Raw genomic sequence first — 54881 nt, 5'->3', positions numbered from 1 at the left:
ACTCCAATAATTTCACTATACAAACTACAAGTCAGAGAGATTGCAAAATATTTGGGAGTTCCAGAAAATATAATTTCAAAAAAGAGCAGCCCCCACTTGTGGAAAGATCATGAGGCAGAAAATGAACTAGGAGTATCATATGAAGAAGTAGATTCCATTCTTTATTGTCTATTTGAGAAAAAACTATCTGTAGATGAAACTCAAAAACTCACACAGATTGACAATTCAACAATATTGAAAATCCAGGAACTAAACAAAAACAGTGAACATAAAAGATTGCCTGCTCAAAAGCCAAATAGAGAATAATTATGAAACTGCAAGACACACTATCAAATAAAGAACAAGAATTAGATATTTCAAAAAAGGTCAAAATTTACCTTTGTGGCGTAACAGTATATGATGAATCACATATTGGTCATGCAAGAACAATCATAGTTTTTGATGTTTTAAGAAGATATTTGGAAGACAAAGGAATTGAGATAGAGTTTATACAAAATTTTACAGATGTTGATGATAAAATAATTAATCGGGCACAAGCTGAAAACACGACTGCAGAGGCAATTAGTACAACGTACATTGAAAATTATTTCAAAGATTTTGATGGGTTAAATGTAGAGCATGCAACAAACTATCCAAGGGCAACAGAACACATAGAAGATATCATACAATTCATTGAAAAATTAATCAAAAAACAAATTGCATATGTATCAAAGAACGGGGTTTACTTTGCAGTATCAAAATTTCCAGAGTATGGCAAATTATCAAAAAAGAAAATTGAAGAACTGCAATCAGGGGCAAGAATCGAGGTAGATGAGGCAAAAAATAATCCACTTGATTTTGCAGTGTGGAAATTTTCAGATACAAAACCAGTATGGGAGAGTCCATGGGGTCAGGGAAGACCGGGATGGCATATTGAATGCTCAGCGATGAGTGTAAAATACCTTGGAGAAAATTTTGACATTCATGGGGGAGGAAGAGATCTGATATTTCCTCATCATGAAAATGAGATTGCACAATCTGAATCATGTACAGGCGCTCAATTTGCAAAAATTTGGATGCATGTTGGAATGGTTACAATAGATGGTGAAAAAATGTCAAAGTCAGTTGGAAACATAAAGTCAATTAAGCATGTTTTAGGGAATTGGGGGCCAAATATCATCAGATTGTTCTGCCTTTCAGGACATTACTCAAAGCCTATCGATTACTCTGAAGAATTACTAAAAGAAAATCTCACTAAATGGAGACAAGCTGAAACATGTTACTATGAACTGATTCATGCAAATAGTCAAAATAATGAAAATATTCTACCTGTAATTAGCAAACTAACCTCAGAATTCAATGATGCGTTAGAAGATGACTTTAACACTCATTTAGCATTATCAGCATTTTTCCAACTAGTCAAAGAAACAAACAGATTGGCAGCTGAGGAGAAATTAGGAATGAAGGATGCAGAAATTATAAAGCCAGAATTTCAAAGAATGTTAAAAATTTTGGGATTAAACATCCCAGAAATGACCTTAGAAAAGAAACAGGAAATTGACAACATAATTGAAAGTAGAGAAAAATTTAGAAAAGAAAAACAATTCGAAGAAGCAGATAAAATTCGAGATAAGCTCAATGAGATGAATGTAGAATTAATAGATCATAAAGGAAAGACCATCTGGATGAAAAAAGAAAGCATCAAAGCTGAAAATTAAAAAAGAAAAATTAAGGATTAACCATTGCTAGTTTATCCTCGATTCTATCATAGTACCCGTTTTGTTCCATTGCAGGAACATAAAATGCTGCAGAAATTATATCTCCAACACCTGCATCACAATCTGCTACAACAACAGAATGCCCCAAAACAGATTCTCCAACACAGCCATAGTCAGTAACGGCGATAACGGCTACATCCTCAGTAACTAGAGTTGGAACTACATTCCAAGGAGTTAGTGTAAAAACTAGGATTACTGAAGTTGCTGCAGCCAAAATCAACATGAATTTTAGCCGTGGTGTTTTTTTGTATGTTGTTTCTTGCATTTCTCCTCACTATAATTTTGTGTTTTTAGAATATAAGCAAGGGACAATTTTATAATCTAGTGCCAACTAATCAAAATTTCTGGTATGGGTAAAAGATATGCCCACGTCTTCAGTTAGAATCAGAATACCAAAATTTTTTGCAGTTATAACAATGACGTTTCACAGCAGGATTATTTTTTGAATCTCTTCTTATTTCAAGAATTCCATAATTTCTGGAACCGCATGTAGGGCATCTATCATCTTGCATTTGTTATACATCCCTCATTCGTTTTGAGTAGTCATAATTGAAAATTTTACTAGGAATGATCTCAATTCCTACTTCATTTGAAGAATGCTCTTTGAGAAATTTTGACAAGGTAGATTCCTTTTCTCCCAAATACTTTTTCATTAAAATATTTAGAATTTCTTGTCCTTTATTTTCTAAAATTCTAGCAGTGCCACTTCCACGTACCCCCTTGTAAGGAGGATTATCGGCAGCAATTTCAAATCCACAGGAGGGGTTTTTTTGAATATATGAAACAATTTTGGCAGATTTTTGAGTTGCGCAGAAAATTTTTCCATTAATTTCTTCATACCATAAAGAAAGTATGTTTGGGAATCCATCAGGCTTGATGAAAGCAAGTCTAATTGGGATTTTTGTATCTGAAAGCATGTAATCAATTTTTGAGGGATTAGATTTTTGCAATTTTATCTCTCAATGGTTTTCAAAACTGTTTTCCCATAACAGTAATCACATGACCAATCACAGTACTCATTCTCACAATTTTTACAAAAATTAGTTAACTTTAATTTCAATAGCTAGTTTGTGCAAAAATGGTATTTAACTAGTAATAAAATTAGATGCTAGTGGTAATATTAGCACTAGTAAAATTGGTGGTCACTAGTTATATATCATTTTAACAAAATAAAGTCATGAAGTTGGAATACAAAAGCATGATTGATGAACTTTTTAGTAAATTTCCAAAACTTTTAGATGTAAAAATTACAGACATTACAGATCATAATGTATTGTGGTATCTTAGTGACTACATCAATTCAGGATATGTGAGATTTGAGGCAGGTAGAAAAGAACTTTATCGACTTAGTATTCTTATTGAAAATTATGCAGCAAAATACAAAGTTCCACTACTAGCTACATTTGAGACATCTAAGAGATACAAGTATGTTGAAGACAGATACATGGAATTGGTCAAAGATATACCCAAGGTATGGATTATTGGAAATTTTAATAATCCATCATTAGCCCCGCAGCCACCAAAAAATGCAGAAGTAATAAGCTGTGATGGAACTAACTTAACAGAAATCTGGATGGTACTAACAAAAGGAGATAAGGGTCCGTTTGGATTAGTGGCAGAAGATATTGGAGACGGCATGTTCAGAGGATTCTTCTCAATTAGTCCCACAATTATAAACAAGGCAATTGAGATAACAGAAAAATCCCTAAAAACTAAAATTGATTTTGGTCATAAAGTTGTAGAAAATGACTGACATTATTTGGGGAAACGGATCGGATATTTTGTCACCTACATCATTTATCCTTAATGTGACACATAGAAAAAATGGAAACAAAGAGAATTACTTAGATGTTGAAAAAATTAAAATTATTCAGGCAGACATTCCTGGACTTCCACATAGTGAATCAGAGTGGAATGAAGAAATTTTGAAACAGTGTACGAATGATGCATTTCTAAAATGTGAGATTGAGGGCAAGGATGAATCAGGGTTTCTTTTATCCAAAGTATCACATTCAGGCGTGGGTGGATATTAGTGTGGAATCCACTAGTAATAGAAAACCAAAGCATAAATCATTTAGATTTAGAATTGCTTTTGAACAAAAAAATCCCAGCTATAATAATTAGAAATTTTTATTCTAAAGAGCAATGTAATTTTATTATAAAAAAAATAGAAAAAGCTAAAAAAACACATTTTCAGAAAACTAAACTTGAGCATATTGGCCCATTTTTAATGTCCCACATAACACAAAAAAATGAATATTTTGAAAAAGCTAAAAAAACCCAAAAACAATTTGAACAAATTTTTACTAAAGTTGAAAATCCATCTTCCAAGGTTTTCGCCATGTTCAAAAAAACATTTCCAACATTTTCAATTTCTCTTGCAAAACAATCACAAGAAAGTTTTTCGCCATACATAATTAGAATTCACAAAAAAGGGAAAGCCATACCCATTCACAAAGACAATATCAAATACGAGGGAAAAGAATTTTGTATTTCAAATATTGATTCCCAATTATCATGTGTCATACATCTGCAGGAATCAGAAGTTGGAGGCAAAGTAATAATTTATGAGAACCAATGGAAAAGAAGCGATGAAAAATTTAGAGAGATAGATTTTGGATACTCACCAAAAGTTGTATCCTCTAATTACTGCAAACTAAAAAGTGTGAATAAAGGAGATTTAGTAATAATTAATCCAAATCATTTTCACGAGGTAACAAAAATCCAAGGTAATACGTCAAGAATCACTTTAGGTATGTTTTTAGGAGTGTACAATAAGGATCAAAAAATTGTTGCGTGGGCCTAAGAAATTAAAGAAAAATCACAAAATTATTGAATGTCAAATTTTTTGCCAAGTGCTTTGCCCATAATTTTGAGAGCATGCCTGCAAACATTGGAGTTTAGTGTAAAGAAGCCTCTAAATTTTCCATCTTCATATTCTTCTGCAATCAAACCAAATGGCCCATAAGGACCTCTGGTAATGACACTCCAGACATCAAATAGTGGCGTGTCTTTACAATTAATAACATCAATTTTTGGAGGTGTTTTGATAGTGGTTTTGCCATAATCTGCAACAACCCATATCTTTGGAATTTGTTCAATCATCTTCTGGTATCTCTTTTCAACAAATTTGTATCGGGTAATTTTTTCAAAAGTTGCAAGTAGTGGTTGCCCATTATCTTTTGCATAATTTTCAATTAATTTGCTAATATGATACAATTCTTTTCGACTAGCATGAAAGTTATGATAACCTGCCTCAATAAAGGTCTCTAAATCCCACAATTGAAGTAAATTTGGATCATCATCATGCCATTCTGCTAGTTGAGGGAATTCTTGCCAAACTTGACCTACAAAGCCCTCAAATGTTTGTACCATGAAAATACTTTTTCAAAATAAGATATAAGTTAATCCTTACTGGGGTTTTGTTGGCACTTGCCTACTAGTAACAAATTCTTTTTATTATCTAGAATAATACAAGTTTTATGGGACGATATGAAAAAGTTTTGAATATGTTAATGGATTTTGATGAAAACATAAGACTTGCAGTTATCAGTAATACATCAGGAGATATTTTATGGAGTTCTAAAAGAACTTCAGAAAAATTGCAAGTCCCCTTAGCTGAAACCAAAAGGGCTCTAAAACGCGAATCAGATGATTGGATTGACAGATGTAAGACAGCAGATCGTAATCCCCTAGGGCAACCATTGTATCATATAACATCATTTGAGAAAACAAAGAGAGTTACTTTACCTATTGATGCATTTCACATGTTGTTTATGAGTATAGACAACACCCCTATGAAAAATACTAAAAAACACAGTTATGGGAAATTGGTAGAGATGGGGAAGATCTTATCAATAGTTGATTTCGTAAACACGTTTGAGTAAAACATCAAAATTACCCCAAATAAATTCAATTTACCACTAGTTCATCTTTTTGGAATATTTATTAACAGAAAAGGTAATCTTGTTGTGTGGATAAATTAGAAAAACTCCTCAATATGCTAATGGATTTCAATGATGATATTAGATTCGCTGCAGTCTCAAATGACAAAGGAGAAATTTTATGGTGGAGTCAAAGAGAAGGTTTGAAAAATCTTGTTCCATTTGAAGAAACAAAGCAAACATTATTGAGAGCATTGCATGCATGGGATGAGAATGCTCGAGTAAAAGATTTCATCGGAAATGGGCTATATTCAATTTCATCATATCAAAAAATTAAAAGAATTACAGTTCCACTTGGTAGTGGCAAAATGCTTTTCTGTACGTTAAGTAACGAACCATTGAAAAAATCATTAATTAGCGGGAAAAAAAGTTATGGGCATTTAGCAGATATGGGAAAAATTCTATCCATAGTTGATTTTATAAAATCACAAAAATAATTTACCACTAGAAAAAAATTTGTTTTAATTTTATACTGGAAATACAATAATTTTAGTAATGACAACCTACAACACACATAACGAAATTGTCAGAATTTAGTGAAAAAACAAAATACAAAAGAACACTGTTCATATTCAGACGAGATCTACGAAAAATAGATAATTCTGGCTTAATTGCAGCCTCAAAGACATCATTAGAAGTAATTCCAGCGTTCATCATAGACCCATTATTAATCAAAAAATCAAATAGAAAGTTCAGTGAATTTAGAATGCAATTTCTTAAAGATTGTATATGTGAACTCAATGAGCAACTTTTAGATTCAAAATCACATTTACATATTTTTTCAGGACATCCAAAAAAAATAATTTTGGATTTAATAACAGATTGTAAAATAGATGCAATTTTTGTAAACAGAGACTATACACCATTTAGTAAAAAGCGAGATAAAGAAATTAAAAGAATTTGTGAAGAAAATAAAATAGATTTTGTAATTGCAGATGATATACTACTGCATGACGTAGATACAATCAAAACAGGTAAAGGGGAACCATACAAAATTTTTACTGCATTTTTTTCAAAGGCAAAAGAATTACCAATTAGGCAACCGCAGAAATATAATTTTTCAAATCTTTCAGATGCCAAAATTAAATCTGAAACAACCATTGAAAATATTTCTGAATTAAAAATTAAAAGAAATTCACTGCAACAGAAAGGAGGAAGAGAATCGTGCCTTGAGAGACTAGAAAATATTAAAAATTTAGTAGATTATGACGAAAAAAGAAATTTTCCAGCAATAAATGGAACATCACTACTTTCAGCACACAACAAATTTGGTACTTGCTCCATAAGAGAAATTTATGAGGTGTGTATTAACACACTTGGTCCAAATCATACAATTATTAGAGAACTGTATTGGAGAGATTTTTTCACATATTTAATGCACCATTTTCAATACACATTTTCAAAAGAATTTAACAAGAACTTTCAAAAAATCAAGTGGCACAAAGATAAAAAATATTTTTTAAAATGGTGTAAAGGACAAACAGGATTTCCCATAGTAGACGCAGGAATGAGAGAGCTTAATCAAACTGGATTTATGCATAACAGAGTTAGAATGATTGTAGCATCATTTCTCACAAAAGACATGCATATTGATTGGAGATTGGGAGAAAAATATTTTGCTACAAAACTCATCGACTATGATCCATGTGTCAATATAGGAAATTGGCAATGGGCAGCATCAACTGGATGTGATGCTCAGCCTTGGTTCAGAATATTTAATCCATGGATACAACAAAAAAAATTTGACCCCAATTGCACATATATCAAAAAATGGATTCCTGAATTAAAAGAACTGCCAGATAAAAATATTCATTTACTTTGGAAGAGTTTTCCAAAAAATTCTTCATATCCAAAACCAATTTTGGAGCACAAATTGGAATCACAAAAATCAAAAGAGATTTTCAAGATGTGTACAGTCTAAAATTAGCACTAGAAAAAATTTTTTTTGTTAGTTAAATAGCATGTTTAACACAATAATTTATGGCCGAAGAACAAGAATGGGCAAATTTGCTTGCAGAAGTTTTTGATAAACTTACTGAAAAACATGCCTCAATCACTTATGATTTTGATGATCTTGAGATGAAAGGCAAGGTTGAGAAAAATGGCAAAGTAGTTCCAACAGGTACGGTTTCCCTAAAAGGTAGACTGACAATTACTGCAAAATGAGGTGGAGTGAATGAAAAATAATCTCCCTTCGAATTTTTTATCATCACTAACAAATGGAAGTCTTAGTGTAAAATGTGACAATAAACCTGCAGTTAGTTTTTCATGCAACAATAGTTCCAAAATTATTGATATTGTAGATATTCCAATAAAAATTTCAAGAAAGCCAGGAATAATAAAACAATTATCAGAAGCAAAGGATCTTGCAAAAAAACTCAAACATGAAGGCATTACTTTGGAAATAAAATTAAAAGGAGATACAGTACTTAAACTTGGAAAAGAAGCTAACCCAAAATTAGCTAAAATAGTGACACTCAGTAATGATATTGAAATAAAAGATTTAAAAAAATTGAAAAAAATCACCAATGTTTTTTAAAAAAATATGTGTGATTCAAAAATCAATGGTTTTATGAAAAGTACAATTTTGCTAGTTGTGTTGGCAATCCTTTTAACAAATCAAGCTTATGCCCATAAATTGATTAGTCATGATGATTCTCACAGAGATTTTGAATCTGCACTTGACATTCCAGATCATAAGATTTCATGGGCAATTTATGAAAATTTAGGTGTAAATGAGACAAAATTTTACACATTTGATGCAAAAAAAGGTGATTCATTTTATGCAAGTATTGTTGTTCCAAAAATTGAAGGGCTGGAGAATTATGCACCAACTCTTGTATTAATGAGTGAAAATGATTCTATTACAAAAAAAGTAATTTACGAAAAAGATTTTCCTGGAACCGAATTCTATGAACCATTTGGTCAAGTCACTTATTGGGAAAGACAAGAATTAAAAACAGAGATACCAGCTAATGGAAAATATTTCATCATCGTAACAGATGAAAAAAATCAGAGTGGAAAATATAGTTTAGCAGTTGGGACAATTGAAGATTTTTCTGTAGAGGACATGTTTATTTTGTTGCCTAAATCTTGGATTGAAACAAAATTTTTTGTAAATGATTATATTTCAATTAGTATTTTGATTGGAATTATTTTTTCATCATTAGTTCTTATTGGATTGTTAATTTACAAAAGAAAAAGAAAAGCTTAAGCTAATTTTTAAAAAATTGGGCACAAAAAAATTAGTACAGTCTAATTAGTTACATCTAATTTTCGTGTTGTTTAATACATGCAAAAATAAATTATTATTATGAATGCATGGAACAAATTTTGGAATTGGTATGAAAATAAAATTCTTGGAAGTGTAATTGTAATTGCAATTATTCAATTTATTCAAATTCCACATATGGTATGGAATGCAGATATGATGTTGGAGGCAGGCATGATATCAAGAGTGCATCCAGTAATTGATTGGTTTTTGTACGGAGTAGACCTAATTGAAATAATTTCAATTGTCAATGTTGGAATGATAATGTTTAGTCTAATTAAGAAAAGACAAAACAAAAAACAGATGGCTGTAAAAAAAGTATAAAGAAATTTTATTCTTTTCCTTGCCAAACAACTCTTTGTGGGAATGGGATTTCAATTCCAGCAGTATCTAATGCATTTTTAGCAGCTTTCAGTAATTTTGGACCCACTTGGTCCCAATCATCTCTGGGATGCCAAACTAAAATCTCTATGTTTACGCTTGAATCTGCCAACTCTTTAATTCTAAATTCAGGTTCAGGAAAGGTCAAAACATATGGAAGCGCCTTACGAATATGTTTTTGCAAAACAGAGATTGCCCCATCAATATCTTCTTTGTATGCAATTCCAACAATAGCCTCAGATCTACGAACAGGGGTAGAACTGAGGGATCTAATATTAGATGTAAAAAAGGATTCATTTGGAACACGTATAATTGTTCCATCAAATCTTTTAACGCGAACAGAAAACGTACTAATATCTAATAAGGTTCCATTTACATCTGTACCAGGAATTTCAATTTTATCTCCTTGTTTTACAGGTTTTTCAATCATCAAAAATATTCCAGAGATTAAATTGGCTACAACTGATTGAGTTGCAAAACCAATTACAATTCCAAATATTCCACCTGCAACAAGTAATCCAGATAAATCAACTCCCGTTGAAGAAGTAAAAACTAAAAATGAAAGAATGATTATTCCAAAATAGATTAATTTTCCTAAATTTTTTGCAGAGTCCTGAGGTAGTTTTGGTGCATAGTATTTTGTAAAAAGTAATTTTATAGTTCTTGCAATAATAAGGCCAACAGCCATTATTATTCCACCCATTAACAAATTAAGTAACGTCAACCCACCTGTGATTTCAATTGCATCAAAACTTTGTAGAAATTCAAACACCATTAATCAACACCCATGTCCATCCGTTTTGCAGTTTCAATTTTTTCGTATGTAGGTGATTTTTTCCAATTTGTTTCAATTGATTTTGGTTGTATATCAATAATTTCAATGGTTAATTTTTTCTTCAATTCAGCAGTTATTGAATCAATTATTGCCCTAGAGCCTTTATAGTAAATTGAATTATCAGAAATTGGAAAAACAATTTTTCCAATACTAACTCCTTTTTGTAAATGGTTATTCAAGGAAATCTGTAAAACTCCATTAACATAAGGGACAGAATCCTCATAAGATTCAACAATTTCAGATTTGTAATATTTGCACAAAGTCCCAGATTCAGGAGACCCATATAGACAAAATCGAGCATTAAATGAATCACAAGTAAAGCAATCCAAAGAATTTTCATGAGTTTCATGGATATAATATACGCCTATTTCAATAGGGCATCTAACAAAAACTGCTGCAGAAGACCCCTCATGTAGAAAAATTGGAGTTTCAAGTTCTAAATATACATAATTTGTGCGACGCGCAGGAAAATTCAAGGGGCGTATAGGTGTAATTTCAATTTTGAGTTTTTCAGATTTAGTAGGAATTAATTTTTCCACAAAATTATCTTCAGAGTCATTTCTAGCATAGGAAAAGACATTATTCCCAACTTTTCTAATCTTGATTTCAGTACCAGGGAATGTAAGATTCAAAGAATCAGTGATTTCATAAGAGCCATATTTTGCAAAGTCAGAAGATTCTTCACTCAAGGTGGTTTTGTTCCAATAATCTAGAATTTATGCTCTTGGGTTTTTGTGATTAAATAAAAAAGAAAGGAAAATCCTATTCCAATTCTAATAGGACATTTGTACTTCCAAAGTTCTCACTTATTCTAAAGTGATATGTCAATGATGGATCATATAGAAACTGAGTTCCACCATATCCTATGTTAGGACCAAATAACATATTGAATTCTCTAGTGTCTCCAGGATTAATGTTGATTTGACCGCTGGTAAAGTCCATACCAGAATACTTGAATGCAGTTGAGCCATCCCAAACATCATAGTTACATATCTGGGGACTAGTACAATTCAACGCAACAATATCAGAACTAGTATTTTCAGCTAGCATACGTATAGTTAGAATTGCCTGTCCTGTAGGAGTAATTTCAAATTCACTTCCTTCAGTACCCATTCCTTGCCAATAGTAAATTATCGGACCTACTTCAAACTTTTGTGCAGTCTTTTTGTATTCGTAAAGCTGAATTGCTTTCTTGATAGGTTTTTCACAGTCTAATCTTTTGTATGCCTTTGTAATCTCAGAACATTTTTCAAGTTCCTTTTCAAACATTGACAACTCTGTGTCGGATGTTTTTTCTACAGACGAGATATCTTCCTGAATTTGGCTTGAATCCACAGAAATTAATCCTATGGAAATAAGGTGTTGGATTCCATTTACAAATTCACCATCAGTGATTATTCCCTCTGCCCACCAACCTGCGGTGTTTTTTACCCAGTCGGGAACTCCTTCTGAGCTTTGAGTGGAGACGGTTGTTGGCGCAACTGTGATGATTCCAGCATTAATCAAAAACTCTATGCCTGAAACAAATTCAGATTCTGATAGGGTGCCATCGGCCCACCAACCTGCATTGGTTTTGACCCAAGATGGAACGTCGGCATATGCTGATGATGTTAATGCTACTAGTATTATTGCAGTCATTGCAGTTAATGCTATTTTCATTAACATCTATTTTCAGTTATGATATATAAGCTGGTGCTAAATGTTCTTCTAGTGCCAAAAATACAAGGCAAAATCTAGTGGTAATTTGAATTCAAGCAATTCTGGTTTATATCCAAAAAAAAATGATCCATACAAGTGAACAAAAATCAAGAGAAAACTGACATGTCAATACTGTCTGAAGAGGATATCAAAGAATATGTCTTAAAAAGATTCGATGATGTGAAAAAAGGAAAGATCAGTAATCTGGTAACATTTCAAGCCATGAACAAATACATGCTTATGGTTCATGATCAAAATGAATTAAAAATTTTAGGGAACATTGTTGCAAGTTACAAAAAAGTTTCATTATCAGAGATTATGTCAGAATATGAAAAGCACCTTAGAAAAGCGTTAGAAAAATCACCAACAACCAAATCGCATGCAAATGCTATAATGCATATTTTTGGGTATTTTTCAAAAAAATTCAATGTCTCTGAAAAGGAATTATTTTTCAAATTATTAAATCAATTTAGAGAAGGTAAGATCACGGTTGGAAAAATATTATCTGAGATTAATCCAATCATCTATAGATTCAACACTACATATCTTGCAAATCAAACATATTTTCTCTTGTATGCAGATAATCAACTAGGAAATTTCTTTCAAATGCTATCACAGAAATAAAGCTAGAAAAAATCTGAGAGTGTTTTTTGTCGCATTAATTTTGAAATATTGCCATGAGACAACCATTCAGATTTACTAATACTCATCTTATTTGAGGCCAATGTTAGAGCATCATCAAAATTGTTTACAACTAAGGGCTTTCTCTTCATTGCTTCCCGGATACCTTCACGTACCTGCCAAACACCAACAGGAATAGCATATTCAGGTCTAATTTCTCTTAGAATCACCACGCCGGACTGAATTTCATGTATGTGGAGATATTCAAGTACGCCTAATTTTGCTGCAAAATAAGCACCTGCTATAGCAGGAGGATGATTGATTCCACGTGCATCCTCATGATCAGAACCAAATCCCATAACACCATTAGAATACCAGGCTTCAATCATTTCATAAATCCACCTATGGGGGAATAAAACAACAGCAAAATGATTTCCAAGATGATCATATGAAAAAACTTTGCAAGAATCAATCAACCCGTAATCCAATACATCTTCAACCAGAGAGGATGCAATAATATCATCAGTTGCAGTGATGCTCCATTTGGTAGGGACAAGTTTACGTCTTTGGCCTAACATTCCAATACTAAAGCACTTTTGAATTTTTGAAATATCAATTCCAGAATTGTATAAATTTAAAACAGCATCTTGGGCCTTAAGATCCTTATCATAGAATGTTTTTTCAATGGTTTTCACAGATGATGTTCCAGAAAATTTTGCAGATTTTATTTCACCAGTAGGACCAAAAGGTGCACTTTCACCATCCAAAGAAATGTTTGAAGAAACAGATTTTTGGAAAATTAAATCTGAATCAGTTGGTTTTGAAGACATTGTTACTTCTTGAAGACTCTCTATGTAACGACCTTCAGTTTTATCAATAGGTATTTTTTGGGTCCCACGAATTAAATTTAATCGAAAATTTACAATTTCTTCCAGAGATTTGCCTTTCCATTTTTCAGGTGAATCAAGTAAACTTGTATCTCCATGAATTGGAGGAACCATTGGACCTACAAAGACTTTGGGATAATTGTACGAACCTACAAACACAGACGGAGGGCTTGTACCACTAATTGAATCAGAAGAAAATAGATTTCCGTATCTTGATAATGTTTCATGCCACTTTGTTAAAATGGAACGTCGTATATCCTGAGAATTAGAAGACATCAAAAATTATGCATAGGTTGTGTCTAATAACTTGATGAATCATAGAAATTGACAATGTGTAAATGCAAATTATTCAGGATTTTCTTGTTCTCTTTCTCTTCCACATTTGGGACAAATGGTTTGGTTTTCCCATAGCTCTTTCCCGCAATTTCTACACGATTGTGGTTTCATACACATAATAGTGCATAATTGAATTTAAGAACTTATACACATAGGATTTGCAGATGGAAAAAAGAATTGTGTCGTTTTTGCCAAGTGCTACAGAATTAATTTATGAGTTAGGGGCTCAGGAAGATCTCTACGGAGTAACACATGAGTGCAAATTTCCAACTGAAGCGTCTCTTAAGCCAAAAGTAATCAATTCAGTAATAGATTCTGAAAAATTAACAAGTAGCCAGATCAATACTATAACTTGCCAGTTACTCAATGATAAAAAAGACATTTTTGAATTAAATGAAAAAAATCTAATTGATGCAAACCCAGATATAATAATTACACAAGAAACATGCTCTGTTTGTGCAGCTTACACCAATCAAGTGAACAAAGCCATCAAAATTCTTGAGAAAAAACCATCAGTGTATTCAATGGATCCTCACAATTTAGAAGAAATATTTGAGTCAGTAAGAGAGATAGGAATTGTTTTAGGAAGAGAAGTGAAAGCACAAGAGATTTTAGAGTCTTTGAAAAAAAGAATTCAAAAAATCAAAAATAGAGTAAAAGACAAATCATCAAAAGTTTTGGCATTAGAATGGCTTGATCCATTTTTTACAGCAGGTCACTGGATTCCAGAAATGATCAAAATTGCAGGAGGTAGAAATTTGATAAGTAGAGCAGGAGAGCACTCTAGACGGATGAGTTTTGAAGAAGTTAAAGAAAGTAATCCAGACATAATAATTCTCATACCTTGTGGGTTTGATGTCAAGCGAACAGTTTTAGAATACAAATCGATTCTGGCAAAAAATCAGGCATGGCTAAATATTGATGCCGTAAAAAACAACAAAGTTTTTGCAGTTGACGCAAATTCTTTTTTTAGCAAACCTAACATACGTACAATTGAAGGAATTGAAATTCTTGCAAAAATTATACACCCAAATGAATTTCAAAAGACGATAGTTTCAGAAAATTCTTTTTCTAAAATAGAATAAAATCAAATAGGCTTTCCTTTTGCTTGATAGATCATTACTTTGTGAAATAGATTATGAGATGCAATCACAGTGATGGATGCAACTGCAATACCAATAAAATTTCTAATAGTAATTAATTCATTTGGCGTAGATGCAATAAGTGAGATCCCAAAGACAACATAATAGTTATCAAAAAGCCAAAAGGCAAGGGTAACCCAAGATAGCACACCAGCCATCATATATCCCAACCTGGTTTTGTTTCTAATAGTTACAATTGAAAGAACAATCACAGTAAACCATACAACAGATGCAAGTATCCATAGTGGATCATACACATCTGCACGGTCATCTAACCAATAGTAGGTGGTGCCAATTATTCCAAGTGCAATTAGTGAGGGTTGGATAATTTTTTGATTAATTTTAAAATTAGTTTTTTCAGTTTTGGATTCAATTTTAGGGGGGGAGGATTTCATCTCTTTTGTTGCGATATCAATTGACTCACGAACAGATTTCAAACGAAGTGGAATAATTTTTGTTATTGAATCATCCGTAACCACAGTGTCATGAACCAGACTATCAATCAAGGGTCTAGCCAATGATGCTTTTACTGGAGTTATTAGATCAACCCAATAAGAAGACAATCTAGTAGTCAAAAATGGGATTTGAATAACAAACAAATTTTTGTTAAGGTATGCAGCATATACACGCATTAACTCCTCATAGGTCATTTTGTCAGGACCGCCAATTTCAAATATTTTTCCTACTGTTTCAGATTTTGTAATACATTCAGCCAAATAATGTACTACATCATCAACAGCTATTGGTTGTGCTAGAGATTTTACCCAAGAGGGGCAAACCATGATTCTTAATCGTTCAACCAAGTATCGAAGCATTGCATATGAGCCACCCTTTGCACCAATAATTATAGATGCCCTCAGTTCAGTAACTGGAATATCACCAGATGCAAGAATTTGTCCAACTTGTTTTCTACTTTTCATATGTGGAGATAAATCTGAGCCCTCATGAACCAATCCTCCAAGATAGATTATTCTTTTGACTCCAACCTGTGTTGCAGCTTTAAGAAAATTTTCAGCTTGAATCTTTTCCCTAGATGCAAATTCCTGCCACTCATCTTTACTACCCTCCATAGAATGGAGTAGATAATACGCAATTTCAACACCATCTAGTGCATGTAGCAGTTGTTTAGGATCAAAAACATCAGCTTGAACATACTTTACATTTTTTGTATCAGAAATTTTTTTTCTACTCAACCCCTTTACAGTGTATCCAGAAAAAGATAGTTCGGAAATCAATCTGGAGCCTATGAATCCAGTTGCGCCTGTAACTAAGATTGAAAATGGTGATTCCTGTAGTGCCGCTTTAGAAGTCATCTTTGTGTTTTTATTAGATGTCACAATTTTCTCATAGATCTAAATTATTTAAACTAGTGTCAACTACACTACTAGTGGTAACATCATGTATGTGCATGCAAAAACCTAAGGGTGGGAAATTGTAAATTACCACTAGCAATTATAATTACCATTAGTTATATATCCAAACATTAGACACAAAGTATGGTTTACATCAGAGCCAAGAAAGTAAAATCAGATCAATATTTGTATCTGGTAAAAAGCGTATGGGATTCTAAAAAAAGTACTTCAAAACAAGAAATTGTAAAGTATCTTGGAAAGGCATCAGATGTAGTGAAAGACGACATTCCAGTAGATTATAGAAATGATCCAAAGGTATTATCAGTATTAGCATCATACAATCCAAAAGATGTCAAAAAAAGAGAAGACGCCACAAAAAAATCAAAACAACAATTATACAAAAAATTAACAGAGGGAAATATTCATGACTCTGTAAAAACATATGATGAGTACACTAAAATTTTTAATGCACCAGATTTTTTTGATAAAATTTTAAAACCTACAATGTACAGAATTGGAGATGAGTGGGCAACTGGAAAAATCAGTATAGCCACAGAACACGTAGCAAGCAATGTTGCACAGACATTAGTAAAAATTATCATGGATAAAATTACGGGTTCAGCCAATAAGAAAAAAATTCTCATTTGCATACCACAAGGGGAAGAGCATCACCTTGGTTGTGATGTTCTAGAGACCTATCTATCAATTAAGGGATTTAAAATTTACAATATGGGAGTATCAATGCCAACTGAATCAATTCTTAACTTTATTGACAATAATAAACCAGACATAGTTATGATATCAATTACACTTGAAGATAATCTTTCAGCAGGTCAAAGACTTGTTAAAAAAATTAAGGATCACATAAACATACCAGTTTTGATTGGAGGGTACGCCCTTAGAGGCGAAAAAATTCCTAAATTTGCAGGAGAAGTAATTCCAGATTGTGGCCTTGAACAAGTCCCAAAAATTCTAAGAAAAATATAGTTTAAGTCTTAAGAAATGATTCAATTTTTGGATAACATAGAATTGAGCTGTGTGCTGCAGAATCAGTCCCAATTCCATAACTAATTGTTGAGTCACCCACAAAAAATAGCCCTTCTATGTCAGGTATTTGATGGGGCATTTTGGATTTCCAGACCATTCCAGGTTCTTTTACAACAGATTCGACTAATTTCCAAGCCATTGGTCGCTCCCATAATAATGAAGAGGTAAAATTAGGATAAATTGAAGAGATTTCTTTTTTCATAGTACTTACAATATCTCTAATTTTTTCAGAGTTATCTGCCACAGAAGGATTTACAGGAGTTCCTGCAATAATCAAATGTTCCCCGTGGGGAGATACAGTTGGAGTAATATTTGAAATAAAAAATATCCCTTTAGTTGTATAGTGGTTACCTACAGGAAATACAACTTGCTTATTATCAATTTTTGAATTTAATGCAAAATGAACTTCAACGACAGCAGTTTTTTTATCTAGGCGATTAATTTTTTCAATAAACTTCCTATCAATTACACCATCATCAAATAATTGATTTAAAGCCATATAGGCAGGATACGAAATGACAACACAATCAGCAGGATAAAATTTTTCATTACCTGTAATTACACCAATGGCTTTGGAATTTTCAATGACAACTTTTTTGACAGATTGATTTGTTTCAATTATTCCGTTTTGCTCCAAAATATAATCACCTAAAACTTGAGAAATAGAATCATACCCACCTTCATCGGGGTAAGCAAATTCACTAGTTCCGCCTTTGAATGGATTCGCTCGAATTATTGTTCTTGCGAATTCACCTAACGAAATGTGATCAGCAGTATCAGCAAATGCTAACATACAGACTGCCTCAAAAAATGCTTTGGTATCAGAATCAAGTTTTTCAGTAATATCGGTTAAAGACTTTTCATCCCATTCTTCAGTTTTTTCAATTGAAGTAAATGCCATAGGTAATAATAACTTCAATAAACGAATTCTACTTTTTAGCGGAATTAAAGATAGTTGGAGTAAATCTAGCATACCCTTAGGATATTTGTGAAAGCCAGAATCAGAATGAAAAGCAATGTTATTGACAGTGGCAAGTTTTAGTCTAGAGTCAATTCCAATTTTTTTCAAAACGCTAAAAATTGCAGATTTTTTGTAAAAAGGCATGATGTGAAAACCATTATCCAGGATGTGATTTTTGTATACTAAAGAAGCAGTTCTACCACCTAATTTTGATGATTTCTCAAGAATATGTACTGAATAACCTTCTTTGGCAAGCAAAGCACCGGTTGTCAAACCTCCAACACCAGCACCGATAACAATAACACTGCTCTTCATGATCAAATTATTGGCTTTTGGTATTTATCTAGGGATAAAATTACAAAATAGTGCTAACTTTGAATTGTACCAGATAAATGAAATTTTTCAGCAGATATGATAAAGTCATCCATGGTCTGACTCATTTTTTTTGCAACAAAACTTTTGAGAAACGAAAATAATTTTAAAATCCCATTAAAGTTCAAATGAACATCAATAGTAACAATTGTGCCATTACCAGATTTAACATAGGATTCTATAAATCTAGTTCCTTTTGTTGGGCCTGAGAAGATATGAACTTCATGGATGTTTGGATGTTTAATAACATGTCTAGTTTTAATTTTCATAGGAATTCCTAGAAATGAAATTTTCTCATAAACAATTTTCTCATTATTGTTTTGTTTAATTATATCTAAAGATTTAAAATAATCAGGCATTATTAGATGAAAGTTTTTCACATCAGTACTAATTGTAAAAATTTGTTCTTGAGATAATACAGAATGGCGCTTTAATGTAAAATTATTCAATTTACCACAACCAGTTTTAGATAATCAGAAAGATTAGTTTTTGTAACTTTAAAATCAGAATAGTAAGAAATTATTTGCTTTGCAAGTAATGCCATCGAAGTTTTAACACCATCAGTTTTTTCAGGATCAGTAGCAGGGTATAGTCTTATTGTAGTTTTTTCTTTTCTTGTAGAAATTTCAATTAAAAATTCCTGATGAATATCAGAAATAACAATTGTGGGAAGCAAGGCAGTTAATCCATTCTTATCAACAAAAATAGTTGAAATTTTAATTAATGTAGGTTCTTTTTGAAATATTGGATCAAATTTATTTGAGAAATCATTTAGATCAATTCTTTTATCAAATACAATATGTGGCATACATAGCCTTGCAAAATTATAATATATAATAAGAATGAAAAAATATTCATAGTGCCAAAAGAAAATTTTTAGTAGGTAAAAGTACCCATAAATTAGCACTAGAATTGAAATTTTTGACTACTAAAATAGTCTAACGTCTTAGGTTTATTATGAAACAAGAACATCTAGAGCATACATATGCAGAGGTCATGGAAACTAGGCAAGAGTTATTTAGAAAAATTTTAAGAAAAAATTCTATTACTGATTCACAAATTTTTGCAACAATAGTGTATATATCATAGGATCAAAAATGTTTTCATTTAAATCATACAAACCAAATGTTTTAACAGCTTTTGGAGTTATCTTTTTAATTTCTGCAGCCATAATTCCAATTCAAAATTTGATAATTTGGGGTCCAGACTTTGTGCATCATTTTTTTACATCACCAGAAATCACATCTGAAAAAATTTCATTAGGAGTAGTGATATTAGGAATTACTTTAATTTTATTAGGATACAAACGTCAAATGTATGTAGAGTAGGTTGGCACTAGAGAAATTATTTTTGCCCTCTTAAATAAAGTAAGAACCAAATTGATTCATGAGTAAACAGATAATTCATGAGCAAAGTAATAATTTGAAAATTAAGAATAACGAAATCAGAATTTGTATTAATTGTGGCAATTCAAATATTGATTTCCATGAATTCGGAATCTCATGTGAAGAATGTGGAGTACTTTTAAGGAGAGAATAAAATGTTGACTAAACTTGTACATCAAAAGACTTGCAAAAAAAATAAAGTCATTACAGACTTACACACAGGAGAAATTGCATGTATCAATTGCGGAGCTGTATTATCTGAAAGATCAGTAGACAGTGGTCCTGAAAGTGTCGGCATGACAAGTGAAGATTATCAAAATAATAGCAGAGTGGGTAGAAAAATTTCTCTAAAAATGATAGATATGGGATTATCAACCATTATTGAATCTAAGGACAGGGATTCAACTGGAAGGGGTTTATCAAGTGAAAATCGTAGAATGTTTTACCGACTAAGAATGTGGGATAGAAATAGCAGATCAGCAAATTCTGTTAAATCATTCCAAAAGGCATTCACAATGCTAGATGGAGTAAGTGCAAAACTTGGACTTCCAGAATCAGTTATAGAGCAAACCGCCTATTTATTTAGAAAAATTGCTGCAAAAAAAATCCTCGCAGGTAGATCAACTGCAGGAATTCTCTGTGCTGCAGTATACATTACATGTAGAATGACAAACACGCCGAGAACATTACAAGATATTGCTAATGCAGGTAATGTGAGCAAAAAAAGCATTCAGAGAACATACAGATATCTTGCTAGGGAATTAGATTTAACTCCTGAAATTTATCACCCAACAGAATTTGTTACAAGAATTGCAAAAGCGGTAGGTATTTCTGAAAAATCAGAAAGACTTGCATTTAGAATTTTAGATGTTTCAGCAAAAAATAGGGTTTCGGCAAGTAAAAACCCAATGGCCATGGCAGCAGCAGCCACATACCTTGCATCAATTAAAAATGGCGAGAAGGTTTCTCAATTAAAAATTTCCAAAGTATCTGGAATTAGTGCAGTTACAATTAGAGACAGAACAAAGGAAATTTTGAAAAAAGTTGGAGGTGAAATTAATGGGTAGAACATGTAGAGGTATTTGTGAGATGCACAAGGCAGGACCAGCACCAAATAAAATTAGATACGAGATAGGACAAAAAAGATGTACATTTTGTGGGATATTTTTGGCAATTGATGATCCTAGATGCATTTGTTGTAAAGCAGTACTTAGAACAAAGCCACGAAGTAAAAAAAAGGTCTAGTTTATTTTTTTGCAGCACTAACTAGAGACACAACATCTCTGTCTCTTAGTTGATAGTCAACAGGCAATCTAAGATTATATCTCAAGTCCTTGCCATAAAGAAGACCTTTTGTCAAATCAGTATGTATTTCCTTTGCAAGATCATTAATTGTTGCCCCATCTTTAAGAAGAATCAAGTCAGGTAGAATTCTTCCTTTTTTGTCAGTAAGTTTTGTTTCATCTGCAACAGGATATATTGAATTCATTTTGAGTAATTTGAATACTGCCACATTAATAGCAAATTGAACACCAGTACGCATGTATTCACCCATAATCCCTTTTTTGATAAAATTCAAAGCGTTGATTTGCTTTTCATTTAATTCATCAGGTTTTAGAATCTCAAATTGTTCTGAACCTGGAGAATATTTTATCAATCCCTTTTGTTCAGCGCGTCTAAGACTAAATTCACTGTCACCACTTACAGGAATTACAATAGAGTCATTATAGCGCTCTCGTAATCTAACAAAATTTGCGTCTGCGCCTTCAACGTCAATTTTATTTGCAACAATCAATGTAGGCTTGGAGATTTTTCTTAGATAGGAAGCAAATATTTTTGTATCAGTCATATCAAAATCATCAAAGTTCTTTTCTTCAAGACCGGTTGCTACAAGTGAATCTTTTACATGTGATTTGTTTACACCTATTCCACGATAAAGATCAGTTACAACATCTACAAATTCAGAACCAGAATTAACCAACTTTGATATTTTTTCTCTGTTTCCTTCTAGAATTTTATGATACCACATGATTAATTCTTCTTCAATATCTGCAAAATCTGAAATTGGATCTCCAGTACCAACCTCACTAATCTTACCTGTTGAATCAATTCCTCCAGAAGCATCAACAACATGAAGTAATGCATCAGATTGTGCAGCAATTGATAGAAATTGATTTCCTAGACCCTTTCCTTTCCAAGCATCCTTTATCAATCCTGGAAGATCGATTAGTTCTATTGGGATGTATCGCCATCCGTCAACACATTTTGAATTATTTGGGTTATCTTGTATGTTAAATTCAGGATGAACACAAAGAGTAATTGCATTTGATACTCCAGAAACAGGAGATTTAGTAGTAAATGGATATGACGAGATTTCTTCTGAAGATAAAGTGGCAGAATTAAAAAAAGTGGTTTTTCCAGTATTGGTTTTACCAATTAATCCAAGCCTGATAGGCATGCAATATTTTTCATCTCAGAATATTTATCTCTGCCTAGGAATCAATCAGATTTTTATTTTTAATTTTTTCAAGAGATTGAGTCAATTCTTTTAATGCCCACTCAATATCACCCAAATCTTCTTCTGAAAGGGAATCTTTCCATTTTTCAAGAAGACTCGTTGCAATTTCGGAGCAATTATACAATAAATTCCAATATGGGTGATGTTCTGCAGTGGTATATGATAATTCACTCACATCACTAAGACCATTTTTTGCTCTTGCTAAAGATGTAATTTTCTCTCCAAATATTTTGATGATATCATTTTCCAAATCCCTTTCAATCTTTATTGGAATATTTTTTGCCTCATATTTTTTTGCCAAATCAAGTATATCCTGATAAAAATTCTCAAAGTTTTCCATACTAACTCAATCTCTGATGTTCTGCCAACATACATCTGTTAAAAACAACATCAATTCCTTCGTTTCTAGCTAATTCTTCAGCTTCAGGATTATGAATTCCCTCTTGAAGCCAAATAACTTTAGGTCTTTTCTTAATTGCCTCTTGAACAAATGACAAAACGTCCTCTGATGGGCGAAAAATATCTACAATATCAATTTCTTCATCAATTTGAGAAATAGAATCATAGCATTGCTTTCCTAGTATTTCATCAGCAGTAGGATTCACAGGCTTTACATCAAAGCCATTTTCAGACAGATATCGGGGTACATAATGTGCTGCCTTTGATGAATTTTTTGACATTCCAATTACGGCAACTTTTTTTAGAGATAAGATATCTCGAATTTCTTCATCCGTATGATCGTCTCGTTCCATATAGATCAAAAGAAGGTGAGGAATATAATTTTTGAAATACTAAACAAAGAATTTTTTAATAGTATAGAAAATGGAAAAATATGGAAGGAGAGGCAAAAGACATTATTGTTTTAGGTGCAATCAGGAGAGGTAATAAGAAATTTGACAAAATACAGAAAGCAACTCAAATAAAACCTGACGAACTTAATTCCATTTTAGAAAAACTAGAAGAAAGAAACCTCATAACAGTTGAAGAAAAAAAAGGATGGTTAGGAAAAAAAATTGAATTAGAGATTACGAATAAAGGTTCAAACGAGCTAGATCACAGATTACATGAAGTTAAAGAGAAATGGAATCAAATGCAAGCATTATACCAAAGTGGAGATAAACAAAAACTTCAAGGTTTCATGGATGACAATAGATCATTTTTCCCAATGATGATGTTTTTTGGAATTATGGACATAATGATGTTTAGTATGATGTTCAGTATGATTGGTGCCAGTATGGGAGATTATGTTCCAGCTGAAAGTATGCCAGAAGGTTCTGATGGAACCATGGACGATGGTGGAGGACATGATGGCGGCATGGACGATGGTGGTTTTGACATAGATATTGGATTCTAGTGTAAATTTTATACTTGAAACAAAAAGAAATTACAATTGATTTACAATTCATTTGACAATCCAGGATTAATCAAAGTTCTTACATTTTTACAGACACACAATACAGAATATCTTTCAGGTCAAGATTTGAGTGATGTTCTACGAATTAGCAGAGTTGCAATTTGGAAACATATTAAAAAAATTCAAGAATTAGGATATACTGTAGAATCAAAGCAAAAACTAGGCTACAGATTAACAGAAAATTCAGATGCATTACTTCCATGGGAAATTACTTCAGGATTAAAGACAAAAATGATTGGACAACAAGCATTTTATTTTGATTCAACAGATTCTACACAAAATCAAGCTCTAAAAATGGCACAAGACCCTGAAAGAAATGGAGCCATAATAGTTGCAGAAAAACAAACTATTGGAAGAGGAAGATCAGGAAGAAAATGGGTCTCGCCAAAAGGAGGTATATGGTTTTCAATTATTTTGCATCCAAAATTTGACATATCAACAGCAACATTATTTCCTATTGCCTCAGCATTAGCATTAGCTATAGCATTGGAAAAGACATTGAATGTTTCTCCAGAACTAAAATGGCCAAATGATTTAACGGTTAGAGGAAAAAAACTGGCAGGGATGTTAGTTGATGCATCACTAGAGTCAAACAAAATTGAGAGTTTAGTATTAGGTGTTGGAATAAATTTTAATGTAGATGTAAAAAAAATTGAAAAAAATCTCAGCAGCACTCCTAATTTTTATGGTGTTGCCTCACTTAGTGAATATAAAACAAAAATTAAACCAGTGGAATTAGTTCAATCGTTTTTGGTAGAATTGGAAAAAATATACAAATTACTAAATTCAGGACAAACAAAAAAAATTATTTCAGAATGGACAAAAAGATCATCAACTATTGGAAAAAATGTCAAAATAAATACAGTCGAGGGGGAAATAAAAGGAAAGGCAATTAGAATTGATGCTGATGGTGCGCTAATTTTATCAAATAATAGTAACACAAATAGGGTAATTGCAGGGGACATAGTCCACTTAGGAAAATAAATTATTTTTTTGTGTTTTTTGGTTTTCTAGTCTTTGAAGAGCGCTTTGGTTTGGAAAGCATAGAAGACTGTTCTTTTACAATCTCTTTAAGTTCATTTTGTATCTCAAACAAAGTAGAGAGCAACTCCTCCAAGGCATTAGAGTATTTCTCATAGGTAGCAATCAATTCATTTTGTTTAGTATTTGCTTTTTGAAGGTATTCATTGGATCTAATAAGATTTGCAGTGTCAACTAATTCAGGAATATCAGATGAAGGATCACCTAATCGTGCCAAATCTGCTTGTGCTTGTTGTATTTGTTTACGAAGTTCATAGATGATTTCCCCTGCACCAATCTTTTTCAATATCAAAACACAAACTCCCAATAAATTAAAGATTTTCTAAAATACATATGAAACAATATGAAAAGTATGCACAAAAGTTAGTAGAAAATAAAAATAAACCATGTAGCACTCATTTTACATGATAAATGGTGTAAGGAGAATTTCTTGTATTTTATTTATCATGTTACTTGGAATGCAAAGTGTTGCAAATTTTTCATTTGCACAATCAGATGAAGAACCAGAAATTATGTTCAATCAAGCTATGAAGTATTTTTCTAATGGAGAATACAAACAAGCAATAACAATTTATGATAAAATACTTGAGAGTGCACCAAACAATATATCTACATTGAAGATGAAGGGAATTGCTCAAAGCAATCTTGGAGATCACACAAAATCTTTAGAACAATTTTTTAAAATTTTACAAGACAAACCTGATGATGTCATATCATTAACTGGAATGGGTGTAGGGTTTGGGAATTTAGGTGAATATCAAGAAGCATTAGCATATTTTGAAAAAGCTCTACAAGAAAAACCAGATAGCACCGTCATAAAAAATTACAAAGAATTTGTAGACAAAGTTGTTTCAAAATATCCATACACACCTACAGAAAAACCTGAAAGATTCGAAAGTCAGGAAATAATATCGATACCGGACTGGATAAAGCCAATAGCAAAATGGTGGTCAAATGACAGTATTGATGATTCAGAATTTGTTGCCGCATTACTATACATGATAAATAAAAAAATTATTCAGATACCATCAATTGAAACCCAAAATATTTCTGAAGAAAAGATACCTCAGTGGATAAAAAATAATGCAGGTTGGTGGGCAGACAATCAAATTGATGATGAATCATTTGTTCAAGGTATTCAATACATGATAAAAAATGGTTTAATTGTAATTGATATTGAAGAGACACCACAAAAAACACAAGAGGAATCAGACTATGAATTTTATCTATTTAAAAAATATCTAAGAGATATTAAAAATAACATTTCAAAAGAGACACGGTATATTGAATATTCAAATCCTAGTCAAGATGTAATTAAAAAATTTCTTAGAGACTATGTAAAATGGAATTTTGAAGAAGAAGTAAAAAAAGCTGCAAAAAACTTTCCAGATCCAACCTATGAAATTGTCAATGGAACGTACATCATATACTACAAAGTTTTCATTAATGAACAGCCTACAGGTCTTCCACTAGATCATGTAAGTACACTAAGTAATTCATTTGCATTTTGGGAAGAGCAAGAACTTATCACAAACGATCAAAAGGCAAAAATGAAATTTGAGATAACTGATTTAAAACATGAAGCAAATGTTTGGGTAACATGGGTAGTTAGAAATATCGGCGAAGGTGTCTTAGGACATGCACATCTTGGAAAAGGAGTGCTGGAAGTTACACTAGGGGATTACAATTGTGATGGAAGTTTTCAATTGTATGATGTTAAAAGTGTAGAGACGATAATGACTCATGAGCTGGGTCATTCTATAGGTTTGAAACATGTCCAAGATAAAACCAGCATAATGTATCCCTCATTCACACCATCATATGCATATTGTTTGTTAAGCTAAATTTTTGAAAAATTGTTGAAAAAACAGAATTAGCTTAACCTACACACAAATAACCGGTAGAAATCAGGTAAAATGGATAATAAGGTAATAAAAGAAATCCAAAGTATTATGCTTAGAAACCCAATGGTTACAGGTTCAAAATGTCCTGCCTGTGGCGATAAAAAAATGATTACAGATGAGAACACAGGTGAATTATTTTGCGGAAAATGCGGATTTGTTGTTTCAGACAAAATTGCAGATACTGGGGCAGAGTGGCGTTCTTTTTCAAATGATGAAGGAAACAAAGCAAGAACAGGTGCAGGAACATCACTTACAATGCACGACATGGGTCTGTCAACTGTAATTGGAGCAGCAAACAAAGATTCAACAGGAAAACCACTGTCTGCAAGTGTAAAGAGTTCAATTGAAAGATTACGAACTTGGGATAGCAGAAGTCAAGCACATTCTTCAGCAGATCGAAACCTAAGACAAGCACTAAATGAAATGGATAAACTAAAAGACAAATTAGCATTAACTGATGCAGTAATTGAAAAAGCTGCTTATATCTACAGAAAAGCAATGGAGAAAAAACTTGTCAGAGGGCGTTCAATTCAAGGGTTGGTGGCAGCATGTCTTTATGCATCATGTAGAAATACAGAGACCCCAAGAACACTAGACGATGTTGCAAAAGGAATCAACATTAGAAGAAAAGATGTTGCAAGATGTTATAGATTAATTTTCAGAGAGTTGGAATTAAAAATGCCAGTAGTTGATCCAGTGAAAGGAGTTTCTAGAATTGCTAGCATTGCAGAACTCAGTGAAAAAAGTAAACGAAAAGCAATTGCCATATTAAATGAAGCAAAGAAGATGGGAGTAGTTGCAGGAAAAGACCCAATGGGAATAGCTGCTGCCGCATTGTATCTTGCATGTATTAGTACTGGAGAGGTAAAATCACAAAAGGACATATCCATAGCATCAGGAGTAACAGAAGTTACCATTAGAAACAGATGTGCAGGATTAAGAAAAATAATTAATGATTAAGAAGTTATTTCTGAGATCTTTCAAATTCTAATTTATCCCAAGGAAATACAACATATTCATCATCATCAGTTTGTTTAGCATATACTAATTGTTCAGGGTATTTTTTTCCGCGTCGGGCATACAGGGTTACATAAACAAATTTTGAAGGAATATCAACTCGCTTAATGATTTTATTAAAAGTATTACCAGTATCAAAAATATCATCAACAAACAAAGAATTTGCAGATATGCTATTTTTATCAACATATATTTTTTTAATTCCCAACTGATCTGCTATTAGACGTGCAGGAATTAATCCACCCCTGCTAAGAGTGGTAATACTAGAAAAAGTTCGAGATGATTTTGTTATTTTTTGAGAGATGTTTTTTACAAGCAATTCAATTTCATGCCAATCTACTTCCTGAGACAATATTGTAAATTATGATGAGCAGAATTAAGTTGTTGTGATCAAAATGTTTTCATAGGAGATTTTTTAAGATTTTCAATAATTTTAAGGATGTTAAATGGTATTTTCCCAAAATCAATTTCTTTCTCACAAGACACTAACAGTACATCATCATTGGATAATGGAAAACTCATAACAATTACTTTATCACGATAAGACATAGAAAAATGAACTTGACCAAACTCTTTGTCAAATTCATGTCTCATTCTAACACGTAATGCCAATTCCATAAACATCATTTCATCTTGTTTTTGTGCCTCAAGCGAAAGCAAGCCTTCTTTCATTCCACCAGCAATCAAATGACCTCTACTATTGATGAGCCTAGCTGAGCGCATTTTAGGATCTAATTTTGTAATTTTTTGACAAATTTTCTCTAGTTCTTCTATGTTCTCCACTTGTCTAATTATGTAAGCGAACTATTTATTGCGATCTGTTTTAAAAGATGTCTATGCAATCAGAGTCCACTAAAGACATTACAGATTATTACAAACATCTTTCACTTTTCTGGACAGATATTGTGCATTTAATGTCAAGCAAACCACAAGCATTAGCATCAATTGGTCCAATGCGTGCTTTTGCCGCAAATTCTAAGAAAATATCAACTGAATTAATTGAAATTAATGAGGATTTGATGGAGTTTAACAAGCACCTAACAGAGTACTACAAACAACTAGCAGATACATGGAGTGATGCACAAAAAAAAGTCAATCTCAAAGCACCTGAAATTCCTCATGATGTTGAGCAAATGGAAGCAGTCAAAAGAATTTGGATTGATATTTTTGATAACGATTTTACAGAATTGTTTGATTCGGGAAAATTTGGAGAGAATTATGGTAAACTAGTTTCAAAAGAATTAGAATTAACAAAACATTGGAACAACATCACAAATGTAATACTACAATCTGTGAATCTTCCAAGTAAAGAAGAGATTGATGAAGTCTACAAAGAAATACATTCACTCAAAAAAAGAGTAGCAAAACTAGAATTAGAATTAAAGAAAAAAGAGATGAAGAAAAATGCAAAGTGAATCAAATGTAGATCCAAAAATAATTGAAGAGATTCTAAAATTTAGTAAAAATGTTATTGATGCACCAAAATTAGTAGCAGCTCCGGATGAAATTAGTTTGGAAGTAACTCCACATGATATTGTACAACAAATGGATAAAACTAGATTATTACATTACAAGCCAATTACTGAGAAACAACACAAAACTCCTTTGCTGATTTCATATGCATTAATTAACAGATATCATATTTTGGATATACATCCAGAAAAAAGTTGGGTGCGGAATTTACTTCAACAAGGATTTGATGTGTATATGCTTGATTGGGGAACACCGACTAGCATGGATAAATATTTAGATTTTGATGATTATGTTAATGGATATCTAGATACATATGTAGAATACATTAAAAACGAAACATCCACTGAAAAAATTTCATTGCAAGGATATTGTACTGGTGCAACAATTGCTACAACATATGCATCATTACATCCAGAAAGTGTAAAAAACTACATTGCCACTGCACCTGTAATTGATGGATGGCGTGATACCACAGTAATTAGTAATCTTGCAAAGCATATGGATGTGGATAAAATGGTAGAAATTATTGGAAACATGCCTCCAGAATTCATGTACTATTGTTTTTCAGTTCTCAAACCATTTGAACAAGGTATTGAAAAATATGTCAATTTTTTCAAAAATATTGAAAACAAGAAATTTGTAGATAGTTTCCTAAGAGTAGAAAAATGGTTGGGAGACACACCACCAATTCCAGGAGAATTATTCAGGCAGTGGATTAAAGATATCTACCAAGAAAATTTGCTTATTCAAAATAAAATGTATGTAGAAGGACAATTAGTGGATTTGAAAAAAATAGACATGCCAATTTTCACACAGGTAGCAGTAGGAGACCATTTAGTCTCACCTGAATGCAGCATGCCACTTCATTACGCGGTCGGAAGTGAAGACAAGACATTGCGAATGTACCCCACAGGCCATGTTGGGATGATTGCTAGTTCATTATCTCAGAAAAAGGTATTGCCTGAGCTGGGTCAATGGTTGGCTGAAAGATCATAAAAAAGGAAAAAAATTAAAAAAATAGATTCGCCACTAGTTGTTCTTTGTGGTGAATGCAGAAATCCAAGATTGTAGAATGTTTCTGTTTAACTCAGCAAATGATTTTGCGTTGTCATTAAAGGTCTTGATATTTTGTTGTGTTGCATCAATTGTTGCAAGTGTTACTTGGTTCTGAATTGATGTAGCCTTTACGATTTCTTCTGTTGTATCTTGCATTACTTTGATTGTTGCTTCAGGAATGTTTGCTGCAATACCTGCTTTCTTTGCAAATTGTTTTTGTAGTGAAAGGGTAGAATCTGCAATGTTTTCATAAGCCTGTATGAATTCCTGTTGTACATTTGTAATTGCTTGATGATATTGTGGTACTGATGTTCTAATACCGTTGAAGAATTTATCTACGTTTTGTTGATATACAGAAAATAGATCTTTTGGATTTGATTGTGCTTGTTCGTTCTTACTCAATTTTTCACCTCCCTAGCTTTTGATTTTTTTGCTATTGGAAGAACGATGACTTGAACCAAGTCACCTTCGCCTAATCCGAGGGCATTACGTTCTGCCTCTGGGATCGAAATTCTACCATTACTACTTACGGTAGTTTTGTATGCACCCCAATTCATAAAAGAAGGAAGCATTTGTCCAATGCTAAACATAGTATCCATACTTTTGTTTTGCATAGAAGACATGTTTTCCATCAAATTTGATTGAGCTTGTCTAGTAGTTTCAGAAACTTCTTTGAGAGTATCTAAAGGGTTGAATGTTTTGCTAGTTTGATTATTCATTAAAGCACCAAAATTTTTCATAAACTCTGCTTGAGCACGTCCACTTTTTTGTATCCAATCTTTGAACATTTCACTTGGATCATATTGGTTTGTATTACCACTCATAGGTAATGGTAGGAATTAAGTGGTATTTAAGTGCACCTAATTTGCCCCCAGAAAATCAAGTACCTTCTCTGAAAAAGTTTGAGGATCTTGAACATATGGAGTGTGTCCACATCCATCCATTCTAACAAAGCGGCAGTCCTTTAGAGAGGAAATAAAATCATCAGCGTATTGAATTGGGATTACTGGATCTTCACTGCCCCAAATTAACATGGTTTGAGTAGATATGGAAGGTAATTTTTTTGTGATGATTTCAGCATTTTTCAATCCAAGGATAGTAGACATAAATGCAAGTTTGGCATTTGGTAACTTCATTCTTTCAACAAAGTTATCGACAATTTTTTGATCGATGCTTTCACCAGAAGCCTCCATCATTTCAAATGCATTTTTTGCATTTTGCTCGTTAGGATATAGTGCAGCCATAATATACGCATCAAGTGCAGGAGTAGACTGCTTCATAACACCGGAGGGAGACACCAAGATTAGTTTGTCAACATCATTGGGATGCGATGCAGTAAATTCAGCAGATATTTGTCCTCCTAAAGAAGAACCAATCAAATAAGGGCAAGAGATGTTTGCAGTCAAGAAGAATTTTTCAAGAAAATTTGAAAAAAATTCTATTGTGTAATCAGCAAGTGGTTTATCACTATATCCAAATCCAATAAGATCAGGAATCATTACACGGAATTTTTCTGCAAAAATTGGCATTACTTGTTCCCATCTTTCAGCAGATGCCCCCAATCCATGGATAAGAACCAATGTTTTATCAAAATTTCCAGATTCTAAATAACGAATCTTGTTCCCATCGATTTCAAGAAATTTTTCATCCACTGTTTTAGCTTCAATTATTATCGGTAGATAAGTATTAGTTAATTTTGCGATCATCAAAAATTATGGTTTTTTAGAGAGTATTCAACAAAACAAATCATGCATTTTAGGAGCAAGTTACTAAAAATACACAATCAGAATTTAAATGCCATAAAATAACTTAGAATCCGTTCTTTTTGAAATATTTTTGATGGTATTCTTCTGCTTTGTAGAATGTAGGTGCAGGGTTAATTTCAGTGACTATGGGTTTGTCATATTTTCCAGAAGAATCAAGTTGTTGTTTTGATTTTTCTGCAATCTCTTTTTGTTTTTCATCATGATAGAAAATTGCAGAACGATATTGTATCCCCACATCAGGGCCTTGACGATTTAAACTGGTAGGATTATGGTTGTTCCAGAAGACATCTAAAAGTTCTTCATATGAAATTTCATTAGGATCGTATTCGACTTCAACAGCTTCAGCGTGTCCCGTTCTATCGGTGCATACTTCTTCATATGTAGGATTAGGTAAATTACCTCCAATGTATCCAACTTGTGTAGATTTTACACCTTTTGTTTTACTAAGCAAATCCTCAACATGCCAAAAACATCCAGCACCAAATGTCGCCTTCATAAAATTAGAAAAGTAATTTATCAAATTAAAACTATATGCTTAAAAAATTAGTTTATTACAAGTATTCCTTGTTCAATAAGAAATTTTAAAGAATTTATAAATTCATTATCAGAGATAATGTTTTGAGACCACCAATTAGCATTATTGCGAACCCAATCAGGGATTTTTTCAGCAGTAAGCGATTTTGATTCAGTCATTTCAGAAATTAAAATTATATCATTTTCTAGCATAAATTTAATTCCTTGAACAAACGTGTTATCATCAATTTCTTTTTCTGCCCACCATGAAGCATTATGTTTAATCCAAGGAGGAATTTTTTCTACAGGTCCTGTCAAACCTACAGCCTCATAGATAGATTGGTAATTAGGATAATTGTCATCAAACCATTTTTTGTATTTAGGTTCGTTGTTATAGCGTTCAACATAATGCCAAGGATCTTTTGAGACATCAACAAACGGGGCAATACCTAATTTTTTTGGTTCTGAAGATGTTTTTGGTTCTGAAGATGTTTTTGGTTCTGAAGATGTTTTTGGTTCTGAAGATGTTTTTGGTTCTGAAGATGTTTTTGGTTCTGAAGATGTTTTTGGTTCTGAAGATGTTTTTGGTTCTGAAGATGAAGTTGTAGATGGCAGGTCATTATTTGCAAACAAATATTGAAAATTGGTTTCAAATGTTGTCCCATAAGAAACTCGTAAAGTGTATGTACCTTCTTGAGTCCAACTGGTACCAGTTTTGAATGAAGCAGAAAAACTACCATCAGAATTAGGAATTTTTTGATCAACTGCAACAAAACCTGAATTGTCTGGAGGCAAAATTGTAATTATTACAGCAGGAAAATTTTCAGGATCATATTGAACATTTCCAGATACTTTAATGATATCACCTTCCATAAAAGAAGAATCACTTAAAGAAACATTATTGACAATTCCAAAAGCAGAAGAAAAAGGAAATAGAATCAAGATTGAAAAAACTGCACAATATCTAATCAACAATAAAAAAGATTTTTTTTAGGTATTAAAGAATTTATCAGAAATTAAAAGGTCAATTCACATCAGTAAAGATTTCAACCACTTTTTTTGCTAAATTTTCGATATTGGCTGTCGGCTCTGCAGAAATCAGCAATAATATCTGCGTAATAGGAAATGGGAAACTCACTAAAACAGCCTTATCTCGTCTTGCGGCAAGATAATTAATTGGTCCCAAACTTTCATCATATTCTTTTCTTATAGATGCCTTTGATACAAATTCCAAAAATGATTGTAATCGTGTTTCATCACCTTCATGAGGAGTCAATCCTTCCTTGAATCCACCTGCAATAAGCTGTCCAGCTTTATCAACTATACCGGCAAAACGAATCTCAGATTCTTTTAGTAATTTATCACATTTTTCACCATATAATTTCAAAACTCCTTCAGAACTAGACATTATAAAATAATTCAAGATATCAAAAATAAAAACCTAGTCAATTATTCATATTGAAAATCTTCCAAATTGGTCACAAAGTTAACAAGTTTTTACATGAAATTAATAAGCAAAAACTGAAAATTGAAAATGTTGAAAATAACAATATTTTTAATTTTAGCAATTATAATATTAGGAAGTTTTAGTGTACAAGATGTCTTTGCACATCTATCTGATTTTTCAGTAAAACACCTGAAGATATTTTGAAATTCTGTGAATTTTTTTATGAGTAATATGAATCGGTTGGGTAAGATACACTTGTAGATATACATCCCCAATATCCAAATATTAGAGCATGTAGGATTTTATACAATCATGGAGCAGTGAACATCAAGCAAGAGAATTGTGCTTTTTGCAAAAATAGAAAAATATCTCGGAGATTCTAGTTTTCTAAAAGAAAGACACATCACAGAGTTCACTACAATGCCACATGAGGTAATAACAGACACAAAAAGATGGGCAGATGGGAAATACAAAGATAGCCTATAGCCATATGGAGTTAGGGCGTTAATCGATAATAACATAATTTCTCCAAAAATAATATACAATGTTAGTCAGAGATCATGTGTCGAAGGCATATGTGCAAAAGAAACAGATTATGTAACTTACTCATACACAAGCAAATATGGAAACACAGTAACAGAAAAGTTTGAAGTTAAAAAAATTGATGATGATGGAATTATGATTGATTCAAAAATTGTTTCATAAAAAGGCATAGGAAATTATCAATTTTTACTTGATGAAGATTTAGGAATTCCTGTTGAAGAAAATTTCCGCATGGTGGAAAACAAGTATCGTGTGGTTTATAGACGGATTAACTTCTGAAGATGAATATATTCAAGCCTTATACTACATGATTGAAAAGAATACTCATTGTGTAGTATCGGAAATACATTTTAGAAGTACATAATCAATAATTTTTTTTTCAGATGCCTCTTTCATTTTAATAATTGATTTGTATAATATGTTTTCAACATAGTTTGGATATTTTTTTAAAATAGATTTTTTAATTTCCTCCCTATTTCTGATATAATAGTCTGCAAGTGGATCATATACAGAATTTCCTATTAGTTGTTCATTTTCAATTATAAATCCATGTGAATGAATAATTTTTTTTATATCATTTAAGGAATAGTGTTCTGAAGACCAAGTAAATTTTAGCATACCTAAGTCTTTGATAGAAGAATTTCCAAGAGTTACAGGAATAGCCATTACAAGTAATCCAGAATTTGCCAATATTCTTTTTGATTCAAAAATAAAATCAGAAAATGGCTTAAAGTGCTGTGCAGACTCTAATGCTAAAACACGATCTACAGAATTATTTGCAAAAGGTAGTTTGGTTGAGGAAGAGTTTAACAATTCAATTTTCTGTTTCTTTCCAAATAAAAGTTGGGAATAATTGATATTTACATCATACAAATGGAGGTTTGGAAATTTTTGTTGCCAAAGATGAGAAGGGTCAGACAAGCCACTCCCTACATCAACAACATGTCTTGCAGATGAAAGTTCAGCTAGATTTGCAAAAACCATGCAGAGGTTTTTCTGAGCAGTAAGTGGTTCAGAGTGTTCGGAGGACCAATAACCAAAATTTAGCATATTTCCACCAGTGGCAAGCTGCATAATCGGAGACAGTGTATTGTAGAGATTTACAATGTCCTTTTCATTTCTACGAAAAGTCCACAAAAACACATCAAAAGGATTTATCGATATCAAAAATAAATTCAAAATTAATTGAATAGAGTCATATTAATTTCTAGGGTAGGCCTTCAGAATCTTCAGCACAGTGTTTGTGCACCCATTTTTCATCCTTATTTTTTGATATCTCTTTTCCAGGTTGAATCTTATCACCACAAGAGACACAAGATGTTGCAAATTTTGCTTTCATGTGTTTTGATTAATCATGGGTAGATAAATCAAATATGTTGCAAACAGTGTTAGCTAATGATTAACATGTTTTATAAATTTGAAATAATTAATTAAATTATGGGGGATTCAGAAATCTCATCAAAAATTATTCTTGCAAAATGGTCAGATAGGTTCTTTGCATGGTTGATTGATTTTATCATTGTTTCATCAATTTCAACTGGAATTATTTTTGCAGTATTTGGAAATATAGATTATAAATTTGATGAAGGAACTTTTTGGGCAGAAAATACTCAATACATTCCAACTAGCATCATATTTTTTGTTTATTGGACAGTTTTGGAATACAAAACAGGTCAGACAATTGGTAAGAAAATTCTTAATTTGAAAAGTACAGACGTTTATGGGAAAAATCTAAACTTAAAAGGGGTTTTAATTAGTAGTTTTGGAAAATCGTTTTTACTACCATTTGATGTTGTGCTGGGATGGATTTTGACCAATCAAAAAAGGCAAAGAATTTTCAACAGATTGGGAGACACTTTAGTTGTAAAGATTAAAAATACACAAGATTCATCAGATATCATATATTTGAAAGATTAAAGAGGTCAGATTTTCTTGAATTGTTACTTTGAAGAATTAACCAACAGATCTATTAGCAACCTTTGATCTGTTCTCTTGATGTCAAACAGCCAAAAGGATTGGTGGGTTGGATTACCAAAAGAGCTTCAAAATGACATAGAATTAGAAGAATAAAGCACCAAACCATCTAAGACAGAGGTAAAGTGATTGTAAAAGTAGCAGGTTTGTTACTTACAGAAACAGTACCCCATGTTGTTCAACATACTATTACAGATGACTAGTCCCAAATTCTCAGAAAAGCATCAGAGTATTTTGAAAAAATAATTCAAACATTTGAATAGAAAAATAATTATTAAAAAATAATCACAGCATCATGCGGTTGTATGTTATTTTAGATTACAAAGTGAATAATGATGTATAGTTTTCACTAGGAAATTTCAAATCATAAATTCTATAGCTTTCGCTAAGCATGATTAAAAATGAAATCATCGTACAAGTCGTGTATATTCCACTTTTGATGAATGAAATGATTCATCGCGCATAGTCTCTATGTAAGTGGCTGAACCGATGTGTTGGTCTATTAGTAAAGGCTGGCTCACCACTCGCCGAAGCTTGTGATCTACACCACCTTCCTATCAACGCAGTCTTCTGCTGCCGACCTTCATCTTACGAAAGAATAACTTGTCTCGGGATAGGATTCGTGCTTAGATGCTTTCAGCACTTAGCCTAAACGGCTTAGCTGCCCGGCCTGCCTTGTCAGACAACCGGTAAACCAGTGGCCACGCTGCTCTGTTCCTCTCGTACTCGGAGCAACTTCCCCTCAGTTATTCACGCTTCCATCAGGCAGAGACCGACCTGTCTCACGACGGTCTAAACCCAGCTCATGTTCCCTTTTAATAGGCGAGCAGCCTCACCCTTGGCCCCTGCTGCAGGACCAGGATAGGAAAAGCCGACATCGAGGTACCAAACCGCGGGGTCGATAGGAGCTCTCGCCCGCGACGAGCCTGTTATCCCTGGGGTAATTTTTCTGTCACCTCCGGGCCCCAATAGTGGGCACACGAAGGATCGCTAAGCCAGACTTTCGTCTATGAATTCCGTGCGTTTGGAAATCCATTCAGTCGAGTTTTTGGCTTTGCCCTCTTCAACGGATTTCTGCCCCGTTTGAACTCAACTTTGGGCCCCTTTGATATCTTTTCAAAGGGGTGCCGCCCCAGCCGAACTGCCCACCTGCACGTGTCTCCGGTCTTCACTGGATAAGTGGTACTGCAAAAAGAGTCTGGTGTTACATCGTTGCTTCTCAACACCCCGGAGAGTGTTAAGCATGGCTCCCAGATACCCTGTGCAATTCTTACTATACCACAAGCACAAGCTGCAGTAAAACTCCACGGGGTCTTCTCTCCCCGATGGAAGGCGATGGACTGTTCGTCCACCTTATGTGGCTTCACCGGGTTGTAGGCGGGGACAGTGGGGCTCTCGTTGTTCCATTCATGCGCGTCGGAACTTACCCGACAAGGCATTTGGCTACCTTAAGAGAGTCAGAGTTACTCCCGGCGTTAACCGGCCCTTAGCTCGGTTGAACCCAAGTTTTAGGTACCGGCACCGGCCAGGATTCAGCGACTATACAAATCCTTTCGGACTAGCAGTCGCCTGTGTTTTTATTAAACAGTCGAAACCCCCTTGTCATTGCAACCTGCGGTCCCCATTCCTCATGAAGATCGCAGGCATCCCTTATACCTAAGCTACAGGACTAATTTGCCGAATTCCCTCGCCATACGGTATACCCGTAGCACCTTAGCTTACTAAGCCAGCGCACCTGTGTCGGTTCTGGGTACGAGCTTGCACTTTGCTAACTACACAGTCTTTCATGGTCTCCTGGAATCGAGAAAACTCCGCTAACGCGAAGCCATTCCTACCTCGAACTGGTTCTCGTCATTACGACACTCCCCAATTCTCGAATAGTTAGATACAACGACGATTGTACAATCCCTATCCGGAAGCGAACCATATAGCTCAAACGCTCAATGCAAGGTACTAGAATATTAACTAGTTTCCCATTCGGTGTACTCTGTTGAGGTACATCTTAGGATCGACTACCTCCAGGCTGATAACGCATTGCCTGGAAACCCTTGCGCTTACGGTGGTATGGATTCTCACCATACTATGCTGTTACTGCCGCCAGGATCTGCAATAGAAACCGGTCCACAGGACGTCACCGCCCTGCTTCGACCCAATCACTACGCCAACCTACCACGAATCATCCACTGATGATTATCTAAAGTATCGGTACTTTGCTTTAGCCCCGTCCGTTTTTGAGGCATCCCCCCTCGGCAGGTAAGTTGTTACACACTTTTTAAAGGATAGCTGCTTCTGAGCTTACCTCCCTGCTGTCTTGGCGAGAACACGCTCTTTAGCTTGACACTTAGCAAAAATTTGGGGACCTTAACTTCAGTCTGGGTTAAACCCCTTTCGGTCATGAGCCTTACGCCACATGAACCCGTGTCCTTGCTTCTACGATGTATATCCGTTCGGAGTTTGAATGAGCGGTGAGGGATTTCTCCCCCGCGCCGCTCTATCAGTGCTCTACCGGAAACACTATCTCCACAAAGCACGCCCTGCGAGACGCTTCGGTTGGAACTAGCGAGCGCCAGTCTAGATTGGTTTTTGACCCCTATTCCCAGGTCACAACAACGATTTGCACGTCAGAACGTCTTAAGACCTCCAGCGGGCTTTCGCCCGCCTTCATCTAGCCCAGGAATAGATCGACTGGCTTCTAGCCTAGCCGCCATGACTCTACGCACTTTCACACGCTTCTCCTCACAATGCTGCGAGAACTCGGTTTCCCTTCGCCTACACCTTTACAGGTTTAAGCTTGCCATGACAGTTAGCTCCCTGGCCCGTGTTTCGAGACGGAACGCATGACACTGATGACTTGAACATCAAATCTTCAACTCTATTGCTAGAATCTCCAAAATGAAAAAATCACCTTCCATGCCATGCACGTCTGTAAGTAATAGGTTTCATGCACTTTTCGCCCCCCTTCCGGGGTACTTTTCAGCTTTCCCTCACGGTACTAGTCCACTATCGGTCTTGAGAGATATTTAGCCTCGGATGCTACTTTCACCCATATTCATTGCCCACTACCAAGGACAACTACTCGGGTATGAATAGGACTCTTCCCATTTCGCTTACGGGGATATCACCCTCTATGTCAGTACTTTTCAGAACATTTCAGCTGTGTTTCAAGATTCCATATTATCATACCAAAACACCACATCTCCCGAAGGATTCAGTTTGGGCTCTTTCCTTTTCGATCGCCTCTACTTGGGAAATCTCAATTGATTTCTTTTCCACGTGGTACTAAGATGCTTCAATTCCCACGGTTCGACTTCCAATACTAGTGTACTGGAATGCACAAAAGTGCAAGATTCTCATTCGGACATCTCGGGATCATAGGATGCGTGCGCCTACCCCGAGCTTATCGCAGCTTGCCACGTCCTTCATCTCTCCTCAAGCCTAGCAATCCACCTATTACCGTCTTTACACCGGCAAATTCAGCCACATATTACACGACTATGCACGACGATCATTGCGAATCCCCTGGCAGGGACCCGCTACATCCTTCATACACCACTTTCGTGATGCATTGCATCGATGATTTGATGTGAAGATTAGTGCATCCGTACACTTTCCTTATCTAAGGAGGTGATCCGACCGCAGGTTCCCCTACGGTCACCTTGTTACGACTTTTCCCTTGTCACGAACCTCAAGTTCGATAACGCCAATCAGACGTCACCTCGCTAAAAGCTCACTTCAATGAAACGACGGGCGGTGTGTGCAAGGAGCAGGGACGTATTCACCGCGCGATAATGACACGCAGTTACTAGGGATTCCATATTCGTGAGGGCGAGTTGCAGCCCTCAGTCATAACTGTGGTAACGTTTGAGGATTACCTCATCCTTTCGGATTCGAAACCCATTGTCGTTACCATTGCAGCCCGCGTGTGGCCCCAGAGTTTCGGGGCATACTGACCTGCCGTGGCCCCTTCCTTCCTCCGCATTAACTGCGGCGGTCCCGCTAATTCGCCCCACTACTCCTGAGAGTAATGGTGGCAACTAGAGGCAGGGATCTCGCTCGTTACCTGACTTAACAGGACATCTCACGGCACGAGCTGGCGACGGCCATGCACCACCTCTCAGCTTGTCTGGTAAAGTCTTCAGCTTGACCTTCATTCTGCTGTCTCTCCGGGTAAGATTTCTGGCGTTGACTCCAATTGAACCGCAGGCTTCACCCCTTGTGGTGCTCCCCCGCCAATTCCTTTAAGTTTCATACTTGCGTACGTACTTCCCAGGCGGCAAACTTAACGGCTTCCCTGCAGCACTGCATTGGCCACAAGCCAATGCATCACTGAGTTTGCATAGTTTACAGCTGGGACTACCCGGGTATCTAATCCGGTTTGCTCCCCCAGCTTTCATCCCTCACCGTCGGACGTGTTCTGGTAGACCGCCTTCGCCACAGGTGGTCATCAATAGATCAAAGGATTTTACCCCTTCCTACCGAGTACCGTCTACCTCTCCCACTCCCTAGCTCTGCAGTATTCCCGGCAGCCTATACGTTGAGCGTATAGATTTAACCGAAAACTTACAGAGCCGGCTACGGATGCTTTAGGCCCAATAATCATCCTGACCACTTGAGGTGCTGGTTTTACCGCGGCGGCTGACACCAGAACTTGCCCACCCCTTATTCAACAGTGTTTCTAGGACTGTCAAAAGGTTCGTTTAGCACAAACCACTCGGATTAACCTTGTCGTGCTTTCGCACATTGCAAAGTTTTCTCGCCTGCTGCGCCCCATAGGGCCTGGGTCCGTGTCTCAGTACCCATCTCCGGGCTACTCCTCTCAGAGCCCGTACCTGTAATAGTCTTGGTGGGCCATTACCTCACCAACAAACTGATAGGCCGCAGTCCCATCCTACGGCGATAAATCATTTGGAACACAAACCATTCCAGATATAGTGTTCTATCGGGCATTATACTCAGTTTCCCGAGGTTATTCCCGTCCATAGGGTAGGTTGACTACGCGTTACTGAGCCGTCTGCCTTGTATTACTACAATGACTCGCATGGCTTAGTATCAATCCGATAGCAGTCAGGTCCGGCAGGATCAACCGGATTCTGAAATTTTTGATTTTGATTATTGAAGTACATTTGTACTTTAATTGGAATTGACGGATGCACATAATCTTCACATCTCAGATATTGATCACTTGATCAAATCCTCATTTTTGTATGCGTAACTGGAGGCCCATGAATCACAAAATGGCATAATACCATACTTCATCACAAGCGCCGCCTATTGCGTTACGTATGCAAAAGGTCAACACCTCAGAATCCATATAAACCATGCGTAAAATTATACCTGATCGGGGCTATTTGTTGTAAAAATTACAATGTTTCAACGTTGCAAAACTATATAGTTTTCAAAAATTTGTGCCAGATGACTACGCCATTTTCAATAGTTAAAATGATAGAAGCGAATTTGTGAATTTGGTTTTGGATTATACTAAAGAGTACAAAAAGAAAACTCCTGCATCAGCTAAACTATTTGCAAAATCAGCAAAGATGCATATCAATGGCGTTTCTCATAACATAAGATTTTATGAACCATATCCATTTGTTGTAAAAAAATCTTTAGGAAAAAATTTGATTGATGTTGATTCAAACAAGTATACAGATTACTGGATGGGTCATTGGGCTTTGATTCTAGGACACGGTCCAAAAGGAGTTAAAAAGAATCTACAAAAACAGATTGAGAAATCTTGGATGTATGGAACAGTAAATGAGCAGACCATCTTACTGTCTGAACTAATATCAAAAGCAGTTTCAGTAGCTGAGAAGATTCGTTATGTCACATCTGGAACTGAAGCTACAATGTATGCAGTAAGATTAGCCCGCTCTGTAACTGGGAAAAAAATTATTGCAAAGATTGATGGTGGATGGCACGGATATACTTCTGATTTACTAAAATCTGTGAACTGGCCGTTTTCAGAGTCTGAAAGTAGTGGTGTTGTAAATGAAGAGCAGATTATATCAATTCCATACAATGATTTGGTAAAATCACTTTCTATTTTGAAAAAATATTGCAAGGAATTAGCTGGTGTAATTATAGAGCCAGTTCTAGGTGGTGGAGGATGTATTCCAGCTGATGTTGATTACTTGAAAGGTGTACAGGAGTTTTGTAAAAAGAACAATTCGTTATTTATTTTAGATGAGATTGTTACTGGATTTAGATTTAGATTTGGGTGCCTATACCCTACAATGAAGCTTGATCCTGACATTGTAACTTTGGGAAAAATTGTAGGAGGGGGAATGGCAATTGGTGTGATGTGTGGCAAAAAGGAAATCATGGAGTATGCAGATACCACTGGAAAGAAAAAGTCAGAGAGAAGTTATGTTGGTGGAGGTACGTTTTCTGCAAATCCTGCCTCAATGGTGGCAGGTTTTTCTACACTATCTGAGTTGAAAAGTAAAAAATCAATTTATTCTAAAATTAACTCTATTGGGAAATATGCAAGAAAAGAGATTACCAAAACATTTGATGGTAAGGTTGCAGTTACTGGAAAGGGTTCATTGTTTATGACTCATTTTCTAAAAGACGGAATTACTGAAATTACAAACTCATCTCAGGCTGCAAAATGCGATGGGGAATTATTGGCAAAGTATCACTTTAAGATGATAGCCCATGATGGAATATTTTTCTTACCAGGAAAACTTGGCGCAATATCAGATGCACATTCAAAGTCAGATATCAAAAAGATGGTAAAGGCATCTGAGGACTTTATTTATTAGAGTCATTTGGAAAGAATTCTGACTTCCAAGCCTTTAGTTTTCGGAAAATTTCTAGATATTCTTTTGACTTTACAGTGATGTGTATGTGGGCATACAGTTCTCCAAACTGACACTCAAATATCATTCTGCACTCGTCTTTGAAGAAGGGTACAGAGATTCCAATCTTGATTAATTTTGAGAACTCAAAATCTTGGATTTGAATTATATTTTCTTTGATGGTTATTTGTTTGGGACTTGAATTTTTGGAGATGGTCTCATCTAATTTCTTTTTGACTTCATCACTCCACAAGGGAGTATCATGGGGCCACCTGTGAACAAACACTTTTTCAGCTAGAAATGAAATTTCAGACAACACCAGAACTAATTTTCATGTTTTTATAAAATAAGTGATTTTACAAAATATTGGAAAAGAAAAAGGAAGTAAAAGATGCCTATGCAACTGATGACCCTACCAATACAGATGCAAAGTCCCAAGAAGATATGGCAAAGGAGGCCATCAAGAAATTCAAATCATTGAATAATCAGTAAAGTTTGATTATAGAAGAGAGGTTTTTAAAAAAAATGGGACTGTTTGGCAAAAAAGAAGATCCTGAAGACCTAATGTATGATGCAATGGACATGGTAGAAAGAAATCAACCAAAAGCTGCCATTTCATTATTTAACAAAGTTCTAAAACAAGAGCCAGAAAACAAAGAGGCATTACTACAAAAGGGATTGGCGCTAAACAAGATAAAAAAATATCAGGACGCAATTACTTGCTTTGACAGACTGATAGAAGTTGATCCTAAAGATGCCCAAGCCCTAAACAACAGAGGAATAGCTATGGCAGAGACTGGCAACATTCAGGGGGCAGCAGAATATTACGACAAAGCAATAGAAGCTGATGCAAAGTACGCATCAGCCTATTTTAACAAGGGCGTACTACTAGACAAACTCCAAGAGCATGAAGAGGCCTTGACTATTTTAGACAAGGCAATCTCAATTGATCCAAAAAAGCCAAATGCCCAAATTTACAAAGGAATAGTTTTAGGAAAACTCAAAAGAAACGAGGAAGCCTTGAATTGCTTTTCTAATGTTTGCAAAAAATATCCAAATAATTTGGATGCATTCTTTCAAAAAGGAGTACAGTTAGCAGAATTAGGGCAACACAAAAAAGCACTAGATGTGTTTGATGAGATTTTAAAAAAATTCAAAGGCAATGTTAATGTGGTTTATGCAAAATCACGCAGTCTCGCAGCACTTGAGAGATATCCCGAATCCCTAGAACTCCTAAAGCAGGCAGTATCTGTAAGTCCCAAAGTCATTCGCGCATGGGCAAAAGAAGAGCCAATATTTACAAAGTTGCACAGCAATGATCAGTTCAGAAAGTTGCTAAAATTATAATACTTTTTTGCGAACCGCATCAACTCTAATAAGACCAACTTTCTTTTTTGGGCCAATGAGTCGTGCCTCAAATATTGGAACATACAGTTCAGTAATTTCTCGCAAAACAAATTCTTCAGAAAGATCCCGGACATCAGTTTCCAATGGTTTTTTTAGCATCGTCTGAAGCTTGTCAATAGCTGCATCATATGTCAACTCTGGTCTTTTGACATTTGGTTCGTTTTGCTCTAGTATTCTCTTTGGATAATTTTCAACTGATTTTGAATTTACTTTGAATGGAAAGTTTATCTCTCTTCCATGATGATCAAACGCAAGCTCGTCTTCCTCTTCAACAAAGACATGCTCCTCAAGTTTTATGTCAATCTTGTTTTTTCCTCGCTTTCCAACAAATGCTTTTTCTAGAGTTGACTTTGATTTGATTGGAAACACACCATCTCCCAAAACAACTTCATTTACATTTGAAGGAACAGAGATTGTATGTACTGCCTTTCTAAAATAATCAGCAATGTACTTTCCAGATACTAGCAAAATGCACTCATAGTATAATTTTAAGGAATGGAGGTGAACCTCTTCTTTTTTTGGTCTTGAAAGCAATGACTTGAATGGTGAGGTCTTTTTGTCTTCAACAATCTGCTCTGCCTCATCTTGTTCTATGCTCTTTCTTAGAACTGTGGTTTTTACATCATAATTTGACTTTACCAAAACTAAACAAAATACAGCATCATAGCTATTAAACCAATTCTACTAGGAATTAAATAATAGATTTTTCAAAATACAGACATGGCAACAAAAAAGAAAGTTGGATATATTGAGAGATTTTTGAAAAAAGCAGACAAGGCAATTGATGAAGGGGTAAAGAGAGCAGACGAAGTATTAGAGGATGCAGTAGAGTTTGGTTCAATGACTGCAAAACAGGCAGCACAGGCAAGCAAAGAAATCCAAAACAGGGCAAAAAAAGAAAGCGAGCAACTACACAAGAAAGGTACCAAAAAAATTAGTGAAGGTATTTCTGCTGTAAAAAATGCAGGGGTAGGTACTGAAGATGATTTGGCAACACTTGAGAAACTAGGAAAACTTCGAAAGGCAGGAGTCATTACTCAAAAAGAATTTCAGGCAAAGAAAAAAAAGATTCTGGATAGAATTTAAGATGAAAAAATCAAATATCAATGGTATTAATGATAAAAGAAATGTAAATCCAAATTGGTTTACATCTAAAACATGGATGAAGGTTCTATCAGAGAAAATAAAATCAAAAGATCAAGACATCTATCATGTTCATTTTGAAAAGGGTTCTAGAACAAAACTTCATGCACATAATGGAAACCAAGTATTAATTGCAACCAAAGGTAAAGGCAGTCTTGAAATTTTTAAAAAGTATGGCACAAGTAAAAGCAATTTCAAAATAAAAAAGACTGAAAAGATTACTCTAAACGAAGGGGACATTGTACACATACCTGCAAAGACACTCCATACTCACGGATCTGTGGATAAAAAAAAGACGTTTTCTCATATTGCAATCAATATTTTGCCACGAAAAAATGCACAGTACAAGACAGTCTGGTGGGAATCAGATTTTAAGACAAAGGCTATTAATATCATTTAGAGAATGTCAGTTAGAAAAAATTCAGAAATAGAATCAATCCAAGGAAATGAAGGAACTAGTATCAAACAATTTTTTCACCCACACAATACGCTAAACGAGATTAACTATAGCCTTGCACAATTCACATTAAAGCCAGGAAAAAAATCAAAGATTCACAAGCTAAAGTCATCTGAAATATACTATATCTTAGAGGGAAGCGCAAATTTGATAGTAGATGATGAAGTTTTAGAACTAGAAAAAGATGATTCGATATATGTTCCACCAAACTCAAAGCAACATATTGAAAACAAGGGGGAAGAAAACTTGCGATTTTTGTGCATAGTAGAGCCTGCATGGAAAGCAGAAGATGAGATCATACTAGAATGAATAATCATACATGGCATAAACGAAATTATTTTTAACGTATGATAAATCTCTAAAATTAGTGAACGCGTATCAGGCCCTCAAGGTATTGGATGTTGATTCAAACTCATCACAAGAGGAGATAAAATCAGCATTTAGAAAAAAGGCACTAGAGCATCATCCAGACAAAAGTAAGAACAAAAATGAGGATGTGGAATTTAAAAGAATTACAGAGGCATATGAATTTCTTAAAAAAAATCATCATCAGAGAAATGATGTTTATCATCAAAATGATTCAAAACCAAAAACAAACTTCAAAAGAAAACCATGGGGCGCACCTGAAGATGAAAAAATTCCAGAGCAAGACTGGGGAAAGTACACAAAAGAGTTTGAAGAAGGAGATCCTGACTTTTGGAAAGAGTATGAAAAAAAATTTTGGGAAGAATACAATGCAAGAGTTCGTCCAGATGGACGAAATGGAGAATATGAAAAGGCAAAAGAGCCTAAAAAGCAGCCTAATCTCTTTGTAGATGTAGACAAGAGTTTGTGCATTGGTTGTTGTAGCTGTGAAATAATTGCTCCAGATGTATTTGAAATTAACAAAGAAAGAATGATGAATCCAAAATCATCAGTAATTAATCAAAAAGGTGCAGGAGTAAACAAGATTATGGATGCAGCAATGACTTGTCCCACAAAGGCAATAATTGTAGAAAACACAGACACGAAAGAAAGAATGTATCCTTATTGAAATTACATTTTTAGTTTTTCATATATCTCATCTAATTCGGATTCAGGCAATTTCAATGTGCCATCAAACATGCTATGTATTGCAGATGCAGAATCATCAGAACTTCTTGGAACTAAATGAACGTGTACATGTGGTATCTCTTGTCCTGCATCTTTTCCGTTGTGTACTGCAACCAAAGTGGCACCAGAAATAGAATCAACTTTAGATATCATTTTATGCACAAGTGAAAACAAATCGGCATTCTCATCACCAGACATGTCTTGAATTTTCTGATGGTGGTTTTTTGGAATTACTAGAACGTGTCCCTTTGCTAGAGGAAATGCATCTAGAAACGAAATGGAGTTAGAAGTTTCTCCAAGTATTTTACATGGAATTTCCTTTGCAATTATTTTACAGAAAATACAATCCATGTCATATCATATTTTTTTTAATATTAAATGGTTAATTATGGGTCTACAACTGTTGCCCATGCCAATCCTTTGCCAAACTTGATAGTTGTAACATCACCAGGTTTGTGATTACAATTTTCAATTGTTTTTGGTATTGCATCACTAGTTTCAACATAACAGATTCCATTATCATTGCTCAAAATTTCAACATCCTCATAGATATCCTCACGGATTAAATTCCAAAATGGAAACACCAAAGTAGACAATACCAATCCTGCAACTACAAATGCACCTCCAAAGACTAATCCAGCCTTTTGGCTTGAACTAATCTCCATTCTACCAAGTACCGCCATCACCTGCATTAGGATCTAATTTCTTTGCAGGGACATTACCATGTGCTTTTTTCATGTGTCTTTTCAGGCGTTCAGGATCATGTAGTTCTGTTCCACAGGTATCACATTTTGTTTTACTGCCATTGTCTTTGTTACGTTTGAACAAACCCATATTTTGTTAAAATTTTGAAATACATTATAAAGGATACGTGATTTTTGGAAGATCATGACGATAAAAAATATCACTGTTTTAGGTTCAGGAGTAATGGGACACGGTATTGCACAGGTATCAGCCACTGCAGGATACAATATTGTCCTAAGAGATATCGAGCAAGGATTTTTGGATAAGGCAATGGAGAAAATAAGATGGAGTTTAGATAAACTAGTTTCAAAAGAAAAAATTTCAAAAGAAGAAGGGGATGCAATTTTTGGTAGAATTAAACCAGTAGTAGATTTGAAGGAGGCAGTAAAAGATGCAGAGATGGTAATAGAGGTGGTACCAGAGATAATGGATTTGAAGAAAAAAGTTTATGCAGAATTAGATGAGGTGGCAGCACCTGAAGTAATCTTTGCATCAAACACAAGTACATTACCAATTACAGAGATTGCTAACACAACATCTAGGCCTGACAAATTTATTGGAATTCATTTCTTTAACCCTCCACAACTAATGAAATTAGTTGAAGTGATTCCAGGAGAAAAAACATCTCAGCAAGTCACAGAGTTGACTAAAGATTTTGTAAAATCAGTAAACAAACAAGCAGTACTGTGTAGAAAGGATGTCCCAGGATTCATCATTAACAGATTATTCATTCCAATGGTTCACGAAGCATGTTTTGTCAAAGATAGAACTGGAGCAACTCTTGAAGAGATTGATTCGGCAGTAAAATTCAAGTTAGGATTTCCCATGGGAATTTTTGAATTAGCAGATTTTACAGGCATGGATGTAATACACAAGGCAACAGTTGAGATGCACTTGAGGGACAAAAAAGTAATCAACCCACACCCACTAGTTGAAAAAATGTTTGATGAAAAAAAGTTGGGGCAAAAATCAGGTGAAGGTTATTACAAATACTCTGATGACAAATATGAAAGAGTTACACTATCTGAAGAGCTGGCACAAAAATGTGACCCAATTCAGATTGTTGCAAATATTCTAAACAATGCAGCATGGCTTGTAACAAATGGTGCAAGTGACATTGATGAAATTGAAAAAGCAGCTCAATTAGGATTGGGTCTCAAAAAACCACTATTTGAGACAGCAAAAGAGATTGGCATCAAAAATATTGTAGAAGAGTTAAACAAACTTGCTCAAGAGTACGGAGAGTTTTACAAACCAGACCCATTATTGGTGTCTATGCAGAACTAATGAATGCCCAAATGTTCTTTTATTTTACCTACATCTTCACCAATCATTGCAATCTGACTACTTAGTGCCCACACAGAATTTCGTGATTGAATGTTTTGGTTGTTTAGATATTTTACCAAAGTCATGGTAAATTCAGAGTTTTTTGTTTTTTCAAGATAAGATATGATTTCATCTATCATTTGAGGAGGCAATCCTTTGTCTAATTTGTCAATGAGTTGTTTGCATTCCTCATCATTTTGAATTGCCATAACCTAGCATACAATCTTTTGACTAAAGAATATTATGGAGATATTAATTCTAGAATTTTTTTAATTGCTTCTTGAGGAGTATCCACTCCAACTATCTTGATGTTTTCTCTGTGATCAAGATATCCGCCAATAAATGGATCAACTGAGCTATCAAGATTTCTAATTGCAACCATTGGTTTTTTGTGCATGTATGCAGCACATGTTTCAGATAACGTTCCAGACCCGCCACCTACAATTATCACACCATCAGCTGACAAGGCATTGAGAAAATCACGTGCCAATCCCATTCCGGTCGGAATTACAATGTCACAGTATTCATTTGCCTCAGCAGGATCATTTTGAGGAATTATTCCAATAGTTAGACCTCCTGCATCCTTTGCGCCATGAGCTGCTGCAGTCATCACCCCACCCAGACCACCACAAATTAAGACAGAATCAGATTTTGCAATTTCAGCCCCAATCTCATAAGCAATTTTTTCATGCTTAGGAAGGCATCCCTTTGTGTTGTGGCCAATAACTAAGATCTGTCTTTTCTTTGCCATATTCTTAAAGACAAAAAATGGTTTGAAATATCTTCCGAGAGAAAAGGATATTAGTAAAAAATACCACTGCTCTGTATGGAAAGACGTTCAATGCCAGTATGTTTTACTGAAAAACAATACAAAATGATCGAAGAGTATGCCAAAAGAAACGGCATGCTAAATGCAAGTCAAGCTCTTGAAAAACTGCTAAGCGAATAAACGCTTTTTTTGTTATTTTTGTTTTGTTTTATCCAATCTATGATTAAGCCATTCCCTTTATTCCATATCCTAACAATACAGAGTAACATCCCAAACCACATTTTTCGCATATTGGCTTCATAGAATCTTTCTCAGCACTTCCTATGCAGCAGGGTTGTTTTTCCCGACCCATGTGATCAACTGAAACAATTGCCCAAGTAGGGCAATCAATAGGAGTGGTTCCTTTTCCACCCCAATTTTGTTTCATAATTTCTAGTTGTTCTTTAGGATTGATGATATAATTTTTTAGAGAATTTGATTTTAAATCAATTAGTCTATCAATTACTTTGTCACGTTCTTTACCAAATGGAAGCCAAAGAGGATCATTTTCCATAAACGGTGTGTGGAATTGAAATCCAATTTTATTAGTATAGTCTTTCCAATCATCAATTACTTTTTCAACTGTTTTGTAATTTTGTGAGTTTATTGTCATTGTTATCCATATATCTTTCCAGGCTTTTTGGCCATTGTTTTTTACATAGTTTAGAACATTTTCTCTAGTTTTTGCCCATGCACCTTCTCCACGAATTTTATTGTGCGTCTTTTCATCTCCGTCTATTGAAATCCAGTAAAAGTAAATGTCCTTAAAGTAAGGAATTGGAAAAGTTCCATTAGTCACAACACATGCTCTTTTTGGAAATTCTTTGACAAACAGTTCAACAATGTCTGGACGCATCATAGGTTCACCACCAACCAAAGTTACAATAAATACATGTTGCTTCTTGAACTTTTCATCAATGATTTTTTTCCATTGCTGAGTTGTGAGATCCTCATTTTCTTTTCGGTTTAGCCACCAGTAGCAGTGTTCGCAATGCAAATTGCAGACATTGATTATATCAGCTGAGCCATAAAATGGACTCTTTCTACCAAATAACTTGTATCCGCCAATTTTTAGTCCCAGATGAAAATACAGTGGAGATTCTCGAATGATCTGTCTAAATCCTCTTCCCATAATTTCCATATTAAAAATATGAATTCAAAAAATTTAACATTTTCATAATGTGCCAGAATAAAACAACAGGATAAGCTATATAGAATAAAACATTCACATCAGATTTGTAAAATGGGATTATTTAGTAAAAAGCCATCATTTTGTGCCGTTTGCAACAAAGAACTAACTCACAAGCACAAACCAAAAAGAGAATGGAACATCAAAGGTTCACTTTGTGGGGATTGCCATTTTGAAAAACAAAAGGAGTACTATGAAGGAAAGGTAAGACAACCATGCGTCGAATGCGGGAATACTCAAAAAATAACGGACCTGTGGGAGCCAAGATGGCAATGGGACATGGAGGGACTTCTTTGCAAGCCATGTTTTGATAAAAAAGAAGAATCATTTGGAAAAAAGAAAAACTTTTGTTCATTGTGTGGGGGCAAGATGGGACTGATCAGATACAATCCAAAAGGAAAATGGAAGATAGATGGACAGCTGTGCAGAAAATGCTGGGATGAGAAAAAAGCAGAGTTAGGATAACAGTTGAGATTTTTTAAAAAAATAAAATGCGATAGTTGTGATAGTAAATTTTCAAAACAAGAAGAGTTGATGAATCACAAACAGATTGTTCATGGAAAAGATTTACAGTATGATTGCAAAGTGTGTGACAAATATTTTTCAAATATGGAAGATATGCGAACTCATTTGCAAAGAGAGCACAGTTACAAAAAAGACAGAGAGAATTAGATTGCTTTTACAGTTTTGACTACTGGGGGTCTTACTTTAGTAAATACTCTGAATCCACAAATACATTTGATTTCAGGTAAACGAGATAGTTCAGTATTTGAGACCATAGTTCCACATCTAAGGCAAGAATAGTTTACATCAAATGTTTCAACAGGTGTTTCTTCTACTTCATCATCAAAGTTTTCTTCAGCCATGTTTATCATCAAAATTTCTGTAATTTAGAGATTATGTTAAGGAGAGTTCAATGTAGACGTCATCAGGAATCTTTAGTCGCATAAGTTGTCGGATTGCTTTATCATCAGCGTTGATATTGATAATTCTTCTATGCATTTTCATCTCCCACTTCTCATAGGTTTCAGTGCCACTGCCACAGGGTGACTTTCTAGTAGCAACATGTAATCTTTTTACAGGAAGTGGTGTTGGACCTTTTACCTTAACACCTGTTTTTTTACCGATACCCATGATTTCCCCACATACTCCATCTAATTTTGGTAGACTTGTTGATGTGAGTTTGACACGGGCGGTTTGAGTCATAAAAAATCCGCCTATGGTTTGTACTCTTCGGTAATTTCCTTAACGATTCCTGCTGCGATAGTTGCACCCATATCTCTTAGGGCAAATCTACCCATCTCAGGGAAATCTTGGAATGTTTCAATACAAGTTGGTCTTACCGGTCTGATTTTTACAATTGCGGAATCTCCAACTTTGAGGAATTTTGGATTTTCTTCCTCAACGGCACCAGTTGCGGGGTTGATCTTTTGTAGAAACTCAGTAACTGTTGCTGCAACTTGTGCAGTGTGTGCGTGCATAACTGGAGTGTAACCAGGTGCAATTGCTGTTGGGTGGTGAATTACAATAATTTGTGCTTTGAATTCTTTTGCAACTGCTGGAGGAGCATCTGGACTTCCAAGAACATCTCCTCTTTTGATATCTTTCTTCTCAACACCTCTAAGGTTAAAACCAATGTTATCACCTGCTTCTGCAGATGGCATCTCTTGGTGGTGTGTCTCAATAGATTTGATTTCACCAGGAGCACCTGAAGGCATTACAACAATTTTGTCTCCTGCTTTCATAGTTCCTGTCTCAACTCTACCTACTGGAACGGTACCAACACCAGTGATGGTATAAACATCTTGGATTGGAACACGTAGTGGTTTTCCTACTGGTTTTTCAGATACTGTAAAGTCATCAAATGCTTCAAGTAGGGTCTTGCCATTGTACCATGGCATGTTCTCAGATTTTTTAACCAAGTTATCGCCTTTCCATCCAGAAACTGGAATGAATGGCACATTTTCTAGTTTGTAACCTACAGATTTAACTAATTTTTCGCCCTTTTCTTTGGCGGCTTTAAATGCGTCTTCAGAATAGTTGCTATCATCCATTTTGTTGATTGCAACGATTAGTTGGTTTACACCTAAAGTCTTGAGTAAGAATGCGTGTTCTCTTGCTTGACCTCCTGCAGCAATTGCAGTATCTGTTTCACCTTCTTTTGCTGAAAGTACTAAGACTGCTGCATCGGCTTCAGAAGCACCAGTAATCATGTTTTTAATAAAGTCCCTGTGACCAGGAGCGTCAATCAAAGTAAAGAAGTACTTTGGAGACTCAAATTTTTGGAATGCAAGATCGATTGTAATACCTCTCTCTCTTTCATCCTTAATGTTATCCATAACCCATGCATACTTGAAAGTATCACCTTTTCCGGTCTTCTCGGATTCGGATGCATGTGCTGCAATTGTTCTTTCATCTACAACACCAAGATCCATCAAGAAATGACCCATAGTTGTTGATTTTCCATTATCAATATGACCTGTAACAATCAGGTTCAAGTGTGGTTTATCTGCCATGTAGAGTGCGTATCTGAGGGCATTTATTACTGTTATGAATTTTTGAAAAAAAATCCAAAATTTTTCAATTAATTTCAGATCAGAAGACTTTGCTAAAAGCACATAAATCAAAGGGGCAAAAATGGAAAATATGAAAATTACAGTTTCAGTTATCAAAGCCGATGTCGGTGGTGTCGGTGGACATACAAAACCAAGTGACGGATTGTTAGACGCAATTAAAAATACCGTCAAAAATTCAGCAGATTTGCTTATTGATTATTACATAGGATATTGTGGAGACGACACTCACATTGTAATGTCTCACACTCACGGAGTAGACAACCAACAGATTCACAAATTAGCATGGGATGCATTCATGGCAGGAACTCAAGTTGCAAAAGAAGAAGGTCTGTATGGGGCAGGACAAGATTTACTCAAAGATTCATTTTCAGGAAACGTAAAAGGTATGGGTCCAGGGGTTGCAGAGATGGAGTTTGAAGAAAGACCTAATGAAGCATTTACAGTATTTGCAGCGGATAAAACAGAACCAGGTGCATTCAACTATCCAATTTACAGAATGTTTGTAGACGCACTAAGTAACACAGGATTAATCGTAAACAAGAATCTTGCAGAAGGAGTAAAAATGAACATCATGGATGTTGAGAAAGCTCAGATTGCAGAATTAGAATTATGGCAAGACAAACCAACAATTGAAGCTGCATTAATGTATCCAGGAAGATATGTTGTAGATTCTGTCACTACCAA

Annotated in this window: 75 protein-coding genes and 2 rRNA genes (2 of these 77 only partly in view); 38 read left to right on the top strand and 39 right to left on the bottom strand. The window is 34.6% G+C overall.

The window, feature by feature from the left end; translation table 11 throughout:
• On the top strand, window positions 1-306 hold the final stretch of the coding sequence (locus tag C6989_RS08760; RefSeq protein WP_148703256.1) for an NAD+ synthase. It extends 486 nt beyond the left edge of the window; only the last 306 of its 792 coding nucleotides appear in the window; its start codon lies off the left edge, out of view; its stop codon occupies window positions 304-306.
• A 2-nt stretch (window positions 307-308) separates the two neighbouring features.
• Window positions 309-1697, top strand: coding sequence for a cysteine--tRNA ligase (cysS, locus tag C6989_RS08755; protein ID WP_182126925.1), 1389 nt, complete (start codon window positions 309-311; stop codon window positions 1695-1697).
• Between the two features lie 10 nt (window positions 1698-1707).
• On the opposite strand, the gene C6989_RS08750 is transcribed toward cysS, so the two are convergent.
• Window positions 1708-2022 carry a hypothetical protein gene (locus tag C6989_RS08750; RefSeq protein WP_182126924.1) on the bottom strand — a complete coding sequence of 105 codons (315 nt, stop codon included), beginning with the start codon at window positions 2020-2022 and terminating at the stop codon, window positions 1708-1710.
• Window positions 2023-2272: 250 nt separating this feature from the next.
• Entirely contained in the window at window positions 2273-2707 is a 435-nt protein-coding gene (locus C6989_RS08745; protein WP_255464685.1) for a pyridoxamine 5'-phosphate oxidase family protein, read from the bottom strand.
• Window positions 2708-2934: 227 nt separating this feature from the next.
• Here C6989_RS08745 and C6989_RS08740 point away from each other — a divergent pair, with 227 nt between their 5' ends.
• The 3 genes from C6989_RS08740 (at window position 2935) to C6989_RS08730 (ending at window position 4563) form a co-directional block, all read left to right on the top strand.
• On the top strand, window positions 2935-3510 hold the full coding sequence (locus C6989_RS08740; RefSeq protein ID WP_182126923.1) for a hypothetical protein: 576 nt from the start codon (window positions 2935-2937) through the stop codon (window positions 3508-3510).
• Window positions 3503-3790, top strand: coding sequence for a hypothetical protein (locus C6989_RS08735; RefSeq protein ID WP_148703253.1), 288 nt, complete (start codon window positions 3503-3505; stop codon window positions 3788-3790). The genes C6989_RS08740 and C6989_RS08735 overlap by 8 nt, the downstream gene beginning before the upstream one ends.
• Window positions 3791-3987: 197 nt before the next feature.
• Window positions 3988-4563, top strand: coding sequence for a 2OG-Fe(II)-dependent halogenase WelO5 family protein (locus C6989_RS08730; protein ID WP_182126922.1), 576 nt, complete (start codon window positions 3988-3990; stop codon window positions 4561-4563).
• A 23-nt stretch (window positions 4564-4586) separates the two neighbouring features.
• Here the strand turns inward: C6989_RS08730 and C6989_RS08725 are convergent, their stop codons facing one another.
• Window positions 4587-5132 carry a hypothetical protein gene (locus tag C6989_RS08725; RefSeq protein WP_182126921.1) on the bottom strand — a complete coding sequence of 182 codons (546 nt, stop codon included), beginning with the start codon at window positions 5130-5132 and terminating at the stop codon, window positions 4587-4589.
• 107 nt (window positions 5133-5239) lie between these two features.
• On the opposite strand from C6989_RS08725, the gene C6989_RS08720 reads away from it, so the two are divergent.
• The 7 genes from C6989_RS08720 (at window position 5240) to C6989_RS08690 (ending at window position 9296) form a co-directional block, all read left to right on the top strand.
• A complete protein-coding gene (locus C6989_RS08720) occupies window positions 5240-5644 on the top strand; it encodes a hypothetical protein (protein WP_148703250.1) in 405 nt (134 codons plus the stop codon).
• Window positions 5645-5730: 86 nt separating this feature from the next.
• Window positions 5731-6138, top strand: a complete 408-nt coding sequence (locus C6989_RS08715) for a hypothetical protein (protein WP_255464684.1) — start codon at window positions 5731-5733, stop codon at window positions 6136-6138.
• Between the two features lie 86 nt (window positions 6139-6224).
• Window positions 6225-7622 carry a cryptochrome/photolyase family protein gene (locus C6989_RS08710; protein WP_182126920.1) on the top strand — a complete coding sequence of 466 codons (1398 nt, stop codon included), beginning with the start codon at window positions 6225-6227 and terminating at the stop codon, window positions 7620-7622.
• Between the two features lie 59 nt (window positions 7623-7681).
• The gene (locus tag C6989_RS08705) at window positions 7682-7867 is read left to right on the top strand and encodes a hypothetical protein (protein WP_148703248.1); all 186 of its coding nucleotides are present in this window, start codon (window positions 7682-7684) and stop codon (window positions 7865-7867) included.
• A gap of 10 nt (window positions 7868-7877) precedes the next feature.
• Window positions 7878-8240, top strand: a complete 363-nt coding sequence (locus C6989_RS08700) for a hypothetical protein (RefSeq protein WP_182126919.1) — start codon at window positions 7878-7880, stop codon at window positions 8238-8240.
• Between the two features lie 33 nt (window positions 8241-8273).
• Complete coding sequence (locus C6989_RS08695) at window positions 8274-8915, top strand: hypothetical protein (protein WP_182126918.1); 642 nt, start codon at window positions 8274-8276, stop codon at window positions 8913-8915.
• Window positions 8916-9014: 99 nt separating this feature from the next.
• Entirely contained in the window at window positions 9015-9296 is a 282-nt protein-coding gene (locus tag C6989_RS08690) for a hypothetical protein (protein WP_148703245.1), read from the top strand.
• 7 nt (window positions 9297-9303) lie between these two features.
• Here the strand turns inward: C6989_RS08690 and C6989_RS08685 are convergent, their stop codons facing one another.
• The 3 genes from C6989_RS08685 to C6989_RS08675 form a co-directional block, all read right to left on the bottom strand.
• On the bottom strand, window positions 9304-10128 hold the full coding sequence (locus C6989_RS08685; RefSeq protein WP_148703244.1) for a mechanosensitive ion channel family protein: 825 nt from the start codon (window positions 10126-10128) through the stop codon (window positions 9304-9306).
• The gene (locus C6989_RS08680) at window positions 10128-10877 is read right to left on the bottom strand and encodes a DUF432 domain-containing protein (protein ID WP_148703243.1); all 750 of its coding nucleotides are present in this window, start codon (window positions 10875-10877) and stop codon (window positions 10128-10130) included. Before C6989_RS08680 ends, C6989_RS08685 begins: the two co-directional genes overlap by 1 nt.
• A gap of 73 nt (window positions 10878-10950) precedes the next feature.
• Window positions 10951-11847, bottom strand: coding sequence for a peptidase (locus tag C6989_RS08675; protein WP_182126917.1), 897 nt, complete (start codon window positions 11845-11847; stop codon window positions 10951-10953).
• A gap of 162 nt (window positions 11848-12009) precedes the next feature.
• Here C6989_RS08675 and C6989_RS08670 point away from each other — a divergent pair, with 162 nt between their 5' ends.
• Entirely contained in the window at window positions 12010-12510 is a 501-nt protein-coding gene (locus C6989_RS08670) for a DUF1722 domain-containing protein (RefSeq protein WP_182127046.1), read from the top strand.
• 2 nt (window positions 12511-12512) lie between these two features.
• Here C6989_RS08670 and C6989_RS08665 read toward each other — a convergent pair whose 3' ends face one another.
• Together C6989_RS08665 and C6989_RS08660 are read right to left on the bottom strand one after the other, a co-directional pair.
• Window positions 12513-13670 (bottom strand): Nre family DNA repair protein, encoded by a 1158-nt coding sequence (locus C6989_RS08665; protein ID WP_148703241.1) that lies wholly within the window; start codon window positions 13668-13670, stop codon window positions 12513-12515.
• A gap of 69 nt (window positions 13671-13739) precedes the next feature.
• The gene (locus C6989_RS08660; protein WP_160272878.1) at window positions 13740-13841 is read right to left on the bottom strand and encodes a zinc-ribbon domain-containing protein; all 102 of its coding nucleotides are present in this window, start codon (window positions 13839-13841) and stop codon (window positions 13740-13742) included.
• A 53-nt stretch (window positions 13842-13894) separates the two neighbouring features.
• Here C6989_RS08660 and C6989_RS08655 point away from each other — a divergent pair, with 53 nt between their 5' ends.
• Complete coding sequence (locus tag C6989_RS08655; RefSeq protein ID WP_182126916.1) at window positions 13895-14815, top strand: cobalamin-binding protein; 921 nt, start codon at window positions 13895-13897, stop codon at window positions 14813-14815.
• A gap of 2 nt (window positions 14816-14817) precedes the next feature.
• On the opposite strand, the gene C6989_RS08650 is transcribed toward C6989_RS08655, so the two are convergent.
• Window positions 14818-16185: an NAD(P)H-binding protein gene (locus C6989_RS08650; RefSeq protein ID WP_182127045.1), complete on the bottom strand. Its 1368-nt coding sequence runs from the start codon at window positions 16183-16185 to the stop codon at window positions 14818-14820.
• 183 nt (window positions 16186-16368) lie between these two features.
• Here C6989_RS08650 and C6989_RS08645 point away from each other — a divergent pair, with 183 nt between their 5' ends.
• Window positions 16369-17211: a cobalamin B12-binding domain-containing protein gene (locus C6989_RS08645; RefSeq protein WP_148703238.1), complete on the top strand. Its 843-nt coding sequence runs from the start codon at window positions 16369-16371 to the stop codon at window positions 17209-17211.
• 1 nt (window position 17212) lies between these two features.
• Here the strand turns inward: C6989_RS08645 and C6989_RS08640 are convergent, their stop codons facing one another.
• The 3 genes from C6989_RS08640 to C6989_RS08630 are packed head-to-tail and all read right to left on the bottom strand — an operon-like array spanning window position 17213 to window position 19412.
• Complete coding sequence (locus C6989_RS08640; RefSeq protein ID WP_148703237.1) at window positions 17213-18547, bottom strand: phytoene desaturase family protein; 1335 nt, start codon at window positions 18545-18547, stop codon at window positions 17213-17215.
• Window positions 18548-18600: 53 nt separating this feature from the next.
• Window positions 18601-19053, bottom strand: a complete 453-nt coding sequence (locus C6989_RS08635) for an SRPBCC family protein (protein ID WP_182126915.1) — start codon at window positions 19051-19053, stop codon at window positions 18601-18603.
• Window positions 19050-19412 carry a hypothetical protein gene (locus C6989_RS08630; protein ID WP_148703235.1) on the bottom strand — a complete coding sequence of 121 codons (363 nt, stop codon included), beginning with the start codon at window positions 19410-19412 and terminating at the stop codon, window positions 19050-19052. The genes C6989_RS08635 and C6989_RS08630 overlap by 4 nt, the downstream gene beginning before the upstream one ends.
• Window positions 19413-19701: 289 nt before the next feature.
• Between C6989_RS08630 and C6989_RS08625 the strand changes: the two genes are divergently transcribed.
• The 3 genes from C6989_RS08625 (at window position 19702) to C6989_RS08615 (ending at window position 21234) form a co-directional block, all read left to right on the top strand.
• Complete coding sequence (locus tag C6989_RS08625; RefSeq protein ID WP_148703234.1) at window positions 19702-19932, top strand: hypothetical protein; 231 nt, start codon at window positions 19702-19704, stop codon at window positions 19930-19932.
• Window positions 19933-20144: 212 nt separating this feature from the next.
• A complete protein-coding gene (locus C6989_RS08620) occupies window positions 20145-21056 on the top strand; it encodes a transcription initiation factor IIB (RefSeq protein WP_182126914.1) in 912 nt (303 codons plus the stop codon).
• Entirely contained in the window at window positions 21049-21234 is a 186-nt protein-coding gene (locus C6989_RS08615; protein WP_148703232.1) for a hypothetical protein, read from the top strand. The genes C6989_RS08620 and C6989_RS08615 overlap by 8 nt, the downstream gene beginning before the upstream one ends.
• 1 nt (window position 21235) lies before the next feature.
• Here C6989_RS08615 and C6989_RS08610 read toward each other — a convergent pair whose 3' ends face one another.
• From C6989_RS08610 to C6989_RS08600, 3 genes are read right to left on the bottom strand one after another with little or no spacing between them, the layout of a single operon-like run.
• Window positions 21236-22447 (bottom strand): redox-regulated ATPase YchF, encoded by a 1212-nt coding sequence (locus C6989_RS08610; RefSeq protein WP_182126913.1) that lies wholly within the window; start codon window positions 22445-22447, stop codon window positions 21236-21238.
• A gap of 34 nt (window positions 22448-22481) precedes the next feature.
• Entirely contained in the window at window positions 22482-22847 is a 366-nt protein-coding gene (locus C6989_RS08605; RefSeq protein WP_182126912.1) for a hypothetical protein, read from the bottom strand.
• Between the two features lies 1 nt (window position 22848).
• Window positions 22849-23259, bottom strand: a complete 411-nt coding sequence (locus tag C6989_RS08600) for a CoA-binding protein (protein ID WP_182126911.1) — start codon at window positions 23257-23259, stop codon at window positions 22849-22851.
• Window positions 23260-23339: 80 nt separating this feature from the next.
• On the opposite strand from C6989_RS08600, the gene C6989_RS08595 reads away from it, so the two are divergent.
• Both C6989_RS08595 and C6989_RS08590 read left to right on the top strand, forming a co-directional pair.
• The gene (locus tag C6989_RS08595) at window positions 23340-23861 is read left to right on the top strand and encodes a hypothetical protein (RefSeq protein WP_148703228.1); all 522 of its coding nucleotides are present in this window, start codon (window positions 23340-23342) and stop codon (window positions 23859-23861) included.
• A 36-nt stretch (window positions 23862-23897) separates the two neighbouring features.
• Window positions 23898-24905 (top strand): biotin--[acetyl-CoA-carboxylase] ligase, encoded by a 1008-nt coding sequence (locus C6989_RS08590; RefSeq protein WP_182126910.1) that lies wholly within the window; start codon window positions 23898-23900, stop codon window positions 24903-24905.
• Between the two features lies 1 nt (window position 24906).
• Here C6989_RS08590 and C6989_RS08585 read toward each other — a convergent pair whose 3' ends face one another.
• Entirely contained in the window at window positions 24907-25248 is a 342-nt protein-coding gene (locus C6989_RS08585; protein WP_148703226.1) for a hypothetical protein, read from the bottom strand.
• Window positions 25249-25366: 118 nt separating this feature from the next.
• Here C6989_RS08585 and C6989_RS08580 point away from each other — a divergent pair, with 118 nt between their 5' ends.
• Entirely contained in the window at window positions 25367-26806 is a 1440-nt protein-coding gene (locus C6989_RS08580) for a M57 family metalloprotease (RefSeq protein WP_182126909.1), read from the top strand.
• Between the two features lie 108 nt (window positions 26807-26914).
• On the top strand, window positions 26915-27826 hold the full coding sequence (locus tag C6989_RS08575) for a transcription initiation factor IIB (protein ID WP_148704147.1): 912 nt from the start codon (window positions 26915-26917) through the stop codon (window positions 27824-27826).
• 4 nt (window positions 27827-27830) lie between these two features.
• Here C6989_RS08575 and C6989_RS08570 read toward each other — a convergent pair whose 3' ends face one another.
• Window positions 27831-28238: a phosphoribosyltransferase gene (locus C6989_RS08570; protein WP_148703225.1), complete on the bottom strand. Its 408-nt coding sequence runs from the start codon at window positions 28236-28238 to the stop codon at window positions 27831-27833.
• A 35-nt stretch (window positions 28239-28273) separates the two neighbouring features.
• Window positions 28274-28666 (bottom strand): DUF6659 family protein, encoded by a 393-nt coding sequence (locus tag C6989_RS08565; RefSeq protein ID WP_148703224.1) that lies wholly within the window; start codon window positions 28664-28666, stop codon window positions 28274-28276.
• 53 nt (window positions 28667-28719) lie between these two features.
• Between C6989_RS08565 and C6989_RS08560 the strand changes: the two genes are divergently transcribed.
• Entirely contained in the window at window positions 28720-29298 is a 579-nt protein-coding gene (locus C6989_RS08560; RefSeq protein WP_148703223.1) for a poly(R)-hydroxyalkanoic acid synthase subunit PhaE, read from the top strand.
• Window positions 29288-30352 carry a class III poly(R)-hydroxyalkanoic acid synthase subunit PhaC gene (gene phaC, locus C6989_RS08555; protein ID WP_148703222.1) on the top strand — a complete coding sequence of 355 codons (1065 nt, stop codon included), beginning with the start codon at window positions 29288-29290 and terminating at the stop codon, window positions 30350-30352. Before C6989_RS08560 ends, phaC begins: the two co-directional genes overlap by 11 nt.
• Before the next feature lie 33 nt (window positions 30353-30385).
• On the opposite strand, the gene C6989_RS08550 is transcribed toward phaC, so the two are convergent.
• The 6 genes from C6989_RS08550 to C6989_RS08525 form a co-directional block, all read right to left on the bottom strand.
• The gene (locus C6989_RS08550; RefSeq protein ID WP_148703221.1) at window positions 30386-30814 is read right to left on the bottom strand and encodes a hypothetical protein; all 429 of its coding nucleotides are present in this window, start codon (window positions 30812-30814) and stop codon (window positions 30386-30388) included.
• The gene (locus C6989_RS08545) at window positions 30811-31236 is read right to left on the bottom strand and encodes an AbrB/MazE/SpoVT family DNA-binding domain-containing protein (RefSeq protein ID WP_148703220.1); all 426 of its coding nucleotides are present in this window, start codon (window positions 31234-31236) and stop codon (window positions 30811-30813) included. Before C6989_RS08545 ends, C6989_RS08550 begins: the two co-directional genes overlap by 4 nt.
• Before the next feature lie 36 nt (window positions 31237-31272).
• Window positions 31273-32118 (bottom strand): alpha/beta fold hydrolase, encoded by an 846-nt coding sequence (locus tag C6989_RS08540; RefSeq protein WP_148703219.1) that lies wholly within the window; start codon window positions 32116-32118, stop codon window positions 31273-31275.
• A 103-nt stretch (window positions 32119-32221) separates the two neighbouring features.
• Window positions 32222-32674 carry a peptide-methionine (S)-S-oxide reductase MsrA gene (msrA, locus tag C6989_RS08535; RefSeq protein WP_148703218.1) on the bottom strand — a complete coding sequence of 151 codons (453 nt, stop codon included), beginning with the start codon at window positions 32672-32674 and terminating at the stop codon, window positions 32222-32224.
• Between the two features lie 47 nt (window positions 32675-32721).
• On the bottom strand, window positions 32722-33633 hold the full coding sequence (locus tag C6989_RS08530) for a hypothetical protein (protein ID WP_182126908.1): 912 nt from the start codon (window positions 33631-33633) through the stop codon (window positions 32722-32724).
• A gap of 82 nt (window positions 33634-33715) precedes the next feature.
• The gene (locus C6989_RS08525; RefSeq protein ID WP_148703216.1) at window positions 33716-34099 is read right to left on the bottom strand and encodes a DUF6659 family protein; all 384 of its coding nucleotides are present in this window, start codon (window positions 34097-34099) and stop codon (window positions 33716-33718) included.
• A gap of 381 nt (window positions 34100-34480) precedes the next feature.
• On the opposite strand from C6989_RS08525, the gene C6989_RS08520 reads away from it, so the two are divergent.
• Window positions 34481-34624 carry a hypothetical protein gene (locus tag C6989_RS08520; RefSeq protein ID WP_182126907.1) on the top strand — a complete coding sequence of 48 codons (144 nt, stop codon included), beginning with the start codon at window positions 34481-34483 and terminating at the stop codon, window positions 34622-34624.
• 381 nt (window positions 34625-35005) lie between these two features.
• Here the strand turns inward: C6989_RS08520 and C6989_RS08515 are convergent, their stop codons facing one another.
• Both C6989_RS08515 and C6989_RS10280 read right to left on the bottom strand, forming a co-directional pair.
• The gene (locus C6989_RS08515) at window positions 35006-35860 is read right to left on the bottom strand and encodes a methyltransferase domain-containing protein (protein ID WP_255464683.1); all 855 of its coding nucleotides are present in this window, start codon (window positions 35858-35860) and stop codon (window positions 35006-35008) included.
• Between the two features lie 28 nt (window positions 35861-35888).
• Window positions 35889-36020 (bottom strand): hypothetical protein, encoded by a 132-nt coding sequence (locus C6989_RS10280; protein ID WP_255430772.1) that lies wholly within the window; start codon window positions 36018-36020, stop codon window positions 35889-35891.
• A gap of 98 nt (window positions 36021-36118) precedes the next feature.
• Between C6989_RS10280 and C6989_RS08510 the strand changes: the two genes are divergently transcribed.
• Window positions 36119-36598, top strand: coding sequence for an RDD family protein (locus C6989_RS08510; RefSeq protein WP_182126906.1), 480 nt, complete (start codon window positions 36119-36121; stop codon window positions 36596-36598).
• 539 nt (window positions 36599-37137) lie between these two features.
• On the opposite strand, the gene C6989_RS08505 is transcribed toward C6989_RS08510, so the two are convergent.
• Window positions 37138-40127 (bottom strand): 23S ribosomal RNA (locus tag C6989_RS08505).
• Window positions 40128-40274: 147 nt separating this feature from the next.
• Window positions 40275-41745: ribosomal RNA gene (locus tag C6989_RS08500) — 16S ribosomal RNA — on the bottom strand.
• Together the 16S and 23S rRNA genes form the textbook arrangement of a ribosomal RNA operon.
• 372 nt (window positions 41746-42117) lie before the next feature.
• Between C6989_RS08500 and C6989_RS08495 the strand changes: the two genes are divergently transcribed.
• Window positions 42118-43419, top strand: a complete 1302-nt coding sequence (locus C6989_RS08495) for an aspartate aminotransferase family protein (protein WP_148704144.1) — start codon at window positions 42118-42120, stop codon at window positions 43417-43419.
• On the opposite strand, the gene C6989_RS08490 is transcribed toward C6989_RS08495, so the two are convergent.
• Complete coding sequence (locus C6989_RS08490; RefSeq protein WP_255464682.1) at window positions 43409-43774, bottom strand: hypothetical protein; 366 nt, start codon at window positions 43772-43774, stop codon at window positions 43409-43411. The genes C6989_RS08495 and C6989_RS08490 overlap by 11 nt on opposite strands.
• A 47-nt stretch (window positions 43775-43821) precedes the next feature.
• Between C6989_RS08490 and C6989_RS10275 the strand changes: the two genes are divergently transcribed.
• The gene (locus tag C6989_RS10275; RefSeq protein ID WP_255464681.1) at window positions 43822-43947 is read left to right on the top strand and encodes a hypothetical protein; all 126 of its coding nucleotides are present in this window, start codon (window positions 43822-43824) and stop codon (window positions 43945-43947) included.
• A 33-nt stretch (window positions 43948-43980) separates the two neighbouring features.
• Window positions 43981-44802 carry a tetratricopeptide repeat protein gene (locus tag C6989_RS08485; protein WP_148703214.1) on the top strand — a complete coding sequence of 274 codons (822 nt, stop codon included), beginning with the start codon at window positions 43981-43983 and terminating at the stop codon, window positions 44800-44802.
• Here C6989_RS08485 and C6989_RS08480 read toward each other — a convergent pair.
• Window positions 44797-45504: a hypothetical protein gene (locus tag C6989_RS08480; RefSeq protein WP_182126904.1), complete on the bottom strand. Its 708-nt coding sequence runs from the start codon at window positions 45502-45504 to the stop codon at window positions 44797-44799. The two genes, C6989_RS08485 and C6989_RS08480, sit on opposite strands and share 6 nt — an antisense overlap.
• A gap of 78 nt (window positions 45505-45582) precedes the next feature.
• On the opposite strand from C6989_RS08480, the gene C6989_RS08475 reads away from it, so the two are divergent.
• From C6989_RS08475 to C6989_RS08460, 4 genes are read left to right on the top strand one after another with little or no spacing between them, the layout of a single operon-like run.
• The gene (locus tag C6989_RS08475) at window positions 45583-45948 is read left to right on the top strand and encodes an SHOCT domain-containing protein (RefSeq protein ID WP_148703212.1); all 366 of its coding nucleotides are present in this window, start codon (window positions 45583-45585) and stop codon (window positions 45946-45948) included.
• Window position 45949: 1 nt separating this feature from the next.
• A complete protein-coding gene (locus tag C6989_RS08470) occupies window positions 45950-46405 on the top strand; it encodes a cupin domain-containing protein (RefSeq protein ID WP_148703211.1) in 456 nt (151 codons plus the stop codon).
• Window positions 46406-46408: 3 nt separating this feature from the next.
• On the top strand, window positions 46409-46771 hold the full coding sequence (locus C6989_RS08465) for a cupin domain-containing protein (RefSeq protein WP_148703210.1): 363 nt from the start codon (window positions 46409-46411) through the stop codon (window positions 46769-46771).
• A 58-nt stretch (window positions 46772-46829) separates the two neighbouring features.
• A complete protein-coding gene (locus C6989_RS08460) occupies window positions 46830-47495 on the top strand; it encodes a ferredoxin (protein WP_148703209.1) in 666 nt (221 codons plus the stop codon).
• A gap of 2 nt (window positions 47496-47497) precedes the next feature.
• Here C6989_RS08460 and C6989_RS08455 read toward each other — a convergent pair whose 3' ends face one another.
• Genes C6989_RS08455 through C6989_RS08445 form a run of 3 tightly spaced genes read right to left on the bottom strand, consistent with a single transcriptional unit; the run spans window position 47498 to window position 48388 of the window.
• Complete coding sequence (locus C6989_RS08455; RefSeq protein ID WP_148703208.1) at window positions 47498-47905, bottom strand: HIT family protein; 408 nt, start codon at window positions 47903-47905, stop codon at window positions 47498-47500.
• 35 nt (window positions 47906-47940) lie between these two features.
• Window positions 47941-48219: a hypothetical protein gene (locus tag C6989_RS08450; protein WP_148703207.1), complete on the bottom strand. Its 279-nt coding sequence runs from the start codon at window positions 48217-48219 to the stop codon at window positions 47941-47943.
• Between the two features lies 1 nt (window position 48220).
• Window positions 48221-48388: a hypothetical protein gene (locus tag C6989_RS08445; RefSeq protein WP_182126903.1), complete on the bottom strand. Its 168-nt coding sequence runs from the start codon at window positions 48386-48388 to the stop codon at window positions 48221-48223.
• Window positions 48389-48442: 54 nt separating this feature from the next.
• Between C6989_RS08445 and C6989_RS08440 the strand changes: the two genes are divergently transcribed.
• The gene (locus tag C6989_RS08440; RefSeq protein WP_182126902.1) at window positions 48443-49585 is read left to right on the top strand and encodes a 3-hydroxyacyl-CoA dehydrogenase; all 1143 of its coding nucleotides are present in this window, start codon (window positions 48443-48445) and stop codon (window positions 49583-49585) included.
• Here C6989_RS08440 and C6989_RS08435 read toward each other — a convergent pair.
• Window positions 49582-49833, bottom strand: coding sequence for a hypothetical protein (locus C6989_RS08435; RefSeq protein ID WP_148703205.1), 252 nt, complete (start codon window positions 49831-49833; stop codon window positions 49582-49584). The genes C6989_RS08440 and C6989_RS08435 overlap by 4 nt on opposite strands.
• A 32-nt stretch (window positions 49834-49865) precedes the next feature.
• Window positions 49866-50375 (bottom strand): TIGR00725 family protein, encoded by a 510-nt coding sequence (locus C6989_RS08430; protein WP_182126901.1) that lies wholly within the window; start codon window positions 50373-50375, stop codon window positions 49866-49868.
• Window positions 50376-50450: 75 nt separating this feature from the next.
• On the opposite strand from C6989_RS08430, the gene C6989_RS10270 reads away from it, so the two are divergent.
• Window positions 50451-50573, top strand: a complete 123-nt coding sequence (locus tag C6989_RS10270) for a hypothetical protein (RefSeq protein WP_255464680.1) — start codon at window positions 50451-50453, stop codon at window positions 50571-50573.
• Between the two features lie 43 nt (window positions 50574-50616).
• Here the strand turns inward: C6989_RS10270 and C6989_RS08425 are convergent, their stop codons facing one another.
• The gene (locus C6989_RS08425; protein WP_182126900.1) at window positions 50617-51573 is read right to left on the bottom strand and encodes a radical SAM protein; all 957 of its coding nucleotides are present in this window, start codon (window positions 51571-51573) and stop codon (window positions 50617-50619) included.
• 102 nt (window positions 51574-51675) lie between these two features.
• Here C6989_RS08425 and C6989_RS08420 point away from each other — a divergent pair, with 102 nt between their 5' ends.
• Window positions 51676-52086 carry a hypothetical protein gene (locus tag C6989_RS08420; RefSeq protein ID WP_182126899.1) on the top strand — a complete coding sequence of 137 codons (411 nt, stop codon included), beginning with the start codon at window positions 51676-51678 and terminating at the stop codon, window positions 52084-52086.
• A gap of 3 nt (window positions 52087-52089) precedes the next feature.
• Complete coding sequence (locus C6989_RS08415; RefSeq protein WP_148703201.1) at window positions 52090-52293, top strand: C2H2-type zinc finger protein; 204 nt, start codon at window positions 52090-52092, stop codon at window positions 52291-52293.
• Here the strand turns inward: C6989_RS08415 and C6989_RS08410 are convergent.
• Genes C6989_RS08410 through tuf form a run of 3 tightly spaced genes read right to left on the bottom strand, consistent with a single transcriptional unit; the run spans window position 52290 to window position 54137 of the window.
• A complete protein-coding gene (locus C6989_RS08410; protein ID WP_148703200.1) occupies window positions 52290-52496 on the bottom strand; it encodes a TFIIB-type zinc ribbon-containing protein in 207 nt (68 codons plus the stop codon). The two genes, C6989_RS08415 and C6989_RS08410, sit on opposite strands and share 4 nt — an antisense overlap.
• Window positions 52497-52518: 22 nt before the next feature.
• A complete protein-coding gene (gene rpsJ / locus C6989_RS08405) occupies window positions 52519-52827 on the bottom strand; it encodes a 30S ribosomal protein S10 (RefSeq protein WP_008299200.1) in 309 nt (102 codons plus the stop codon).
• An 11-nt stretch (window positions 52828-52838) separates the two neighbouring features.
• On the bottom strand, window positions 52839-54137 hold the full coding sequence (tuf, locus tag C6989_RS08400; RefSeq protein ID WP_148703199.1) for a translation elongation factor EF-1 subunit alpha: 1299 nt from the start codon (window positions 54135-54137) through the stop codon (window positions 52839-52841).
• A gap of 130 nt (window positions 54138-54267) precedes the next feature.
• Between tuf and fbp the strand changes: the two genes are divergently transcribed.
• Window positions 54268-54881: the 5' portion of a fructose-1,6-bisphosphate aldolase/phosphatase gene (gene fbp / locus C6989_RS08395; protein ID WP_148704143.1), read on the top strand. The gene runs 523 nt beyond the window's last position; 614 of the gene's 1137 nt are visible here — the first part of the coding sequence; the start codon lies at window positions 54268-54270; its stop codon lies off the right edge, out of view.

It is taken from the genome of Nitrosopumilus sp. b2, from assembly GCF_014078535.1.
GTDB classification, from domain to species: domain Archaea; phylum Thermoproteota; class Nitrososphaeria; order Nitrososphaerales; family Nitrosopumilaceae; genus Nitrosopumilus; species Nitrosopumilus piranensis.
This window is presented reverse-complemented; position numbering and strand designations above follow the sequence as displayed.

What these genes read in the sequence shown, in the direction of transcription:
- cysS (WP_182126925.1), top strand. Translation starts at nt 309, where the DNA reads ATGAAACTGCAAGACACACTATCAAATAAAGAACAAGAATTAGATATT.
- C6989_RS08750 (WP_182126924.1), bottom strand. Translation starts at nt 2,022, where the DNA reads ATGCAAGAAACAACATACAAAAAAACACCACGGCTAAAATTCATGTTG.
- C6989_RS08740 (WP_182126923.1), top strand. Translation starts at nt 2,935, where the DNA reads ATGAAGTTGGAATACAAAAGCATGATTGATGAACTTTTTAGTAAATTT.
- C6989_RS08735 (WP_148703253.1), top strand. Translation starts at nt 3,503, where the DNA reads ATGACTGACATTATTTGGGGAAACGGATCGGATATTTTGTCACCTACA.
- C6989_RS08730 (WP_182126922.1), top strand. Translation starts at nt 3,988, where the DNA reads ATGTCCCACATAACACAAAAAAATGAATATTTTGAAAAAGCTAAAAAA.
- C6989_RS08725 (WP_182126921.1), bottom strand. Translation starts at nt 5,132, where the DNA reads ATGGTACAAACATTTGAGGGCTTTGTAGGTCAAGTTTGGCAAGAATTC.
- C6989_RS08720 (WP_148703250.1), top strand. Translation starts at nt 5,240, where the DNA reads ATGGGACGATATGAAAAAGTTTTGAATATGTTAATGGATTTTGATGAA.
- C6989_RS08705 (WP_148703248.1), top strand. Translation starts at nt 7,682, where the DNA reads ATGGCCGAAGAACAAGAATGGGCAAATTTGCTTGCAGAAGTTTTTGAT.
- C6989_RS08700 (WP_182126919.1), top strand. Translation starts at nt 7,878, where the DNA reads ATGAAAAATAATCTCCCTTCGAATTTTTTATCATCACTAACAAATGGA.
- C6989_RS08695 (WP_182126918.1), top strand. Translation starts at nt 8,274, where the DNA reads ATGAAAAGTACAATTTTGCTAGTTGTGTTGGCAATCCTTTTAACAAAT.
- C6989_RS08690 (WP_148703245.1), top strand. Translation starts at nt 9,015, where the DNA reads ATGAATGCATGGAACAAATTTTGGAATTGGTATGAAAATAAAATTCTT.
- C6989_RS08685 (WP_148703244.1), bottom strand. Translation starts at nt 10,128, where the DNA reads ATGGTGTTTGAATTTCTACAAAGTTTTGATGCAATTGAAATCACAGGT.
- C6989_RS08675 (WP_182126917.1), bottom strand. Translation starts at nt 11,847, where the DNA reads ATGAAAATAGCATTAACTGCAATGACTGCAATAATACTAGTAGCATTA.
- C6989_RS08670 (WP_182127046.1), top strand. Translation starts at nt 12,010, where the DNA reads ATGTCAATACTGTCTGAAGAGGATATCAAAGAATATGTCTTAAAAAGA.
- C6989_RS08665 (WP_148703241.1), bottom strand. Translation starts at nt 13,670, where the DNA reads ATGTCTTCTAATTCTCAGGATATACGACGTTCCATTTTAACAAAGTGG.
- C6989_RS08660 (WP_160272878.1), bottom strand. Translation starts at nt 13,841, where the DNA reads ATGAAACCACAATCGTGTAGAAATTGCGGGAAAGAGCTATGGGAAAAC.
- C6989_RS08655 (WP_182126916.1), top strand. Translation starts at nt 13,895, where the DNA reads ATGGAAAAAAGAATTGTGTCGTTTTTGCCAAGTGCTACAGAATTAATT.
- C6989_RS08650 (WP_182127045.1), bottom strand. Translation starts at nt 16,185, where the DNA reads ATGACTTCTAAAGCGGCACTACAGGAATCACCATTTTCAATCTTAGTT.
- C6989_RS08645 (WP_148703238.1), top strand. Translation starts at nt 16,369, where the DNA reads ATGGTTTACATCAGAGCCAAGAAAGTAAAATCAGATCAATATTTGTAT.
- C6989_RS08640 (WP_148703237.1), bottom strand. Translation starts at nt 18,547, where the DNA reads ATGAAGAGCAGTGTTATTGTTATCGGTGCTGGTGTTGGAGGTTTGACA.
- C6989_RS08630 (WP_148703235.1), bottom strand. Translation starts at nt 19,412, where the DNA reads ATGCCACATATTGTATTTGATAAAAGAATTGATCTAAATGATTTCTCA.
- C6989_RS08625 (WP_148703234.1), top strand. Translation starts at nt 19,702, where the DNA reads ATGTTTTCATTTAAATCATACAAACCAAATGTTTTAACAGCTTTTGGA.
- C6989_RS08620 (WP_182126914.1), top strand. Translation starts at nt 20,145, where the DNA reads ATGTTGACTAAACTTGTACATCAAAAGACTTGCAAAAAAAATAAAGTC.
- C6989_RS08615 (WP_148703232.1), top strand. Translation starts at nt 21,049, where the DNA reads ATGGGTAGAACATGTAGAGGTATTTGTGAGATGCACAAGGCAGGACCA.
- C6989_RS08610 (WP_182126913.1), bottom strand. Translation starts at nt 22,447, where the DNA reads ATGCCTATCAGGCTTGGATTAATTGGTAAAACCAATACTGGAAAAACC.
- C6989_RS08605 (WP_182126912.1), bottom strand. Translation starts at nt 22,847, where the DNA reads ATGGAAAACTTTGAGAATTTTTATCAGGATATACTTGATTTGGCAAAA.
- C6989_RS08600 (WP_182126911.1), bottom strand. Translation starts at nt 23,259, where the DNA reads ATGGAACGAGACGATCATACGGATGAAGAAATTCGAGATATCTTATCT.
- C6989_RS08595 (WP_148703228.1), top strand. Translation starts at nt 23,340, where the DNA reads ATGGAAGGAGAGGCAAAAGACATTATTGTTTTAGGTGCAATCAGGAGA.
- C6989_RS08580 (WP_182126909.1), top strand. Translation starts at nt 25,367, where the DNA reads ATGATAAATGGTGTAAGGAGAATTTCTTGTATTTTATTTATCATGTTA.
- C6989_RS08575 (WP_148704147.1), top strand. Translation starts at nt 26,915, where the DNA reads ATGCTTAGAAACCCAATGGTTACAGGTTCAAAATGTCCTGCCTGTGGC.
- C6989_RS08560 (WP_148703223.1), top strand. Translation starts at nt 28,720, where the DNA reads ATGCAATCAGAGTCCACTAAAGACATTACAGATTATTACAAACATCTT.
- phaC (WP_148703222.1), top strand. Translation starts at nt 29,288, where the DNA reads ATGCAAAGTGAATCAAATGTAGATCCAAAAATAATTGAAGAGATTCTA.
- C6989_RS08545 (WP_148703220.1), bottom strand. Translation starts at nt 31,236, where the DNA reads ATGAGTGGTAATACAAACCAATATGATCCAAGTGAAATGTTCAAAGAT.
- C6989_RS08540 (WP_148703219.1), bottom strand. Translation starts at nt 32,118, where the DNA reads ATGATCGCAAAATTAACTAATACTTATCTACCGATAATAATTGAAGCT.
- msrA (WP_148703218.1), bottom strand. Translation starts at nt 32,674, where the DNA reads ATGAAGGCGACATTTGGTGCTGGATGTTTTTGGCATGTTGAGGATTTG.
- C6989_RS08525 (WP_148703216.1), bottom strand. Translation starts at nt 34,099, where the DNA reads ATGTCTAGTTCTGAAGGAGTTTTGAAATTATATGGTGAAAAATGTGAT.
- C6989_RS10280 (WP_255430772.1), bottom strand. Translation starts at nt 36,020, where the DNA reads ATGAAAGCAAAATTTGCAACATCTTGTGTCTCTTGTGGTGATAAGATT.
- C6989_RS08510 (WP_182126906.1), top strand. Translation starts at nt 36,119, where the DNA reads ATGGGGGATTCAGAAATCTCATCAAAAATTATTCTTGCAAAATGGTCA.
- C6989_RS08485 (WP_148703214.1), top strand. Translation starts at nt 43,981, where the DNA reads ATGGGACTGTTTGGCAAAAAAGAAGATCCTGAAGACCTAATGTATGAT.
- C6989_RS08475 (WP_148703212.1), top strand. Translation starts at nt 45,583, where the DNA reads ATGGCAACAAAAAAGAAAGTTGGATATATTGAGAGATTTTTGAAAAAA.
- C6989_RS08470 (WP_148703211.1), top strand. Translation starts at nt 45,950, where the DNA reads ATGAAAAAATCAAATATCAATGGTATTAATGATAAAAGAAATGTAAAT.
- C6989_RS08465 (WP_148703210.1), top strand. Translation starts at nt 46,409, where the DNA reads ATGTCAGTTAGAAAAAATTCAGAAATAGAATCAATCCAAGGAAATGAA.
- C6989_RS08455 (WP_148703208.1), bottom strand. Translation starts at nt 47,905, where the DNA reads ATGGATTGTATTTTCTGTAAAATAATTGCAAAGGAAATTCCATGTAAA.
- C6989_RS08450 (WP_148703207.1), bottom strand. Translation starts at nt 48,219, where the DNA reads ATGGAGATTAGTTCAAGCCAAAAGGCTGGATTAGTCTTTGGAGGTGCA.
- C6989_RS08445 (WP_182126903.1), bottom strand. Translation starts at nt 48,388, where the DNA reads ATGGGTTTGTTCAAACGTAACAAAGACAATGGCAGTAAAACAAAATGT.
- C6989_RS08440 (WP_182126902.1), top strand. Translation starts at nt 48,443, where the DNA reads ATGACGATAAAAAATATCACTGTTTTAGGTTCAGGAGTAATGGGACAC.
- C6989_RS08435 (WP_148703205.1), bottom strand. Translation starts at nt 49,833, where the DNA reads ATGGCAATTCAAAATGATGAGGAATGCAAACAACTCATTGACAAATTA.
- C6989_RS08430 (WP_182126901.1), bottom strand. Translation starts at nt 50,375, where the DNA reads ATGGCAAAGAAAAGACAGATCTTAGTTATTGGCCACAACACAAAGGGA.
- C6989_RS10270 (WP_255464680.1), top strand. Translation starts at nt 50,451, where the DNA reads ATGGAAAGACGTTCAATGCCAGTATGTTTTACTGAAAAACAATACAAA.
- C6989_RS08425 (WP_182126900.1), bottom strand. Translation starts at nt 51,573, where the DNA reads ATGGAAATTATGGGAAGAGGATTTAGACAGATCATTCGAGAATCTCCA.
- C6989_RS08420 (WP_182126899.1), top strand. Translation starts at nt 51,676, where the DNA reads ATGGGATTATTTAGTAAAAAGCCATCATTTTGTGCCGTTTGCAACAAA.
- C6989_RS08410 (WP_148703200.1), bottom strand. Translation starts at nt 52,496, where the DNA reads ATGATAAACATGGCTGAAGAAAACTTTGATGATGAAGTAGAAGAAACA.
- rpsJ (WP_008299200.1), bottom strand. Translation starts at nt 52,827, where the DNA reads ATGACTCAAACCGCCCGTGTCAAACTCACATCAACAAGTCTACCAAAA.
- tuf (WP_148703199.1), bottom strand. Translation starts at nt 54,137, where the DNA reads ATGGCAGATAAACCACACTTGAACCTGATTGTTACAGGTCATATTGAT.